The organism is Rhodovarius sp., assembly GCF_040399605.1.
Classification (GTDB): domain Bacteria; phylum Pseudomonadota; class Alphaproteobacteria; order Acetobacterales; family Acetobacteraceae; genus Rhodovarius; species Rhodovarius crocodyli_A.
The window spans coordinates 1-55393 of record NZ_JBBARU010000013.1; the positions used below are offsets into that span (position 1 = coordinate 1).

A 55393-nucleotide genomic window follows, 5' to 3' on the forward strand; every position below is an offset into this window, starting at 1 on the left:
TGATCGTTTTCCCACCCTGCCCATGCCGAGCTATCCGGAGATTCGGCTGGCGCTGCTGCCGCGCTTTCGCCTGGCCCGTCTGGCTGAGAGCTTTGGCCCGACTGCGGTGCATATCGCCACCGAAGGCCCGCTCGGCTGGGCGATGCGGGCGCTATGCCTGCGCCGGGGCTGGCCGTTCACCACCAGCTTCCACACCCGCTTTCCGGAATATCTGCACGCCCGCACCGGCATTCCCCCGCGCATGGCCTGGGCGGTGATGCGCCGCTTCCACAATGCCGGGGCCGGCACTTTTGCCGCAACCCCGAGCCTGCACTCCGAATTGGTGAGCCGGGGCTTCAAGCGCGTGCTGCCCTGGACGCGCGGCGTGGATCTGTCGCTGTTTTCGCCCGGGCCCTCGGATGATTTCGCCGATCTGCCGCGGCCGATCTTTCTCAATGCCGGCCGTGTGGCGGTGGAGAAGAATATCGAGGCCTTTCTCAGCCTCGACCTGCCGGGCACAAAAGTGGTGGTGGGTGATGGGCCGCAGCGGGCCGAATTGGCGCGGCGCTTCCCCAATGTGCATTTCGCCGGCTGGCGCATGGGCGAGGGCCTGGCGGCCGCCTATAAGGCAGCCGATGTCTTCGTCTTTCCCTCGCGCACCGATACATTTGGCCTGGTGCTGCTGGAGGCGATGGCCTGTGGCACGCCGGTGGCGGCCTATCCGGTGATGGGGCCGCTCGATGTGGTGGCCGATAGCCCCGGCGGCGTGCTGGATGAGGATTTGCGCTCCGCCTGCCTCGCAGCGCTGCAATGCCCGCGTGACCTCGCACGCGCCCATGCCGAGCGGTTTTCCTGGCCGGCCTGTGCTGCAAGCTTTCGCCGCCAACTCGCTCTGCTGCCCGAAATCCTGCATCCCCGCCGGGGCGACCGGGTGGCTTGAAGCCGCCGCCCGGTTGCGCGAGCGTTTCACGCTCGCTACCAAGTTGCGGATGCCCCATGGACTGCCATGCTCAAACGCCTGATACGCAAGCCTTTCGTACAGGCGATGGGGGCATGGCTGCTTGGGCTCTACCTTGCCTTCGTCTATGCCACCACGCGCTGGCGGATGATGGGCCATGAGCAATTGCCGGCACTTTTGGCGCAGCACCCCACGCTTATTGCCGGGTTTTGGCATGAACGCCTGCCGCTCATGCCAGCACTCTGGCGCCGGGCGCGGCGGGGCAATCCCGCCCTGGAGCGGGGGCCCTGCCATGTGCTGGTCTCGCGCCATCGCGATGGGAGGTTTATCGGCCAGGTGGTGCGCCGATTCGAGATCGAGATGGTGAATGCCTCGAGTTCACGCGGCGGTGCGATTGGTATGCGGGTGCTGCTGCGGCAATTGCGTGACGGGGCGATGGTGGTGATCACCCCCGATGGCCCGCGCGGGCCGCGGCGGCGGGCAGCACCGGGCATCGCCCAATTGGCCGCGGCTTCGGGCATGCCGGTGCTGCCCACCGCCGCGGCTTCCAGCCATCATATTCGGCTGAAAAGCTGGGACAGGATGATGCTGCCTTTGCCCTTTGGCCGCGGTATTGTGTGCATGGGCCCGCCCATTATGGTGCCGCGCGACGGGGCGGAGGGCGCGCTGCCCGCCATCGAGGCGGCGCTGAGCGAGATTGTCGAGGCCGCTGACCGCGCCATTGGGATAGCACCGCTATGAGCCTTTTGTGGCATTTCGCCACCTCCGCCGCCGCGCCCTTCATCCCCTTCTGGCTGAAGCGTCGGGCCGGCCGTGGCAAGGAGGAATTGGCCCGGCTGGAGGAGCGCTATGGCCGCAACCCCAATCGGCCGCCGGGCACGCTGATCTGGCTGCATGGCGCGAGCGTGGGGGAGGGGCTCTCCCTGCTGCCGCTGATCGAGGCGCTGGCCGAGCGGCTGCCCGAGGCGCATTTCCTGCTCACCACCGGCACGGTCACCTCGGCGCGGCTGACCATGGAGCGCCTGCCCGAGCATCTGCGCGAGAGGGTGCAGCATCGCTATGCACCGATTGACGTGCTGGCCTGGGTGGCGCGGTTTCTGGCCGGGTGGAATCCCACCATCGCGATCTTCGCCGAATCCGAACTCTGGCCGAACCGGCTATTGGCGACCAAGCATGTGCGGGTGCCCATGGCGCTGGTGAATGCGCGCATTTCGTTCAAATCGGCTGAGACCTGGCGGCGCTGGGCGCCGGGGCCGGCGCGGCGGATGCTGCGCGGCTTCAGCCTGATCCAGCCGCAAAGCACCAATGATGAGTCCAGGCTGCGCGGCTTGGGGGCGCTGGGGATGCTGCCCTCGGGCGACCTCAAGGCCTCGGCGCCGCCGTTGCCGCATGACCCGGCGGCGCTTGAGGCGTTGCGGCATGGCGGAAAGACCTTCGTCGCCGCCAGCACCCATCCTGGCGAGGAGGTGGTGATTGCCGCCGCCCATGCCTTGCTGGCGGAGCGCCATCCTGGGCTGCGCACCATCATCATCCCCCGCCATCCGGAGCGCGGGGCGGAGGTGGCGGGGTTGGTTGGCGGCACGCGGCGCTCGCTGGGCGAGGTGCCAGGGCCGCTGCATATTGCCGATACGCTCGGTGAATTGGGCCTGTTCTACCGCCTGGCCGATGTGGCCCTGGTGGGCGGCAGCCTGGTGCCGCATGGCGGCCAGAATCCGATGGAGCCGGCGAGGCTGGGCTGCCCCATCCTGCTCGGCCCGCATACCGGCAATTTCCAGGAGCGGGTGCTTGATCTGCGCGAGGCTCAGGCGGTGCGGGTGGTGGAGCCAGGTGATGCGGCGACGCTGGCGGCGGCTGTGCATGATGTGCTAACCAAGCCCCGCGAGGCCAAGCGGATGGCCGAAGCCGCGCATGATGTTGCCCAGAAGGCGACAGGCACGGCGGATCGGCTGGCCGATGAGATCGTGACATGGTTGCGCCCGGCGGAGTCCTCCCCACAAGGGGGCGAGGTGCGGGCGCCTGAAGCGGAACGGGAACACCAAACGCCTTGATGCGCGCCCCAGGTTTCTGGTCGGGCGGTGGGGGAATTTTCCCGCTGCTGCTCTCCCCCATCGCGGCGGTCTATGCCGGCGCGACGGCGCGGCGCATGGCGGCGCCGGGCTGGAAGGCGCCCATCCCCGTGGTGTGCTGCGGCAATGCCACCGCGGGCGGCGCGGGCAAGACGACCCTCGCCTTGGATATTGGCCGCCGTTTGGCCCGGCGCGGTGTGGGCGCGCAATTCCTGCTGCGCGGCTATGGCGGTGCCATGAAGGGGCCGGTGCGGGTGGTGGAAACCCTGCACAGCGTGCGCGATGTGGGCGATGAGGCGCTGTTGCTGGCGCATGAGCGCCCGACCTGGGTTTCGGCCGATCGCGCGGCGGGGGCGCAGGCGGCGGTGGCGGCCCGGGCGCAGGCCATTGTGATGGATGATGGGCTGCAAAACCCGACGCTGGAGAAAGACCTCTCGCTGCTGACCATTGATGGCGGCTATGGCTTTGGCAATGGCCGGGTGATCCCCTCGGGGCCGCTGCGCGAGCCGGTGGCGGCGGCGGCGGCGCGCTGCCATGCTGCGGTGCTGATCGGGCCTGATGAGACGGGCGCGCTGGCCGCCCTGCCCCCTGGCTTGCGCGTGTTACGGGCAAGGCTGGTGCCGGGGCCTGAGGCGGCGGCGCTGGCCGGGCGGGCGGTGATGGCATTTTGCGGGATCGCCAATCCGCAGAAATTCTTCGCGACCCTGACGGAGGCTGGCGCCATCCTCGCCGGCCGCGCCCCCTTTGCTGACCATTACCCCTTTGATGAGGGCGATATGGAGACGCTGCTGAAGGAGGCGGCGAGCCTGCGGGCCATGCCGGTGACGACGCGCAAGGATTTCGTCCGCATTCCCCAGAAATACCGCGAAGCGGTGAGCGTGGTGACGGTGGCGCTGGAATGGGATGAGAGCAGCCAGATTGAGGAACTGCTAGAACCCCTGGCGCATGGCATGCCGCTGGCGCTGTGAGGCTCGGCCGAAGGGCTCAGCCGGTGCTGAGACTCAGCTTGCTGGCGCTGGGCGGGATATCGTGTGCGGGGTTCTCGTCGAAGAAGCCCTCGGGGTGCAGAGAGAAGCCGCAGGTGATGACCGGCGTGAGCGTGGCGGTGGCGGCGTTGGAGGGGCTCGGCCTCGTGAGTGCATTGCCGCCCGACCAGGCGCGGATGCGCGCGGCGGCCCGGGGATGCGGCGGTGGCGGTGGCAGAGGCGGCACCGCTCTCGCTGCGCGCCGCCAAGGCGGCCTTCTTCGAATTGACGCGGCGCGATGGCCCGGCCCATCTGGCACGGGCCGAGAAGCGCCAGCAGCGCTTTGTGGGGCGCTAGCCAGGTGCTGATGGCGGAGCAGAGTAGCGAAAAGGCTTTGCCCTCTCACCCTCTCCCACCCGGTTCGACATACATGTCGACGATTGTCCTGGACCTTTGAGTATTTAAATCAAAAATCTAACGAAGGTGCAGGAAACTGAGTTTCCTGCTGGGGTGCTCGAGGGGCTAAGCCCCTCGTGCTTGCTTTAGAGCCTGTTCCGTTCGCCTCGGGTCACTGCACAGGCTCTAAGCTTTTGTTTGCCGAGCATCTTTATCCGCTCAAACGATTCCGTTTGAACGGATGATGCTCTAGCGCCCTATTCGTGTCCCAGCGCCGCCCCAGCAGCCCTGGTTTTTTAACCGACGCCGAGCAATTCCACCTCAAAAAGCAGCGTCGCATTGGGCGGAATAACGCCGCCAGCGCCACGCGCGCCATAGCCCAGCTCCGGTGGAATCACGAGGGTGCGGCTGCCGCCCACCTTCATGCCGGCAAAGCCCTGGTCCCAGCCGCCGATCACCTGGCCCACGCCGAGGGTGAATTCGAAGGGCTGACCGCGATCACGCGAGCTGTCGAACTTCCGGCCCTTATTCTCCGGTGCCGCGGGGTCATAGAGCCAGCCGGTGTAATGCACGCTGATCTGCTGCCCGGCAGTCGCCTCAGCGCCGGTGCCGATGGTGGTGTCTGTTGTCATGGTCGCTCTCCCTTGGGGCTGTGATGGCGGCAGTTACAGGTCAGCGGCGCCTGGCGGCAAGCCCGGCGGGTGAGGGGGGGCCTGGCGTATGGGCTTGCCGCCGCCGGCCGATGCTGTAGCAGGGCCGGCCATGGCAAACGCGCATCCGGCTTTTCCCCAGGGCTCGCCCTTGCAGGCGCTGTTCGAGGCGCCGATGCGCCCGGGCGTGGTGGCATGGATCGGCCTGCGCCCGGAGCGCCGAGCGGCCATGCAGATTGTCGATACCGCAGCACTCATCGCGGGCCAGGGCCTGGTGGGCGATCGCTACCGCTCCAGCCGCAATGGCGGGCGGCAGGTGACGCTGGTCTCGGCGGCGCATCTGCAGGCGGTGGCGGATTTTCTGGGCCTGGATGCGCTGGCGCCGGAGCGGCTGCGGCGCAATATCGTGGTGCGGGGGATCAACCTGCTGGCGCTGAAGGGAAGGCCATTTCGCCTCGGCGGAGCGCTGCTGGAATATAGCGGTGAATGCCATCCCTGCTCGCGCATGGAGGAAGAATTTGGCCCCGGCGGCTATAATGCGCTGCGCGGGCATGGCGGCATCAATGCCCGGGTGCTGGAGGGGGGTGCCTTACGGCTGGGCGATAGGCTCACGCCATTATAGTTCAGTTCCAGAGGACCCTGGCCGCCATCGCCACCGCCGTGGCCGCTAGCACCCACAAGGCCACCCGGCGGTAGCGCGCATCGGGGCTGCGGGCATAGAGCGCCGCACCCAGCGCCGAGCCCAGCCAGACCTCCGGCAGCCCCGCCAGCGCCAAGAGCGCGACCTGGCCATCGATGCGCCCGAGCAAAGCCAGCGGCACCAGCCCGGCCAGGGCGGTCAGCATGAAGAGCACGATCATGGCACCCCGCCCCGCCTCGGCGCGCATGGGCGATGCCAGATACATGGCGATCACCGGCGGGCCTGGCATGGCGGCCAGCCCATTGCACAGCCCCGACATCGCGCCAAAGACCAGCACAAGGGGCCCACGCGGCGTGCGGCTGAGGCTGAAGCCACCGCCCAGAATGGCCACTGTCAGCCCCACCAGCACGGCGATGGCCAGGCGCACGGGCGCTGCCGGCAGCATGGTCAGTGCCCAAAGGCCCAAGGGGGTGGTCAACGCCGCCCCCAGGGCGAGCCGGCCGAGCGAGGGTTTATCCGCCACTGCCCAGGCACCACGCAGCCCCTGCAGGCTGACGGCCAATTGCAAGAGCATCACCACCGGCACCACATCGGCCGGCGGATGCAGCAGGCTGAGCAGCGGCATGGCGGCAATGGCGAAGCCAAACCCCGAGAAGCCGCGCAGCAACCCGGCGAAGAACAGCATGGCAAGGCTGAGGGCGATGTCAGCCATCAATTGATGGCCACGAGGCAATGGCATCGGTCGAACAGGACAGCCCCGCGCGGCATGCGCCGGGCTTTTCCATGGATTGTTCGGCTGATGCTGGGGGATTGACCACGCCAACACGCCAGCACAGCTGGCCCTGGCAAGCTAGCCCAGCGGCCGCAAGCGCCCCATGCGCGCGGGGCCCGAGGACGCTTTTGCCAGCACCTGCTGGACCATCATTGATTTTCAATAATATCATCGGGATGAACGGGCCTATCCGCCTGTTGCGGAGGGCTGGCGGAGGATCGGGGCTGAAAGCCCGCACATGCCTCCCCTGCCTTCCTGTAGTTGAAAGGGAGCAAGCAATGAGCGGCCACCAGCACCAGATACCAATTCGCGAGGATTGGCTGGCCACCACCTCCGAGGCGATTCTCGACCCCGGCCAGCGGATCATCGACCCCCATCACCACCTCTGGGAGCGTGCCGGCTGGCGCTATCTGCTCGATGAGATGCTGGCCGATATCCGCTCGGGCCATGATGTTCGGGCCACGGTGCTGGTGCAGTCCAGCCGCTCTTTTTCGCGGGCCGCGGGGCCCGAGGCGATGCGCCCGGTGGGCGAGACGGAATTCGCCGCCGGCGTGGCGGCCATGTGCGACAGCGGGCTTTATGGCGATGTCAGGGTCTGCGCCGGTATCGTCTCCCAGGCCAATCTGATGCTGGGGGCGGCGGTCCGCCCGGTGCTGGAGGCGCATGCGGCAGCGGCGGGCGGGCGCTTTCGCGGCATCCGCCACATCGCCTGCTGGGACCCTGATCCGGGGCTGCTGAACCCGGCCTATGCGCCGCCGGAGCGCATGCTGGAGCGGGAAGATTTCCGCCAGGGCATCGCCGTGCTGGGCGAGATGGGGCTGAGCTTTGATGCCTGGCTGTATTTCCACCAGATTCCGGAACTGACCGCGCTGGCGCGGGCCTTTCCGCAATTGCCCATCGTGCTGAACCATTGCGGCGGCGTGCTGGGCATCGGCCGCTATGCGCAGATGCGCGAGGAAGTCTGGACCCGCTGGCAGGCCGCCATCGCCGAATTGGCCACCTGCCCCAATGTGATGGTCAAGCTGGGCGGGCTTGGCATGCGCCTGCCCGGCTTTGGGCTGGAGGAGGGCGCCACGGCCCCCGATTCCGTCACCCTTGCCGCCGCCTGGCGGCCCTGGATAGAGGAGATCATCACCCGCTTCGGACCCGCGCGGTGCATGTTCGAGAGCAATTTCCCGGTCGATAAGGGCGGCTTCAGCTATGCCGTGGGCTGGAACGCCTTCAAGCGCTTGGCTGCGGGGGCCTCTGCTGAGGAGAAGGACGCGCTGTTCTGGGGCAGTGCGGCACGCTTCTACCGGCTGGGCTGATCACCAGGCGGGGTCGAGCCCGAGGCCTGGCCCCGTGGGCACCGCTATATGGCCGGCCACGGGGTCGAGCGCCTTACCATAGGGCGCGGCCTGCAGATCGGCATAATAGATCTCGATCGGCTGCGCCTCCTCTGCCGCAGCCAGGAAATGCAGGCTGGCCAGCAGGCCGGGGCCGAAATAGGGGCAATGGGGCACCAGTTCCACGCCCGCCAACCGGGCGAGTTCCGCCACCTGGCGCATGGCGGTGAGGCCGCCGATCTTGGTCACGCTGGGCTGGGCCACATCCAGGGCACCAGCGGCAAAGAAGCGGCCGAACTCCTCGGGCGAGCCGATATTCTCGCCGCCCGCAATGGGGCAGCGCGCCGCATTGCGCACGGTGGCGATGCCGGTGAGATCCTCGGGCGGCCAGATCGGCTCCTCCACCCAGGCGATGTTCATTCCCTCCACCGCGCGGCAGAAATCCATCGCCTCCGCCTCGCTGCCCCAGGCGCAATTGATGTCGAGCATAAGGGGCACCTCAGGCGGGGCGGCGGCGCGGGCGGCGCGGATGCAGGCCAGATCCACCTCATGCAGCTTGATCCGGGCATAGCCGCGCGCCACCGCCTCGCGGGTGTTGCGCGCCACATCCTCGGGCACGCCATAGCGCAGCAGGCTGGCATAGGCCTCAACCCGCTCGCGCGCTGCCGAGCCCAGCAGCGCATGCAGCGGCTTGCCCGCGCGCTTGCCTGCCAAATCCCATAGCGCGATGTCGATGGCGGAGATCGCAAAGGTCACCGGGCCGCTGCGGCCGAAATTATGGAAGCGCCGCTGCAGCATCAACGACAATGCGGCGGGCCTTGTCGCGTCCTGGCCGATGGCGGCGGGGGCGATCAGGCGGTCCAGCGCGTCCTTGGTGGTGTCCACGAGGTTGAAGCCAAACCCCTCGCCCCAGCCATGCAGCCCATCCTCGGTTTCGACCCGCACCACCAGCGTGTCCATGCCGCGCAGATGCAAATTGCCGCCCACACCGCTGCTGCCAGCGCCATAGGTGAAGCTGCTGCGCTGAATGCGGCTTTCGATACGCGTGATCTTCATGGCTATCCCCACCCTTCCGACTTGACCGTCTCTGGCTAATACTGGCCCCAAGGCTTCGGGCATGAAACCCAGGCCATGGAGGAATTCTGCCATGTGGCGCATCACATCCCTGGCCTTGCTGGCCGCCCTGCCGGTTCTGCTGGGTAGCATTCCGGCGCGAGCGCAGGAGAATTTCCCAACAAGGCCGGTTCGCTTCATCGTGCCCTTTGCCCCGGGTGGGCCGTCCGACATCGTGGCCCGCATCATGGCGCCGCGCATGCAGGTGACGCTGGGCCAGCCCGTGGTGGTGGAAAACCGCGTGGGCGCCGGCGGGGTGACCGGGGTGGAGGCCGCGGTGCGCGCCCCGGCGGATGGTTATACCATCTCCATCGCCTCGGCCGGCGCGCTGGCCATTTCGCCCCGGCTGCCGCGCGGCACGCCCTATGACCCGCTGCGCGACCTCGCAGCCATCACCCTGGGCGTGCTGGTGCCCGAGCCATTGGTGGTGCATGCCGCCCTGCCCTATCGCAGCATGGCCGAGCTGATCGCCGCCGCCCGGGCGCGGCCGGGGGCGCTGAACTACGCCTCCTCCGGCCCTGGCAGCATGCCGCATCTGGCGGCCGAGCAATTGCAGGCGGCAGCGGGCATTCAGCTCACCCATGTAGCCTATCGTGGCGGCGCGCCGCTGACCATGGCGGTGGTGCAGAATGAGGCACAGCTGGGCTTTGCCGATCTGCCGATTCTGCTGCCGCATATCCGCTCGGGGGTGCTGCGTGCCCTCGCCGTGGGGGCGAGTGCGAGGCTGCCATGGATCCCTGATGTGCCCACCATGGCGGAGCTTGGCATGCCTTCTGTCGATGCCTCGAACTGGCATGGCATAGTGGCCCCTGCCCGGGTGCCGGAGCCTATCCTGGTGCTGCTCCACCGCGCCGCCGCCGGGGCGCTGCGCGACCCTGAGGTGGCGCGGCTGCTCAATGACCAAGGCGCCGTGCCCGGCGGCAATTCGCGTGCCGAGTTTGCTGCCTTTATCGCCTCGGAATTGACCAAATGGGGCGAGGTCATCCGCCGGGGCAATATTCAGGGCGAGTGAGCAGGCCGGCCTGGGCATCAGCCCAAGGCGCAGCCAGCCTGACCTCGCGGTTGGGTTTACGCCGGTTCGGCATTTCTATTGGGCGGGCGCGGGGCAACGCTGAAACCCTACGCCATCTTCCACGTTCACATCCCATAGCAACACGCATGGGACAACTGAACATGGCACTTCGCCGCCAAATCCTCGCTGCCGCCGGCCTGGCCCTGAGCGCGCCCAGCATTCTTCGGGCACAGCCCAGCGCTGCCATTCCGGATGCGATGATGGCCGATGGCCGCTTCGCCAGCTTCATGGAGTTGCTCGAGCGCAGCCCAGCCCTGAATCTGCTGCGCGGTGCGGGACGATTCACCGTCTTCGCGCCCACCGATGCGGGGGTGAACACCATTCCCGCCACGCTGCGGGCTGGATTTACCGGGGTAGCGGGTGGTCCGAGTGCTTCGGCGGGCGATGCCGGGTCGCTGGCCGCGCTCGTGAACCTGCATATCGTCGAAGGGGTGTATCCCCTGTCGAGCTTCACGGCGCCCAGCACGATCCTGCGCAGCCGCAACGGCACCGGGCTGAAGGTCGAGCGCACGCCGCAGGATAGTTTGCGCGTCACCCTGGCCGATGATGTGGGGCCTGGGGTGGGTGGCATAAACCGGCCAAGCCCGGCGACGATTCTGATGCCGGTGGTGATGGCGGCGAATGGTGTCATTCTGCCCATCGATGTGGCCCTGCTCAAATAACCGGGAGGCGGTTGGGGCCGAGGGGTGCTGAATAGAGCCGGTCTCGGCCCAATAGAAAAACCCGCCCGCCGCGGGGCGCGAAGGCCGCCAGGGCGGGGTCGCGCACATCCAGCCCGCCGGTGAAGGCGCCAAAGGCCGGCAGCACCACCCGGCGGGGGTCGGCCAGGAAGCAGGGGCGGGAGATGGCGCCGGCCCGGGTCTCAAGGCTGGCCTTGGGGTGGAAATGGCCGCTCACCTCCACCTCATTGTATCGGGCGAGCGGCGCGCCGCCGATATGGCGGAAGGTGATGGGGCCGAGCGTCAGGCTCTCCATCGCCTGGCCGGGCAGGCTTATGGGCAGCACCGGATCATGATTGCCCAGCACCCAGGTGACATCGAGCGCGCCGAGCAGGCGGAGCAGCATGGCCCTATCCTCGGCTGCCATGCGTTGCTCGGCACTCGCATCGTGGAAACTGTCGCCCAGCAGCACCACCCGGCTGGGCGCGTGCCGCCGCAGGGCCTGCGCCAGGCGGGAGAGCGTCTCGCGCGTGTCATAGGGCGGCAGCATGCGGCCGCGGGCAGCGTGGTGGCTGGCCTTTTCAAGGTGCAAATCCGCCACGGCGAGAAGCCGCTGGGCGGGCCAGAGCAGGACGCCCGAGGGGCAGAGCATCAGGCGCTCGCCGGCAATGTGCAAGGGGGCTGCGATCATCGCCGGGCCGCTTTAGGGGCCGCGCGAATAAACCTGTTCCGGCGCGGGGCCTTAGGCGTCTCTCGCCGCGGCCGAGGGGTGGGGTCCTCGCTCACCACGGCCAGCGATTCGGAAAACATCTCAGCGCCATCGGTCGCGTCATGCACCAGGGCAGCGGCTTCGGCCAGCAGCGCATCCTCGGCGCCACCGGCGACCCATTCGCGCCCCTCCTCGATGAGTGCGGGCACCGCCAGGGGCGAGACGCGGTCGAGCCGGATATGGCGGATATTCTGGCGCACCCGGGCCAGCAGCGTGGCGATGCGGCCGATATCGGTGAGCCCCGCCGCGGCCTCGGCGCGGGTGGCGCGCAGCAGCACATGGTCGGGCTCATGCCGGCGGAGAACATCGTAGATGAGGTCGGCATTGACCGTCATGGCGCGGCCGGATTTTTCCTGGCCCGGGTGATGTTTTTCCAGCAGCCCCGCGATGGTGGCGATGTTGCGAAAGGTGCGGCGGAGCATGGAGCTTTCATTGATCCATTCCTCCAACTCCTCGCCGAGGATATCCTCCTCGAAGAGCGGCTGCACATCCACTGGCTCGAAGGCGCTCCACACCGCCAGCACGTAATCGGTGCCGACATAGCCGAGCGGGCCATAGCCCAGCTTTTCCATTCGCTTGGTGATCAGCATGCCCAGGGTTTGATGCGCCAGCCGCCCCTCGAAGCAATAGGCGACGAGGAAGAATTTTTCCCCGCGCGGGAAGACCTCGACGAGGAGTTCATCGGGGGCGGGCAGCACGCTGCGCAGCGCCTGCATCGCGAGCCATTCACGCACCTCTTCGGGCAAGGCGGGCCAGCGGCTTTGGTCATGCAGGATGGCCCGCACCTCGGCGGCGAGATAGGTGGTGAGCGGCATGCGGCTGCCGGCATAGGTGGGCACGCGGGCCTCGCCATCGCCACCGCGGCCGACCAGGGCGGCATTGGCCTCCATCGCCTCGAAGCGCAGCACCTGGCCGGCGAAGAGGAAATTATCGCCGGCCCGCAGGGTGGAGATGAACCATTCCTCCACCTCGCCCAGATAGGGGCCGCCGCGCATGCGGAGCTTGACCAGCGGCGTCTCGATGATGGTGCCGAGATTCATCCGCAATTGCCGCGCCACCACCGGGCCGCGGATATGCACCAGGCCCTCAGCATCGCGGAAGAGTTTGGCGAAGCGTTCATAGGAGCGGAGCGCATAGCCGCCATCCTCGACAAAGCGCAGCGTGTCATCGAAATCGCGCCGGGTCAGGGCGGCATAGGGGGCGGCCTGGCGGATTTCGGCGAAGAGCGCATCGGGGTGGAAGGGCGCGTGGCAGGCCATGGCCAGGATGTGCTGGGCCAGGACATCGAGGCCACCCGGGCGCGGTGCTTCACCATCCTGCTTGCCGGCGGCCACGGCCTCGATGCTGGCCATGCATTCGATCACCTCGAAACGATTGGCTGGCACCAGCATGGCGCGGGAGGGCTCATCCATGCGGTGATTGGCCCGGCCCACCCTTTGCAGCAGGCGGGAGACGCCCTTGGGCGCGCCCACCTGCACCACCTGGTCCACCGCGCCCCAGTCGATACCCAGATCGAGGCTGGCGGTGGCGACCACGCCGCGCAGTTTGCCGGCGGCCATCGCGGCCTCCACCTTGCGGCGCTGCTCCACCGTGAGGCTGCCATGATGGAGGGCGATGGGCAGGCTCTCCTCATTGAGTTTCCACAGTGCGGCGAAGACCAGTTCGGCCTGGGCGCGGGTATTGACGAAGACGATGGTCACGCCGCTCGCGGCGATGGCGCGGTAGATTTCCGGTGCCGAGGCCAGGCCCATATGGCCGCCCCAGGGCAGGCGGCCTTCGGGGAGTTGAATGGTGATGTCGGGCGCAGCACCGCCGGCCACGGTGATGAGGCGCACATCCTCAGGCTTGGCATGGCGGGAGACATGCGCCCGCAGCGCCTCAGGATGGGCGACCGTGGCGGAAAGCCCGACATGGCGCGCCTGGGGGGCGAGGCTGGTCAGGCGCGAGAGGGCCAGGAAAAGCTGGTCGCCGCGCTTGGTGCCGGCCAAAGCGTGGATTTCATCCAGCACGACGCAGCGCAGCGTGGCGAACATCACATCCGCATCGGCCAGGCTGAGCAGCAGGGTAAGGGATTCGGGGGTGGTGAGCAGGATATTGGGCGGCTTCTCGCGCTGCCGGGCGCGGCGATTGGCCGGGGTGTCGCCGGTGCGGGTTTCGATGCTGATGGGCAGGCCCATCTCCTCGACCGGCGCCATCAGGTTGCGGGCGATATCCACCGCCAGCGCCTTGAGCGGCGAGATATAGATTGTGTGCAGGCCCTCGAAGGGGTTTTCCGCCAATTCGACCAGGGAGGGCAGGAAACCCGCCAAGGTCTTGCCACCGCCGGTGGGGGCAATGAGCAGGGTACAGACGCCCTCGCGCGCGGCGGCCAGCATGGCCAATTGGTGCAAGCGGGGTTGCCATCCGCGCGCGGCGAACCAATTCTGAAAGCGTTCTGGCAATGTTCTCACAACGGGGGTCCATACACCGTGCCGCCTCATCCGCAAACCTGGCTGCGCGTGACCCCGGCTGGGCTATGGTGCGAGCCGGGCGATTTTTACATCGACCCATCGCGCCCGGTGGAGCGCGCCATCATCACCCATGGCCATAGCGACCATGCCCGCCCCGGCCATAGCGCGGTGCTGGCCACGGCCGAGACGCTGGCGGTGATGCGGGTGCGGATGGGCGAAGGGCGAGCTGGCATCACCCAGCAGGCGCTGGGCTTTGGCGAGAGGCTTGAACTGAATGGTGTCATTGTCACGCTACGCCCGGCGGGGCATGTGCTGGGCAGCGCGCAGGTGGTGATGGAGTGGCAGGGCGCACGCGCGGTGGTCAGCGGCGATTATAAACGGCGCTATGACCCCACCTGCCCGGGCTTTGAGCCGGTGCCTTGCGATGTCTTCGTCACCGAGGCCACCTTCGCCCTGCCGGTCTTTACCCATCCGCCGGCTTCTGGCGAGGTGCAGAAGCTGCTCGACAGCGTGGCGTTGTTTCCGGGGCGCACGCATGTCATCGGCGCCTATTCGCTGGGCAAGGCGCAGCGGATGATCGCCATGCTGCGCGCGGCGGGCTGGGAGGCGCCGATCTATCTGCATGGCGCGCTGGCGCCGCTTTGCGCGCTGTATGAGGAATTTGGCGTCTCGCTCGGGCCGCTCTTGCCGGCGACGGTGGCGAATAAATCGGCGTTGGTGGGTGCCATCGTGCTCGGGCCGCCCAGCGCGGTTGCCGATAAATGGGCCAGGCGCCTCGCTGAACCCGTGCTCTGCATGGCCTCGGGCTGGATGCGGCTGCGCCAGCGCGCCAAGCAGGGTGGGGTGGAATTGCCCATGGTGATCTCCGACCATGCCGATTGGCCGGAGCTGCTGGCCACCGCGGAGGATGTTCAGGCGCCGGAGATCTGGATCACCCATGGGCGGGAGGATGCGCTGATCCATGCGCTTGCAGGCCAAGGCATTCTGGGCCGGGCCTTGCATCTTGTCGGCCGCGAGGAGGAGGGGGAATGAGCATTCCCGCCTTCGCCACCCTGTTGGAGCGGCTGCTCTTCTCTCCTGGGCGTAACGCCAAGCTGGCGCTGTTGCGGCAATGGTTCGAGACGCAGCCTGACCCTGATCGCGGCCTGGGTCTGGCCGCCATCGCCGGAGAATTGTCTTTTCGCACCGCCAAGCCCGGCCTGTTTCGTGAATTGATCGCGACCCGCACCGACCCGGCACTCTTCGCCATGAGTTATGATTACGTGGGCGATCTGGCCGAGACCATCGCGCTGCTCTGGCCCGATGATGCGCGGGCCAATGCGCCCCCGCCTGGCCTGGCCGAGGTGGTGGAGACGCTGGAGATGGCGGCGGGGGCTGAGGTGCCGGCCATCATCGCCCGCTGGCTGGATGGGCTGGATGCCGGGGCGCGGCTGGCGCTGATCAAGCTGGTCACCGGCGGATTGCGGGTTGGTGCCTCCGCCCGGCTGGCCAAGACGGCGCTGGCGGAATGGTCGGGCCAGCCGGTCAATGAGATTGAGGAACTGTGGCATGGGGTGCCGCCGCCATACATCGCGCTGTTTGACTGGCTGGAGGGGCGGGGGACGCGGCCTGATCCGGCGGGGGCGCCGATTTTTCGCCCGCTCATGCTCGCCCATCCGCTGGAGGAGGCGGATCTGATCTCGCTCGCCCCGGGGGATTGGACGGCGGAGTGGAAATGGGATGGCATTCGCGTGCAGCTCACCGCCGTGCCCGGGGGGCGGCGGCTCTGGTCGCGCGGGGCTGAGGATATTTCCGCGAGCTTCCCCGAGATTATCCAGGCGATGGATTTTCACGCGGTGGCGGATGGCGAATTGCTGGTGGTGCGCGACGGGGTTGTAGCGCCGTTTTCGGATTTACAGCAGCGGCTCAATCGCAAATCGCCGAGTGCGAAAATGCTGGCCGATTACCCGGTGGCGGTGCGGCTTTATGACCTGCTCTTCGAGGGCGGCGAGGATCTCCGCCCCCTGCCCTTCGACGCCCGCAGGGCGCGGCTGGAGGCATGGCATGCGCGCGCCCAGCCGGCGCGGATGGATCTCTCGGCGCTGATCGATTTCGAGGATTTCGCAGGCTTGGAGGCGCTGCGGGCCGGCGCGCGGGCAGCCAGCATGGAGGGGCTGATGCTCAAACGGCGCGACAGCGCCTATGAGCCAGGCCGCATGCGCGGCAAATGGTGGAAATGGAAGCGCGGCACCCAGAATGTCGACGCCGTGCTGATGTATGCCCAGCGCGGCCATGGCAAGCGTTCGAGCTTTTATTCCGACTATACGTTTGGCCTGTGGCGCGAGGCTGAGGGCGGCGAGATGGAGTTGGTGCCGGTGGGCAAGGCCTATTCCGGCTTTACCGATCAGGACCTGCTCTTCCTCGACAAATGGGTGCGCGAGCACACCACTAACCGCTTCGGGCCGGTGCGTGAGGTGGAGCCTGGCCTGGTGCTGGAGGTGGAGTTCGATGCGGCGCAGCGCTCGCCCCGGCACAAATCGGGTGTGGCCATGCGCTTTCCGCGCATTGCCCGCATCCGCCGCGACAAGCCAGCGGTGGAGGCGGATAGGCTGGAGACATTGCTTGCGATGATCCCTGGCGGTTGAATACCCGCCTCACGGAGGAAACAAGCATGGCCATCACCCCCAATCACACGCTGGACAAGCTGCGCGCGGGAAAAACCGCGATCGGTTTTGGCATTCATCACCTGCGCGGCCCGGTGGCGGGCGCCCTGGCCGCAGCCTCTGGCTTTGACTGGATTTTCATTGATATGGAACATGGCGCGATGAGCGTGGACCAGGCCAGCGCCATGTGTGTGGCGGCCCAGGGCCAAGGTGTGACCCCCATCGTGCGCTGCTGCCGCGACGCGCTGTTTGAGGGCACGCGCTGCCTGGATAATGGCGCCATGGGCGTGGTGGTGCCCCATATCGACACCGCCGAGGATGCGGCCGAGATGGTGCGCGCCTTTCGCTTTCCGCCGCAGGGCATGCGCAGCTGGGGTGGGCCGCCCATCCAATACGGCTATCGCGCGCCCGATACCGCCACGGCGCAGGCCGAGACCAATGCGCATATCCTGCTCTGCGGCATGATCGAAACGCCCGAGGCGGTGGCCAATGTCGAGGCCATCGCCGCGACCGAGGGGCTCGACAGCCTGATGATCGGCACTTCGGACCTGACCGCCACCATGGGCATTGCCGGGCAGATCGGCCACCCCGATGTGCAGGCGGCCTATGCCCGGGTGGCGGCGGCCTGTGCGGCGCATGGCAAGGTTTTGGGCATGGGCGGGGTTTATGACGAGGTCTGGGCGCCGAAATACGCGGCTTTGGGGGCGCGGTTCATCCTGGGCGGGTCGGACCATTCTTTCCTGATGGCCGGGGCCTCGGCACGGGCGCGGTTTTTGGCCGGGCTGTGAGGGTGGTTTGGCAGGATTGCGAATGATTCGCAAGTTAGTTGCGAATGTCTCGCAACTGCACTATGGGGGGAGCATCACTTCGGATTCTCCCATGCAGCGCCGCCATCTTCTTGCCCTTCCTGCCCTTCTCGCCGCTCCGGCCATCGCGCAGGAGCGCGTGGTCAATATCTACTCCGCCCGCCATTACGACACTGACCGTGAGCTATGGGACGCCTTCACCCGGCAAAGCGGCATTCGGGTGCGGGTGATTGAGGCGAATGTGGACCAGTTGCTCGAGCGCATCCGGGCAGAGGGGGCGAATTCACCGGCCGATATTCTGATCACCGTTGATATCGGCCGGCTGGCGCGGGCCAAGGATGGCGGTGTTTTCCAGCCCACCCGCAATGCGACGCTGGAGGCGCGGATTCCCGCCCATTTGCGCGACCCGCAGGGGCATTGGTTCGGTTTTACCAGCCGCGCTAGGGTGGTGATGTATGACAAGGCCCGCGGTCTGCCGGCGCAGCTGACCCGTTATGAGGATCTGGCACGGGCGGAGTTTGCCAATGGCCTGCTCGTGCGCAGCTCAGGCTATATCTACAATATCGGCTGGACGGCGAGCATGCTGGCGGCCGATGGGCTTGCGGCGACTGAGGCCTGGGCCCGTGGCATTGCCCAGAACCTGGCCCGCCCGCCCTCGGGCGGCGATCGTGACCAGATTCGGGCCATGATCGCCGGCCAGGGGCGCTTGGCCATCGCCAATACCTATTATCTGGGGCTGCTGCATATCTCCCCACGCGCCGAGGAGCGTGAACTGGCCGAGCGGGTGGGGGTGCTTTTCCCCAATCAGGGCGACCGCGGCACGCATATGAATGTTTCTGGTGCGGGGATTATTCGCAATGCGCCCAATCGGGCGGCGGCCGAGGCCTTCTTGGAATATATGGCCAGCCCCGCCGCCCAGGCGCTCTTCGCGGGCAGCAATATGGAATATCCGGTGGTGGCCGATGCGCAGATTCATCCCTTCCTGCGCGGCTTGGGCAGCTTTCGCCAAGACCCGATCAGCGCCAGCGACCTGGCCGCCAATATGCCCGAGGCGCTGCGCCTGATGCAGCGGGCGGGCTGGCGCTGAAGCACGGCGCGGATTGAACAAGTCGGGGCTTCGTGGTTAAGCCGCAGCGCAACACGGAGCGCTCCATGAATCTCGACGCCATCCCCATCGGCAAGAACCCACCCGACGATCTGAACGTCATCATCGAGGTGGGTATCGGCGGCGAACCCATCAAATACGAGATGAACAAGGAAGCGGGGACGCTCTTCGTTGACCGCTTTCTGCACACGCCGATGCGCTATCCCGGCAATTACGGCTTCGTGCCGCATACGCTGAGCGATGATGGCGACCCCATCGACGTGCTGGTGGCCAATACCCGCCCCATCGCGCCCGGTGCGGTAATCAATGTTCGCCCAGTGGGCGTGCTGTTGATGGAAGATGATGGCGGGCATGATGAGAAGATTATCGCCGTGCCCAGCCCCAAGCTCACCAAGCGCTATGTCGATGTGCATGAGGTGACGCATCTGCCGCAGATCACCCTCGACCAGATTCGGCATTTCTTTGAGCACTACAAGGATCTGGAGCCCGGCAAATGGGTGAAGGTGATCGGCTGGGGCAATGCTGCCCGGGCGCGCGAATTGATTCTCGAGGCGATAGAGCGGGCGAAGGCGAGCAAGGGCTGAGGCCCATTCGCCCCGGCCGCCATCACATGCCGGGGCGCTTCAGGCCGCCCGTCCCTCTACCCTGTTGATCACGCCGATCAGCCATTCAATCCGCTCGCCCAGGCTATCGCCACCGATGGGATTGGGCACGGCGCGCACCAGATAGGCGGTGGCATCAAGTGGCGGCTCGGCGAGCGTGGCCGAGCGGGCCAGTCGGGGCAGCATGGCATTGGCCAGCAGCACCAGCTTGCGGCCCTTGGGCACGATGGCCCGCTTCGTCACCGGATCAAAACCCTCCGCGCGGACCATGCGGCCGATCTCGGCGTAAATCCGCCCGGCAGCGCGGATCGAAGAGCGGCAATCGGATGGCAGGGCGGCAATCCCTGCCTCGGAACGGGCATATAGCATATCGGCATTGGCCAGCATGCGATGGGTGATCTCGCGCAGCGCCGGGGTATAGCTGGGGTTGCGCTGCCAGGCCTCAGGGTCAATTCCGGCCTCGCGCATCCAGTCCAAGGGCAAATAGATGCGGCCATTTCGGGCATCCTCACCAATATCGCGGGCGATATTGGTGAGTTGCATGGCGACGCCAAGGTCACAGGCGCGGGCGAGGCGCGGGCCGTCGCGCACGCCCATCAACAGCGCCATCATCGCCCCCACAGTGCCGGCCACGCGGGCGCAATAGGCATGCAGCGCATCGAGCGTGTCATAACGCCGCTCCTCCGCATCCCATTCAAAACCCTCGATCAGCGCGCCGGGCAATTCCTTGGGCATCTCATATTCAGCGACGACAGCGGCGAAGGCGCGGTCCGCCGGGTGGTTGATCGGCTTGTTGACATAGATGGCATCGAGCCGCTCGCGCAGGCGGCGCACACTGGCCTTGGGGTCGGCCTCAGTGTCCACGGCGTCATCCGCCACGCGGCAAAAGGCGTAGAGCGCGGTGGCCGGCGCGCGCACCCGCCGGGGGAGGATGCGCGCCGCGGTGGCAAAGCTCTTGGAGCCCACGACCAGGGCGGCGCGGCAGGCGGCCAGATCCTCGGGGCGCATCGGGTCGGCCTCAAATGGCGCCAATTGCGGCAGGGTGGACGTCATTGCTTCCCCGGATAGATTGTTTCGGGAGCAGATTGGAGCGGGCTGGCGGGGGCCGTCAATCATCTTCCCGGAGCGCTAGTCTTTGCCGCGCACGATGCAGCCCCCAGGCGACAAAACCGGCCGCGACCGGCACGGCGCCCGCCGTCACCCAGTCAGGGTCGATGCCCCAATGGGGGGCGATGCCCTTGGCGGCGTAACCGGCCAGCCCCACCACGTAATAGGTGATGGCGGCAATCGAGAGCCCCTCCACCGTTTGCTGCAGCCGCAATTGCAGCCGCACCCGGCGGTTCATCGAGAGCAGAACGGCGCCATTCTGCGCCTCACGGGTGATATCGACCCGGGTCTGCAGCAATTGGGTGACGCGCAGCACGCGCCGGGACAGTGCCTCCTGCCGGGCGGTGGTGGATTGGCAAGTGTCCATGGCCGGTGCCAGGCGGCGTTCGGTGAATTCCTGGAAGGTTTGCAACCCCTCCATGCGCTCCTCACGCAATTCGGCGATGCGGCGCTGGACCAGGGCGTAATAGGCGGCGGCGGCGGAGAAGCGGTAGCGCGTCGCTGCCTCCTGGCTCTCGATCTCACTGGCCAGGCGGGTGAGGCGCTCCAGCAGCACCGGCTCGTCTTCAGGGCTCGCCTTGGTGAGGGCTGTGGCGATTTCGGCCAGTTCCTGCTCCCAATGGGTGAGCTTGGGCGAAAGCGCGCGGGCCACCGGCAGCGCCAGCAGCGCCATCATGCGATAGGTATCGATCTCCAGCAGGCGCTGCACATTGCGCCCGGTGATGGAGGCGGACATGCTGCCCTGCACCACCAGGAAGCGGGCAAAGCCATTGCCGCTGATCCTGAAATCGGTGAAGGCGAGGCCACGGCCACCGATGACGGAGCCCACCACCTGATTGTCGCCAAAAATATCCATCGCCAGCGTCTCTTCGGCGTCATGGGCGAGTTCCAGGTCGGCGGCGACCAGCAATTCACCGGGCAGCGCGGCCACCCAGTCGCTCGGCACGAAGGTGATGGCAGGTTCGGCGAAGGGCTTCTCCGCCACACCGTCGCGGATGAACATCACGCGATGGAATTCGGTGTGCTGCTCCCAGCGTATCCGGAAAATCCCCAGATCGGCCGACCAATGGCTGGCGCCATCCCCAGGCGGCACCACGCCAAAGCGCAGCGCCAGGGTGCGCATGGCAGCCAGTGCCGCGCCGCGCGGGGCATCGCCGCTCAACAGCGCCAGATAGGACACCCGCAAGGGCCCCATCAGCGTATCGGGCGGCCTTGCATGCACCTCATAATTCAGTTCGGCGCGCAAATGATGTTCAGGCGGCAGGGTCACGCGGGCACCATGATATTGGCCAGCAGCGAAGCCAGCAGGGCGGGGGCTTCTTCGTGTGCGAGATGGCCCAAGCCCGGCCAATCAACAAGGGTGGCGGCCGGAAGAATGGCCTGCACCCGCCGCGCTGTGTTGGGGCTGATGGTGCGGTCACCCAGGGCCGAGACCAAGGTGAGTGGCGTTGTGAGTTTCGGCAGGTCCCGCGCGAAACCCGGCAGGTCCCAAGCCGCCATCATCGCCAGCGTGCCGGCGACATGGCCGGGGCGGCGAAACAGCCGCGCGTAGAGTTCTAGGCCCCGGGCATCGAGGCGTGAGCCGGTCTCGCGCAGCAATTTCTCAACCGTCGCACGGTCCGCCGCCCGCCAGGCAACGAGCCAGGGCACAAAGGGCAGGCCCACCAGGGCACGCGCCAAGGGCGAAAAAATCTGCCCCGCAACGCCTCCCAATGGCAGCAGCGCGCCATTGAGGCTGATGATGTGGCGCGGCGCTATCCGGCCCTCGAGCGCCATGCGAATGGCGATGGCGGCACCGGCGGAATGGCCGATGATGATGTCAGGCCTGACCGCCTCGGCCTGCAGCAGGGCACCAAGATGGGCGGCCATGCCGGCCAGGCCCATTTGCGCCGGTGGCGGGGTGCTGGAAAAGCCATGCCCGGGCAGGTCCATTGCCAGCACCGAGGCGTGTTCGGCCAGCAGCGGCAGAACCCCCCGCCAGGAATGGGTGGCGGCACCGGTGCCATGCAGCAGCACCACCGATGGACCTTGCAGCCCCTTACGCTGGACATGCCATTCAATCCCGCCGGCCTGGACGAAGTGGCTGGCGCCGGCATTGGGCCAGTCGCGGCCATCGAGGCGCCAATCCGGCCTGTCGCTCATGAGGTGAGGCGCTGTGCGGCGGCCCCCGCGGCGCGCGCCATGCGGGCGGCATCGGCCATGGGCATCGGCAGATAGATGGCGGCCCCGGCCTCGGCCAAAGCGCGGGCAGTGGGTTGCGGCCGGGGGGCGGTATCGAGCAGGATGCAGGATACACCGGCGGCGCGCATCGCCCGGGCGGCGTCCAGCGCATCGAGATTGGCGCGGGTATGGCCGGGCGCGCCATCACGGGCGATATTGGCGCGGCCATCGGTCATCAGCACAATCAGGGCCGAGCGCCCTGCCCGGCGCTCGGCCGCTGCCAATTCCACCGCGGCATCAATGCCCGAAGCGAGCGGCGTGGGCCCGCCGCCGGGCATGCCGGCCAGGCTGCGCTTGGCACGGGCCAGCGCCTGGGTTGGGGGCAAGAGCACCTCCGCTCGGCTGCCGCGAAAGGCGATGAGCGCCACGCGGTCACGCCGCACATAGCAATCCGCCAGCAACAATTCCACCGCACCCTTCGCCTCGGCCAGACGATTGAGCGCGGAAGAGCCCGAGGCATCGACGGCGAAGATCGCGGTCACCTCATTCTTCTGCTTGTAGCGGCGAATGCGGAAATCCTCGCGCCGGATGGCAATGCGCGCATGCGCCGGTTTGGCGCGGATGGATTGCCAGGGGGCGGCGGCGCGCAGCGTATCAAGCACCGCCATGCGGGCATCGCCACGCGGCTCGCCGGCGCGTGAGCCTATGGGGCGGCCGCGCTTGGCCTGGGCGCGCGCCTCCCCGGCCCGGCCGCCGCCAGTGCGGCTGGTCAGCGCGGCCAGCTTGGCCTTGTCCAGCAGGTCAGTCGGCAGGTTTGCGGCGGCAGCGGCCAGCAGCAGTTCCTCCAACTCCTTGGGGTCGGGCAGCGGCGCCTGTTCGACGGGCGGCGGCGGCTCGTCCTGGTTTTGCTCTGGCGGTGGCGGGGGCGGTTCTTGCTCTTCCTCCTCGCCATCCGGTGGCGGCGGGGCCATGGTAGCGCGGGGGGCGAGCACTAGGCGGGCAGCAAGTTCAGCATCCGCCTTCTCCACCACCTCGCGGCCATCCAGCGCGGCGGCGGCGCGGGCGGCGTTGAGCGCGAGCAGCACGGCGCGCGGCGAGGCGATACCCAGCGCCATGGCGGCGGCGGTCAGGGCCGCGATGAATTCATCGGCCATGGTGACGGCGGGCAAAAGCGCGCGCGCCTCGCTCAGATCGATATCGGGCGGCGCCTCGCCGGGCAGGACGTGAAAGGCCAGCCGCTCCAGCAGCGCGGGCGGTGCCTTTTCATCAGCCTCGATCCCCTCATCCAGCATCAAGGTACAAAAGCGGCTTTCGGCGTTGAAGGCCACGCTCTCACGCTCGATCACCACGGCGTGGGCATCCATCACCGAGGCGATGCGCGCGGCGGTGCCGCTGGGCATACGCTCGGCCATGGCGATGACCAGGGTGCCGCCATTCACCGCTGCGAGCACACCTGCCTCGGCCACTGGCCGGCCCAGCGCCAGGGTGGCGGTGAGGTCCAGCCCGCCCAATAGGCGGTTATCGGGCAGATCGGGCGGAATACGCCGCCAGGGGGTCTGCCCCATCAGGGCGCGGAAGCCAGCGAGCCATGCGTCACGCTGCGGACCGGCGGCGCAGCGCAGCGCCACACCACCAAGACCCGCCGGGTCCACCGCGCAGAGCAGCGCGGCCTCGGCACTCATGACCGGTCCGGTTCATCGCCCCAACTCTCGACCACGGCGCGCTCGACACGGCTGGTCGAGGAACTGTCATCGAGGGGGTTGCGGCGCAGCCTGTGGCGCAGCGCCGGCAGCGCCACGCGGCGGAGATGGCTGATTGTGACTTCGGCCGAAGCCTCCAGCGCCGCAAGCGCGCGGGCGGCGCGCAGCAGGGTCAATTCACCGCGCAGGCCATCGGTGCCGAGTGCCATGCACAGCTTCGATGCCTCTTCCAATATCGCGTCTGGCACGCTGACATGGGGCAGCAGCGCGCGGCCGGCGAGGATGCGGGCGCGCTGCGCGGCCTCGGCCTCGGCATAGCGCTCGCAAAACGCTGTGGCATCACGCTCGAAGGCATCGCGACGTTTGACGACCTCAACGCGGGTGGGAAGGTCCTGCGGGGTGCGAAGTTCGACCGCGAGGCCAAAACGGTCGAGCAATTGGGGGCGAAGCTCGCCCTCTTCGGGATTGCCGGAGCCGATCAGCACGAAACGGGCGGGATGGCGCAGCGAGATACCCTCGCGCTCCACCACATTCTCGCCCGAGGCGGCGACATCGAGTAGGAGGTCCACCAAATGGTCCTCGAGCAGGTTCACCTCGTCGATATAGAGAAAGCCGCGATGGGCGCGGGCGAGGAGGCCGGGCTCGAAGGCTTTTTCGCCGCGGGTGAGGGCGCGTTCGAGGTCGAGCGCGCCCACCAGACGGTCCTCCGAGGCGCCGAGCGGCAGGTCCACCACCGGCACCGGGACCATGCTATCGCCCTGTGAGGCGCAATCATCCGGCATGGCGCAACCGCGGGCGGGGTCGCAATTGTAGCGGCAGCCCGGAACCACGGCCATGTCGGGCAATAATTGCGCCAAGGCGCGCACGGCGGTGGATTTGCCGGTGCCGCGATCACCCAGCGCCAGAACGCCGCCGAGCATGGGCTCGACCGCGGCCAGCAGCAGGGCAAGGATCATTTCCTCCTGCGCCACGATGGCGGTGAAGGGGAATACCGGCTTGCGCCGCAGCGGTTGGGCCACGGCTTGTACCCTACCAACACCGCCCCCGGATGGGGCGTTACCATCCATCATGCGGCGCGCTGCAGACTCAGGCTCGACCAGACTTCGCTGAGGGCGGAGATCAGGTGATCGATATCCGCATCACTGTGCAGCGGGCTGGGGGTGAAGCGCAGACGCTCGGTGCCGCGCGGCACGGTGGGGTAGTTGATCGGCTGGACGTAGATGCCGTGCTGCTCGAGCAGCGTATCGCTGATGCGCTTGCAGGCCACGGGGCAGCCCACCATCACCGGCACGATATGGCTGGGATTGGGCAGATGCGGAATGCCGGTGGCATCGAGGCGGGCGCGCAGCACGGCGACCCGGTCATGCATCGCCGCGCGCTCGGCATCGCTCTCCTTCAGGTGGCGGATGGAGGCCGCGGCGCCTGCGGCCACGGCGGGCGGCAGGGCGGTGGAGAAGATGAAGCCCGAGGCGAAGCTGCGGACAAAATCCACCATGCTGGCGGAGCCCGCGATATAGCCGCCGATCACGCCAAAGGCCTTTGCCAGCGTGCCCTCGATGACGGTGAGGCGATGGGCCACGCCATCACGCTCCGACACGCCACCGCCGCGCGCGCCATACATGCCAACGGCATGGACCTCATCGAGATAGGTCATGGCATTGTATTTGTCGGCGAGGTCGCAGATGGCGCCGATGGGGGCGACATCGCCATCCATGGAATAGACGCTCTCAAAGGCGATCAGCTTTGGGGTTTCGGCCGGAATGGCGGCGAGTTTGGCTTCCAGATCCTCCAGGTCATTATGCTTCCACACCACGCATTTGGCGCGGCTGTGGCGAATGCCCTCGATCATCGAAGCGTGGTTCAGCGCGTCCGACAGCACGACGCAATCGGGCATTTGCGATGCCAGGGTGGAGAGTGTGGCGAGGTTGGACATGTAGCCTGAATTGAACAGCAGCGCCGCCTCGGTGCCGTGCAGATCGGCCAATTCGGCCTCGAGGCGGATATGATCGGTGTTGGTGCCACCGATATTGCGGGTGCCGCCCGCCCCTGCCCCGCTGCGGTCCAGCGCCTCATGCATTGCAACCAGCACCTTGGGGTGCTGGCCCATGCCGAGATAGTCATTCGAGCACCACACCGTCACCGGCGCGCGGTTGCCTGAGCCGTGATTGGTGGCCATGGGGAATTTGCCGCGATGGCGCTCCAGCTCGGCGAAGACGCGGTAGCGGCCCTCTTCGTGAAGGCCGGCAATCTTGGTCTGGAAGAATGCTTCGTAGTTCATGGTGCCTCCATCGGCCCGGTCATTGTTGTTTTACGGCTCCAGGTCCACAGCGCCTCGGAGCGAATTGGCAGCACCAGGAAGAGGTGCTCGATCACCGCCAGCACCGCGAGGGTGGCCAGCATGGATTTCTCCGCAACCTCAAAGGCGCTGGCGCCTGGCGCACGCGCCGCATCGATCAGCCACCAGCTCAGAGCAATGCAAAGTGCCAAGGAGAAGGGGAAGAAGGCGTTCATCCGGCGCTGGCGGAAAAAACTGCGCAGGTGGGAGAGATGCGCGGGCATCATCGCCTCACCCAGATTCAGCACGCCGAAATAAAGATTCAACTTGGTGGAGAGCCGGGCGAAATACAGCACCGCCCAGGTCCATAGGCCGGACTGGTTCGGCTGGTTCCAGCACACGGCCAACACACCAGCGCCGAGCACCAAGAGCGCGATTTCATGATGCAGGATGGCTGCCACCGCAGCACGAAGCCGCGGCCAACCCACCGTGCCCTGAGGCAGCGGTTGGACCGAAAGCCCCATCACCCGCCCGGTGAGGAAGCCCATCTCGGCCCAGGCCCAGATCAGCACGGCGCAGAGAAAGCCATGGTAAGGCCCGCCGGGGCCGATATCGCGCACGGTGAGCAGCAGCCCCAGAAAGGCGCCCCCCAGCACGGCCGAAGCGCCCATCATGCTCCAGCCGAAAGTCTCCGGCCGGAGCTGATTGAGCAAATACACCACGCCAGTGCCGAACCACCACACAAAGACGGTGAACAGGATGGGCAGCATCGCGGCGGGCAGAAAGTCGAGCATGCTTACCAGGCCGGCGCCATGCGGACATCGGCCGGCAATGCGGCCTTGTTGCCGCGCAGCAGATAGAGCCGCACGAAGCCCAGCCCCGCCTGCGCCTGCAGGCCAAGGCGCTTCAGCCGCCCACCCAGACCTGGTGCCGCACGGGCGGCATCAAGCTGGGTAGAGATGGCCAGCAGGCGCTTGAGCCCGGCAAGGAAGGCCGGGTTATCGATCGGCAAGGTGACCGGGAAGACCTGCTTGCAGATATCGGTGGTGATGCGGAAGACCTGCATGTCGTAATCATCGGGTGTCATGCCCAGGGCCTTGTGGAATTCAGGCCTTGCATGATCGCGCACATACATGGTGGCGAAGACGGCGAGTTGGAAGAACTTCACCCAGAGCACATTCGGCCCCGAGAGGAGTTTGGGGTTCGCGCGCATCAGCAGGGCAAAGGCCTCGCCATGGCGGAATTCGTCATTGCACCACTTCTCGAACCACTGAAAGATCGGGTGGAAGCGCAGCTCGGGGTGTTTCTCGAATTGGCGGAAGATGGTGATGTAACGCGCGTAACCAATCTTCTCGCTCAAATAGGTGGCGTAGAAAATGAATTTCGGCGTGAAGTAATGGTACTTCTTGGCCTTGGTTAGGAAGCCCAGATCCACGCCAATGCCCAAATCCTTCAGCGCATCATTGATGAAGCCGGCATGGCGCGCCTCATCACGGCTCATGAAGCCGAAAAGGTCCTTCATGTCCTGATTTTTTACGCGCTTGCGGATCTCGGCATAAAGGACGCAGCCGGAGAATTCAGCGGTGACGGAGCTGACCAGAAAATCCACCACCTCTTTTTGCAAGGCCGGCGGCAGGTCATCGAGCCTGAATTTATCGAAATCGCTGTTGCGGACGAAATGGCCCTTATTCGGGTCACGGCGGAACTCATCCATCAGCGCGTCCCATTGGGCGCGGATGGGGTTCACATCCATCGCGTCCATCGCCGCGAAATCGGTGGTGTAGAAGCGCGGCGAGAGGACGGTGTCCGTCGTCGCCATTTGCGTGGTTTCGTTCTGCCCACGGATGGGGGGGTGCTGTATCGCGTTCATGCTGCCTGCTGAGCCTCCAGGTGGCCCTTGGGCTCAAAGCCGCAATGGTAGAGTTCGGTGAGTTCGGCGATGGCCGAGAGCTCGGTCCATAAACGGGTGAGCGGGCCAGCGCGCAGCACGGTGGCTCGGGTTTGATAGCTGCGCACTTCACCATAGGCCACATGATCAGGGGCGTTATGGACAATCACCCTATCGCCGGGGCGCAGCACAATGCCCTCAGGGATGGCATGGGCGTGAAGACTGTCAAAACTCTGTTCGATTTCAACGGTGCATGGCACCTCGATGCTACGAGGTGCAAACCAGCCCCGACGAACCTCCCGGCTCTCCATCATCCTCTTACTTCCTTCTCACTCAACCAACGAATGAAGACCTCGGCGTTTGTTGGGCCGAATGCCCTCAGATCCACCCTGCGCTCCGTTGCGGAATCTGTCAGGGTGACGCGGTTATCCTGCCACGCCTCGATACGGAATGGCATCGAAATCGTCGCATCGGTACGAAGAATATCACGGCGGATGACCCGGATCATCGTGCGCAGGAAGCCATTCTCACCGGCGGCGAGATGGTCATACTCCCGCCCGGTTGCCATATCGACGACCGACAGCCCGCCATCGGGCTGCTCGATGAAGCGCAGCACGAGCGAAATGCGCGGCACCTCGGTGCTGGGTGCGGGTGCATCGCGCCACCAACCGGCGCTGCCCACGGCCGCCAATGTCAGGAGGACCATGCTGGCAACCACCAGGATGAACATCCGCGAGATATAGTCAGGATTTCGCTGGGTCTGGGCTTGCAGCATGGGTGTATCCTCTGGCGGGTTCAGGCCGTCACGGCGGCTTGGCCGGGACGGGCATTGGTATTGGGCGCAGCCATGGGCTGAACGGCGACGCCAGCGCTGGCGGCGAGGCTGCGGGCCAGGATTTGCGCCGCCCCCGCAGCCTGAGGCAGTGCCCGCAACATCGGCTCAGGATGCAGGATCGAGGCTATACGCACATGCGGCCATAGCGCGATCCAGGAGATGCGGGCGGGTTTCAAAATACGCAGCACCACATCCTCGGTGCCATCGGCATGGGTGACCCGTGCCACACTCTCAATGACGCTGAAGGGAATATTAAGGATCATCGGCAGCGCGATGCCAACCCGCATCACCACCCGCTTATTGGTGATGGTGTAGATTGCGCCGCGCGCTGCGGCCCGGCCGATGGACCATAGCAGGCCCAGGCCCACCAGGCCGATCACGCCCGAGATCACCAGCCCACCGCCAAGCTGCACCAGCCCCGCCCCGTGATAGGCGCCAAGCCCGGCCTGCAGCGCCAGCAAGGCGCCGAAATACCAGGTGATGGCCCGCAATCCCAGGGCGCGGGCTGTGAGGCCCCTGCCCTGAGGCTGCCCTTGCCAGAGCAAGCTCTCGCCGGGTGGAAGCCGTTCCGGAAGACCCGGAATCGGCTCAGCCTCATGCTCGGGAATATCCGGCGAGAGGTGGTGATGCTTGGGTTCGTTCACAGACAGGGCTCACTGCGCTCGGGCTTCGCATAAAGCTGGCCAGAGGCGAAATAGGCCTGGATCTGATCTTCCTCGCGCAGGGTGATCTGCTCGGCGCTCTTGGTCACCGGGGCGGCCTCGAAATGCCGCGCCAGCAGGGTGTTCACCTTGACCTGACCGGCCGTCTCATTAACCCGCACCAGAGGTGCTGGGGCCAGAACGCGGCGGCCCTTGGGCGTTTGTACTTCGAGGAAACGGGCCAGATACTCGGCGCGGTCCACCCATACATCCACCACCGTGCCGGCCACTTCGCCATCGGCATCGAGCACGACCATGCCGCGGGGATCGGGATCCTCTTCGGCCAGGTAGAAATCGGACGCGGCCCGCAGCGGGACGATCGAGGGCTGGTGGTCATCGTAGCACAGATGCGGATGATCAGCCCGCTGGGCATAGGCGGCCGGGCCGAGGCCCAGTTGCATCGGGTCACCCATCGGCTCGATCGGGTCGCCGCCGCCCTTGGTCGGGTGGATCGGCAAGACTTCGGGCGTCTCAGGCCGAGGCGCCATCACCGTGCCACCGCCATGGGGCAGGATGAAGGTCTTCGGCGAAGGCATGCCGGTCCAGCCTTCATCGACCGCGCGGCCGGTGACGTCAGAGACCAGCGGATAGCCTTCCCGCTTGCTCTCACGATTGAGGTAGATCACTAAGCCAAGAAAGAACGCCCAAAACAAATAGAGGGCGATCAGGGTGATGTCGAAATTCAGGAAGAAGTTGCCGCTGAACATGACGTCGCTCCAGGGGTTCAGGGTTGCAGGGAAGGCACGGCACGCGCCAATGCCGCGGGGCGCACAAGCGGCCCGACGGCAATAAGCGTCGCAAAGAGAAGCGCGATCTCAAGGGTGTAGACCACGCCATAGCCGGTTGCGGCATGCATAAGGCCCGGCCCCATTCCGCCATCCAAGGCGAAGGCCGAGACGATGTCGCGCAGCGCACCACCCACACCCACCGCGACACCGGCCGAGGTGGCCTGCACCGCGCCCCAGATGCCAAGCGCGAGCCCGGCCTGGCCCGCGGGGGCGGCCTGCATGCAGGCGGTGAGGGTGGCATGGGTGAAAAGCCCCGCGCCGAAGCCGATCAGCACCGTGCCCAGGCAGAGCAGGAACTGCGAGTTCATCGGCGCCGAGAAGATGATGAAGGCAAAGGCAAAGGTACCGATCAGCGCGCCAAAGCCCGCCACCCGATGGGGGTCGGCGCCATTGACCAGGCGGCGCGCCGCCACCACGAAGCCAATAATGCCACCCGCCGCCAACAGCGCTGTGAGCAAGGTGGTGGCTGCCACTGAAAGGCCGAGCATTTGTGCGCCATAAGGCTCAAGCAGAATATCCTGCATGGAGAAGGCGGCAGTACCCAGGCCCACACCCACCAGGCGGCGCACCCAAGGGCCCTGCCGGCGCATGCTGTTCCAGGCTTCCGAAAAGCTTTCGGCCACCGGCTCGATCTTATGCGATCCGCCGCGAATTTCCTGCCGCCACAAGGCGGCTGTGGTGAGCAGCAGGCAGACCACGGCGCAGCCCTGGATCATCTGGATCAGCTTGATCTGGGTGAAATCGGCCAAGATCGCACCGAAGATCAGCGACCCGCCCAGCATCCCCAGCAGCAGCAGCACCGAGAGGAAGGCCACAACCTGCGGCTGCTTCTCAGGCGGCGTTAGATCAGTTGCCAAAGCAAGCCCTGCGGTTTGCACCGTGTGGATGCCGATACCCACCACCAGAAAGGCAACGGCGGCACTGGCCGGCCCGGCCCAGTCCGGGCCCTGGCTATCCCCCGAAAGAATGATCAGCGCAAAGGGCATGATGGACAGGCCGGAGAACATGACCACCGCGCCCTTCCAGATATAGGGAAAGCGGCGCCAGCCCAAGGCGGATTGGTGCTTGTCGGAATTGAAGCCGATCAGCGCCCTGAAGGGGGCGAAGAGCACCGGGATGGCGAGCATCAATGCCACCAGCCCCGCCGGCACATGCAGCTCCACAATCATCACGCGGTTGAGCGTGCCGATGAGCAGCACCGAGCACAGACCCACCGAAACCTGGAACAGCGACAACCGCAGCAGCCGCGACATCGGCAGCGTCTCACTGCCCGCATCAGCGAAGGGCAGGTATTGCGGCGTCAGGCGCATCCAGGTGCGCGAGGGGTGCGGGATGCGAAACCTCATCAGGCACTGATCTCCAGTGCCTGCGAGATATAGAAGGCGCGGCTGACGCGATGGGTGCGGCCCAGCTTCAGCCCTTTCTCCCCCACCAGCAAATGCGACAAATGCCGGGGCGAGACCGGCACGATGGCGGGCGAGCGGTCACTGCGCGGAAACAGCTTGCCCACCGCCCAGACGGTCGCCAGCAGCGCCGTGCGGGGCGCGAAGGTGAAGCACACCGAATGGTCAGCCCGCGCCGCCAGACCGGCCAGCGCCACTGAGACATCCCTGGCCGAATAATGGATCAGGCTGTCCATCGCCACGATGTGGTCAAACCTGCCCAGCGCTGGGTCGAGCATGTCGCCCACGCGGAAATCCAGCCGGGGATGGCCCTTGCTGCGCTCGGCGGCGAGGCCAACCAGGGTGGGTGAAATATCGATGGCGACCACATCGGCGCCGCGCCGCGCCGCCTCCAGCGCCAACGCGCCGGTGCCACAGCCGGCATCAAGAATACGACGACCATGCAGGTCCTCGGGTAGCCAGGAGAGCAGCGTGTCGCGCATCGCATTGCGCCCGGCACGCACCTTGGCACGCACCCCGCTCACCGGCGCCTCGGAGGTCAGCCGCGCCCAGGTATCGGCCGCGGTGCGGTCGAAATAATGCTCAAGCTCTCCGCGGCGTTTGGCGTAGCTGCTCATTAGTCGAAGCCCAGCAGGTCGAATATGTCACGGTCGCGCATTGGCACGGTGGGCAGCGCCTCGGTGCCCGCCCAGAGGCTTTCGGCCAGGCGCATATAGCTCTCCTGCACCGCCAGCAGCGCCGGGCTCTCCTCCATTTCGAACAGCGTGCTCTTTTTCAGCCGCGAGCGGCGAATGACGTCGAGATCGGGGAAATGCGCAAGGCTCTTGAGGCCGGTCGCGGCATTGAATTTGTCGATCTGATCGGTGCCCGCGCTGCGGTTGACGATGACCCCACCGAGGCGGACATCGTAATTCTTCGACTTCGCCGCGATCGCCTGCACGATCCGGTTCATGGCGAAAATACTGTCGAAATCATTGGCGGCGACGATCACCGCGCGCTCGGCATGCTGCAGGGGGGCTGCGAAACCACCGCAGACCACATCGCCCAGCACGTCGAAGATCACCACATCGGTCTCTTCCAGCAGATGATGCTCCTTGAGCAGCTTCACCGTCTGGCCGACCACATAGCCACCGCAACCTGTGCCGGCCGGCGGGCCGCCGGCTTCGACGCACATCACGCCATTATAACCCTCGAAGATGAAATCCTCGGGCCGGAGTTCTTCCGAATGGAAATTCACCGTCTCCAGAATGTCGATCACCGTGGGGATCAGCTTCTTGGTCAGTGTGAAGGTGCTGTCATGCTTGGGGTCGCAGCCGATTTGCAGCACGCGCTTGCCCAAATGGGAAAAGGCGGCCGAGAGGTTCGAGCTCGTGGTGCTCTTGCCAATGCCGCCCTTGCCGTAGACGGCAAAGACCTTGGCGCCCTCAATCTGCAATGCCGGGTCGAGGGCGACCTGCACCGAGCCCTCGCCGTCAGGCCGACGAGGAATGGCGCCGCGCATCGTCTCGTGGCGGGTAATCACGGTCATGCTGCTACCATCTCCGGGGTGATGCCTTCCAGGCGGTCTTCTAATTCCTGGCCAGCGGCGCGCAGCGCATCGAGCGTTGCTTCATCCGGTTGCCAGTAGTTGCGCTCATTGGCCTCCAGCAGCCGATTGGCGATCTTCGCCGAGGCTGTGGGGTTGAGTTCGGCGAGGCGCGCGCGCATCGCCGGGTCGAGCATGTAGGTCTGTGCCAATTGGGTATAGACCCAGCCACTCACCTGGCCGGTGGTGGCCGACCAGCCCAGCGTGTTGCTGACCTGCTCTTCGATCTGCCGCACGCCTTCATAGCCATGGCTGAGCAGCGCCTCGTACCATTTCGGGTTCAGGCCGCGGGTGCGGGTCTCCAGGCTCACCTGCTCATTGAGCGTGCGCACCTGGCCTGCGCCCTTGGTCTGGTCGGAGATATAGACCGGTGCGGATTTGCCGCGGGCCTTGGCGACGGCACGGGAAATGCCGCCCAAACTATCGAAATACTGGCTGATGGTGGTCACACCAGTCTCGACGCTATCGAGGTTCTGATAGGCCATATCGACCGAGCCCAGGGTGTGGTTCAGCACCTTGTCATGCCGCCGCGCCTTGCCATCCACACCGTAAGCAAAACCCTTGCGGCTGGTATAGGTGGCGCCAAGTTCGTCCTCATCCTGCCAGCCGGCATTATCGACCAGCAGGTTCACATTGGCGCCATAAGCCCCTTCGGAATTGCCGAAGACGCGCAGCGCGGCTTCCTCGATCGTGCCGCCATTCTTCGCCAGATAATCCAGCGCATGGGCGCGGATATAATTCAGATGCGCCGGCTCATCGGCCTGCGCGGCCAGCAGCGCCGCCTCGGCCAGCAGCTTGGTTTGCAGCGGCAAAAGGTCGCGGAAGATACCCGAGAGGCTGATCATCACATCCACCCGTGGCCGGCCCAGCTCCTCCAGCGGCACGAGTTGCGCGCCGGTCAGACGGCCGTAGCTGTCATGGCGCGGCTTCGCGCCCATCATCCACATGACCTGGGCGATCGGGCCGCCCTCGGCCTTGAGGTTATCAGTACCCCAGAGCACGACAGCCACAGTCTCCGGCAGCTTGCCCTCTTCCTCCTTGTGGCGGGCGAGCACGCGCTCGGCCTGCATCGCGCCATCCTTGCAGGCATAGGCGGAGGGAATTTTGAAGGGATCAAAGCCATGCAGGTTGCGCCCGGTTGGCAACACTTCAGTGCTGCGCAGCAGGTCACCACCCGGCACGGGCTTGATATAGCCGGCGTCGAGCGCGTGGATGATTGCCGGCAGTTCGGCATCCACAGCCAGCAGGGCGTCGATCCGGGCGCGCTCGACTGGCTCCAGGATATCGGCGGCGTCGAGCGTGTCGTGGCGCTCAGAAGGGGAGAGACCCTTGCCGATGACGTGCAGACCATTGGGGATGAGGGTGTATTCCAGTTCGAGCAACGCGGCGCCCAGCTTTTGCACCCGCGCATCCCACTCCTCGGCGCCCCAGAAGGGCTCGGCCTGGGCCAGTTCCAGCTCCGATGCCTGGAGCTGAATGAGTTCGGCCAGGCTCTCACGCGGGCTGCCCGGCTCGAAGGCGCGCCAGCGATCGATCGAGGCCTTGAGTTCCAGCAGGCCCTTATACAGCCCGGCCGAAGCCACTGGCGGCGTGAGGTAGCTGATCAGCGTCGCGCCGGCGCGGCGCTTGGCCAGCATACCCTCGGAGGGGTTGTTGGAAGCGTAGAGGTAGTAATTCGGCAGGTCCGCAATCAACCGGTCCGGCCAGCAATTGGCCGAGAGGCCGGTTTGCTTGCCGGGCATGAATTCCAGCGCGCCATGGGTGCCGAAATGCAGCACGGCATCGGCTTTGAAATCCTCACGCAGCCATGTGTAGAAGGCGGCAAAGGCATGGGTGGGGGCGAAGCCTGCTTCGAAGAGCAGCCGCATCGGGTCGCCCTCATACCCAAAACCCGGCTGCACACCGATAAAGGCATTGCCGAACATGGCGCCCAGCACATGGATGCTGGCACCATCGGCCTGCTGGCGGCCCGGCGCCGGGCCCCAGGCCTTCTCAATCTCTGGCAGCCAGCGCTGGCGGCGCACATGGGTGTCGGTGGGGATGCGATGGGCCACATTGGCCAGCGCGCCATATTGCTCGGCATTGCCCTTGAGGATGCTTTCGCGCAGCGCATCCACGCTCTCCGGCACATCGACGGTGTAGCCGGCGGCCTTCAATGCACCAAGGGTGTTGTGCAGCGATTCGAACACCGCGAGATAGGCGGCGGTGCCGGTATTGCCGGCATTGGGCGGGAAATTGAAGATGACGAGGGCGATCTTGCGCGCCGCACGCTCGCGCCGGCGCAGATCCACCAGCTTGCCCACGCGCGCGGCCAGCATGGCCGAGCGCTCCATCTCGACCAGCATCCTGCCGCCACAGCTCACACCATCGCAGCCCGGGCATGGCGTGGCACCGCCCGAAACCCCGCAACGGCCGCCATAGGTGATGGGCGCAATGGCGCCATCCAACTCAGGAATGGCCACCATCATCGTGGCCTCGACCGGTGTCAGGCCCGCATTGCTGGCCCGCCAGGTGGCGATGGTTTGGAACTCCAGCGGATGGGCCAGCAGATAGGGCACATCGAGCTTGGTCAGAATGTCTTCGGCCGCCTTGCTGTCATTATAGGCAGGGCCGCCAACCAGGCTGAAACCGGTGAGCGAGACGACGGCGTCCACCGTCGGCACGCCATCCTTCATGAAATAATTTTCGATGGCGGCGCGGCTATCGAGGCCAGCCACGAAGGCCGGCACGACATTCATGCCCCGCGCCTCCATGGCGGCGATCGCGCCATCATAATGGCCGGCATTGCCCGCCAGCACATAGCTGCGCAGGAGCAACACGCCAACGCGGCCGCCGGACTGCAATGCCGGCAGATCCGACAGCCTCTCGGTGACCCGCCCCGGCAGGTCGGGGTGATAAAGGCCCACCTCCGGGTATTCGACCGGCGCCGCCACCTTGATCTTGCCCGCCAGCTTCGCGCGGCTGCCCGCGGCGTAGCGGTTGACCATCATCCGAACCAGATTGGCGATATTGTCCGAACTGCCGGAAAGCCAGTATTGCATGCCCAGAAAATAGGCTCGAAGGTCCTGCGCGGTGCCGGGGATGAAGCGCAGCAGCTTGGGCAATTCGCGCAGCACGCGCATCTGGCCCGCGCCGGTGGAAGCCCCCCCTTTGCCCTTATTGCCGCGCAGCTTCTTCAGCAGCGCCATCGGGCCCTTAGCCTCCTTGCCCATATCGAACTTGCCGATCCGGGTGAGCTTCATCACCTCGGGGCAGCTCATCAGGTTGAGCATGGCATCACAATGCGGACGGCGGGCGGCAAGCTGCGGCAGAACCAGCTTCGCGTGGTCCTCCAGGAACAGCATGGTGGTGATCACGATATCGGCATTGGCGATGGCATTGTGGCAATGCGCGAGCGCCACCTCACAACCCGCCCATTCATCGGCGGCGTGAACGGCAAATTCGAGGCCGGGTACGTCCCGCCGCAGCATATCTGTGGCCTCGCGCGCAGCCACCCCAAGGTGGCTGTCCATCGTGACCAGCACGACTTTCACGGGCGTGGCTGGCTCAGCGCGCATAATGGGCCTTTGCGTCGTACAGCGTTTCGACCGTGATGGTGCCTATGCCCTTCATGGCTGCGTATTTTTCTGTGTTTCGACGGGCTTTTCCGCGGACAAAGAAGGGAATTTTCTTCAACTCTGCCTCAGCCTCGGCATTCCAGCCGCGGACCTCGACCAGACTTTCGCTATCAGCCAGAACGGCTGCTGCCGGTTGCTCGGGCAATTTGCCGGAGCCCAGATGCGAGGGCTTGGCCTCGTCATTGAATTCGCGGTCCTCGCGGAACATCGCCAGCAGATGCTCCTCCAGGCCCATCATCAGCGGGTGGACCCAGGTGTCGAAGATGACATTGGCCCCCTCGAAACCCATTTGCGGCGAGTAGCGGGCGGGGAAATCCTGCACATGGACCGGGGCTGAGATCACCGCGCAGGGCAGGCCCAGGCGCTTGGCGATATTGCGCTCCATCTGGGTGCCGAGGACGAGTTCGCAGGCGGCCGCTTCAATCGCCGCCTCAACCTCAAGATAATCATCAGTGATGAGCGCTTCGAGGCCATATTGCGCCGCCGCCTCGCGCACATCGCGCGCCTGCTCACGCGAATAGGTGCCCAGGCCCACCACGGTGAAACCAAGCTCCCGGCTAGCCACCCGTGCCGCCGCCACGGCATGCGTCGCATCGCCGAAAATGAACACCCGCTTGCCGGTGAGATAGGTGCTATCGACCGAACGGGAATACCAGGGCAAGCGACTGGCTTCGGCCACCGTCGATGCATCCAGCCCCGCCAGCGCCGCCACCTCGGCGATGAATTCGCGCGTGGCGCCCACGCCAATCGGCACGGTCTTAGTCGCTTCCTGGCGGAATTGACGCTTGAGGAAGGCCGCGGCCACGCCGGCGGTCTCGGGGTAGAGCACCACGTTGAAATGCGCATCACCCAGCCGCATCAGATCCGATGGCGCGGCCGATGCGGGGGCGACCACATTCACCCGAATGCCCATCCCTTCCAGCAGGCCCACGATCTCGCGCACATCATCGCGGTGGCGGAAGCCCAGCGCGGTGGGGCCGAGGATATTGCAGGAGGCACGCTCGGGCGGGGATTGCGGGGCGCGGGCAAAGGCACGGACGAGCTGATAGAAAGTCTCAGCCGCGCCCCAATTCTCTTTCTTCTGATAGGCGGGCAACTCAACGCCCACGACCGGGATGGGCAGGTTGATGGCGCGCGCGAGGCCGCCTGGGTCATCCTGCAGCAGCTCCGCCGTGCAACTCGCCCCCACCAGCAAAGCCTCGGGGCGGAAGCGCTCATAGGCGTCGCGCGCCGCTTCCTTGAACAGATCCGCGGTATCGGCGCCGAGATCGCGCGCCTGGAAGGTGGTATAGGTCACCGGTGGGCGGGCGGTGTTGCGCTCGATCATGGTGAAAAGCAGGTCGGCGTAAGTGTCACCCTGCGGCGCGTGCAGCACATAATGCAGCCCCCGCATGCCGGTGGCGACACGCATGGCCCCCACATGGGGCGGGCCTTCATAGGTCCAGAAGGAGAGCTGCATCGCCTATGCCCCCGCCGCGACTGGGGGGCGGCCAAAATCCAACTTGTCCTTGCGGCGCAGCGGGCGGGCAAAAAGCTCCGCCAGATCGGCTGCTTGATCATAGCCCTGGATGGGGGTGAAGACGAGTTCAATGGCCCATTTCGTGGTCATGCCCTCGGATTCGAGGGGGTTGGCCAGGCCCAGGCCACAGACGGTGATATCGGGACGCGCGGCGCGCACACGGTCAAGCTGACGGTCGACATGCTGGCCCTCGCTGAGGAAGGTGCCGCTGGGCAGCGCCTCCAGCTCCGGCGTCATATGGGCGCGGTGCAGGAAGGGGGTGCCAACCTCAAGCAGCGTCATGCCCAACTCATTGTGCAGAAACCGCGCGAGTGGGATTTCCAACTGGCTATCGGGCATGAAGAACACGCTTCTGCCGGCGAGTTCGCTCTGGCAGCGCTGCAGCGCCAGCCTGGCGCGGGTTTGTGGCATGTCCAGCGCATCGCGAATGCGCTCGGGCGCCACACCCATGGCGGCCGCCCCGGCCGTCAGCCAGGCGGTGGTGCCTTCAACGCCCAAGGGGAAGAGTGCGGGGATATGCCGCGCACCGCGCGACTCCAGTGCCCTAGCGGTATCGGCCAGGAATGGCTGTGCCAGCAGCATTTTGGTGGCAGGCCCCACGCTGGGCATCTCGCTGGCGCGGCGCGGCGGCAGAAAGGCCACATTGGTCAGGCCCATCGCGGCGAAGATGCGGCTGAACTGGTCCTCAACCACCTCGGCCAGGGCGCCCACCACCAGCAGCTGCGGCGCGTCATTGCGCGGCATTTGCGGCACGAGGGCAGCAAGGCAGGCATCTTCGCCCTGGGTGAAGGTGGTTTCGATGCCGCTGCCGGAATAGCTCAGCACCCGCACGCCAGCGGCTTTGTACACACCATCGAGTCGCTGCGCGGCACGGCCGAGATCGAGCTTGATCACCTCCGAAGGGCATGAGCCCACCAGGAACAACATCCGGATATCGGGGCGCCGCTTGAGCAGCTTGGCCACGACCTGGTCGAGCTCGTCATGCGCATCGGCGAGGCCGGCAAGGTCACGCTCTTCCATCAGGGCGGTGGCGAAGCGCGGCTCGGCGAAGATCATCACGCCGGCGGCGGATTGCAGCAAATGGGCACAGGTGCGGCTGCCCACCACCAGGAAGAAGGCGTCCTGGATCTTGCGATGCAGCCAGACAATGCCGGTCAGGCCACAGAAAACCTCTCGCTGGCCGCGCTCACGCAGAATCGGCGCATCGGAGCAGCCCCGGGCGAGTGCCGCACTCATGCGCTACGGGTATCCAGGCGGGCGGCACGCAGCTTGAGAATGAATTGCGTGGCATTGACGACATAGGCGGCATAGGCGGCCAGCGCCAACCACATCCGGAATTCAGGGGTGCCTGAATCCGCAAGGAACGCCCAGAGATAGGCCGTGTGCAGCGCAATCACCAGCATGCTGAACACGTCTTCCCAATAAAAAGCAGGCGCGAAGAGGTATTTGCCGAATACAACCTTCTCCCAGATCGCCCCGGTGACCATGATCGCATATAGGACCAATGTCTTGAGCACGATCGAGACCTCGGTAGCCAACTGGTACTCACCAGTGCCGAGATAGATGATCACCAAGCTCAGGCTGACCAAAAAAACCAGAAACTGGAAGGGCGCGAGCAGCCCCTGCACCAGGGTCCATTTCGTGGCATCGCGGCGGCCGCGTTCTTCCTGGGTATACAGAGGCTTACGGGCCGGAGCTTGTACGGCGTGATGGCGCGTGCAGCGGCCCGAGGCGCAGCCATGGGGGCTGGCATCGACGGTTGCGATCACACGATCAAGCAGCGTGGTTGAACTCATCGCTTGACAACTCCTCCTCCCAGGGGGTCCGCTGGCTTTCGGTTCGGAAAAGAAACCATTGGTGGCACAATTTCTTGCGTCATTTGGTTTCTTGGGCGAACCGATACGGACCTGCTTTCTGGTGTGAATCGGAAGGTAGGGGGAGTGAGCCGAGAGTGTCAAGTTCAATTGACGTAAAGCTCGATTGACATCGTTACCAATCCGGGACGATAACGTGGGAAGGGACGAGGACAAATGCTCAAGCAGCAAAACACCCCGATTGCGCCTGAGGCCGAGCTGAACCAGCCATCGCTGGAGCAGATGGTCCGCAGCCGCGTCATTCCGCAGTTGCTGCAATTGCATGACAGTGGGGACGTGCTGCCGGAGACGGATGGCCTGATCGATGTGCTCCTCGTGGGTGGCAGTGGCATGGAACAAGCCTCGGCCGCCATGCAGCGCGGTATCGGCTACGAGACCATCATGCTCAGCCTGCTCGCACCTGCCGCGCGCGCCCTGAATACATTGTGGGAGCAGGATCGCTGCTCCTTTGCCACCGTCACCCTGGCCATGTGGCGCCTGCGCAGCCTGATGCGGCGCTTGGGTGAGGACCATCCTGACCCACTCACCTCCGCCCATCCCGAACGTATCGTGCTGATCTCCACCCTGCCCGGTGAGCAACATGATTTCGGCGCGGCCATGGTGTCCGAATTCTTCCGCCGCGATGGCTGGCTGTCACAGCATATCAGGCCCACGACCATTGATGATCTGGTGCGCGAGGTTGACGCGGCGAGGCCGGCGCTGCTCGGCCTGTCCATCGGCCAGACCGAGGGGCTTGGGCTGCTGCGCAAGAGCATCGCCGCCGTCAGGCGCGCCATGCGGCGCCACGCGCCAGCCATCATGGTGGGTGGTGCGGCACTGAGCATCGACCCTGAACTTTCCGCCCGTTCGGGCGCCGATGGCTGCTCGCTGGACGCCCGCACGGCGTTGAGCCTGGCCGCGCGCCTAGTGGATGAGCGGGCGAATCGTTTCCCCAGCAGCCGAATCGGCCAAACCTCACGAAAGGACAAATTTGTCGGGCTTCCAAACTCCCCCGGGGGCGTTTTTGAGCCTGGACCCGCAGACCACCGCGCATTTGGTCGCGGCCGCGGCTGACATCACCTTCGTGCTGGGTGCCACCGGCATGATCGAAGATGTGGCATTCGGCTCCAGCGAGCTTGCCCCTGCCTTTGCAGGGATGCGCAATTGGGTCGGCCGGGACTGGGCCGAGACAACAACCCCCGACAGCCAGGGCAAGGCCCGCGAAATTCTGGCTGAGGCCGGCACCGGTGCTGCGCGCGCGCGCCACGTCAACCAGCAGGCGCCGAATGGGCCGGCGGTGGCTTTGATGTGCACCGCGGCGCGCACCGCGCGCGGCCATACGGTGATATTTGGCCGCGATCTGCGGCCACTGAGCAGTTTGCAGCAGCAATTGATGGAGGCGCTGCAGGCGGTTGAGCGTGATTACGGCCGGCTGCGGCAGATGGAGACGCGCTACCGCGTGTTGTTCCAGATGTCGGCCGAGCCTGTGCTGCTGGCCGATACCGCCACGCTGCGGATCACCGAGAGCAATCTTGCGGCCGATCGCGCCATCGCCCTATTGCCCGGCAGTGCCGCCAATCGCAGCCTGACCGATCTCTTCGATCCCTCCGCGGGCCCCAGGCTGCAGGCGCTGTTGAGCCAGGCCCGCGCCGCCGGCCGGGCGGAGGATGTGCCGCTGCGCATGGCGGGGGGTGTGCGCGATGTGCTCGTCTCCGCCTCCATGCTGCGTTACGACGACAACAGCTTTTTCATGCTCCGCCTGGCCACCGGGCAGGCGCCTGAGATGCGCCTGCCGGGGGGGGAGGCGCGGCTATCCTCCTTTCTCTCGGTGGCACCTGATGGCGTGGTGGTGACCAGCGGCGATGGCAGCATGCTGGCGGCCAACCCTGCCTTCCTGGCCATGGCGGAATTATCGAGTTTCGGCGAGGCGAATGGTGAAAATCTTGGCCGCTTCCTGGGCCGGCAGGAGGTCGAGCTTGATGTGCTGATCGCCAATCTGCGGATGCGCGGGCCGGTGCGCCTGCTGCAAACCGCGCTGCGGGGCGCCTTGGGAAGCACGTCGCAGGTTGAGGTTTCGGCGGCCGAAATGGCGGGCCAGGGCCAGCCGGCCTATGGTTTTGCGATTCGCGATGTGGGTCCACGCATTGGTGGCAGCAACACCGCGCGCGGCGACGGCATGCCCGCACCGGCGGCCAATCTGGCCGAATTGGTAGGCCGTGTGCCGCTGCGCGAACTCGTGCGCGACGCGACCGATGTGATCGAGAAAATGGCCATCGAGGCCGCCCTCGAGCTGTCATCCGACAACCGCGCCTTGGCGGCAGAAATGCTCGGCCTGTCGCGGCAATCGCTCTATGTCAAATTGCGCCGCTTCAATATCGGCGGCGCCGAGCACAGCGAGGAAGAGGCCTGATGTCGGACCATGCCATGCAAAGGCTGGCCCCCTCGGCCGTGCTGGAACTGCTCAAGCCCGTCACCTGGTTCCCGCCATGCTGGGCCTTTCTCTGCGGCGTGGTCTCGGCCGGCGTGCCGCTGCATACCCATCCCGGTGAGATCGCGCTCGGCGTGCTGCTCTGCGGGCCTATGGTCTGCGCCACATCGCAGGCGATCAATGATTGGCATGACCGTCATGTCGATGCGATCAATGAGCCCAATCGGCCGATCCCCTCGGGCCGCATCCCCGGCCAATGGGGGCTTTATATCGCCTGGATCTGGGCTGGGCTTTCCATGCTGGTGGCAGCGGCGCTGGGCCCGGTGGTGATGGCGGCAACCGTATTGGGCCTGATCTTTGCCTGGGCCTATAGCGCGCCGCCGCTGCGGCTGAAGCTCAATGGCTGGTTGGGCAATGCGGCCTGTGGGCTGTGCTATGAGGGGCTGGCATGGGTCACCGGGGCTGCGGTGATGCTCAATGGCGCGCTGCCCTCGGCCGAGGTGTTCTGGCTGGCCGGCCTTTATAGCGTCGGCACCATCGGCATCATGGTGCTGAATGATTTCAAGTCGATCGAGGGTGATCGGGTGATGGGCGTGGCCTCGTTACCGGTCCAACTCGGGCCCGAGCGCGCGGCGCGGGTGGCCTGCTGGTTCATGCTGGTGCCACAGGCAGTGGTGGTGGGGCTGCTCATCAACTGGGGGCTGCCATGGGCGGCGCCGCTGATCATTGTGCTGATGGTGGCGCAACTCGCTTGCATCCCGCGCCTGCTGCGTGACCCGCGCGCCCAGGCGCCCTGGTACAATGCCACTGGTGTGGGGCTTTCGGTGCTGGGCATGATGGTCTGTGCGGTGGCGCTGCGATGGCTGTGACAATGGCTCCACGCCTGGCCTGCGGCGCGCCCGGCCTGTCCTGGTTCGGCATTTTCCGGCTCGGTCTGGTGCAGACGGCGCTGGGCGGGGTGGTGGTGCTCTGCACCTCGACCATCAACCGGGCGATGGTGGTGGAGCTGGCCCTGCCGGCCACGCTGCCCGGCCTATTGGTCGCGCTGCATTACGCCATGCAGATGCTGCGGCCACGGATGGGCCATGGCTCGGATGCCGGTGGGCGGCGCACGCCATGGATCATTGGTGGGATGGCGGTGCTGGCGCTGGGCGGGGCGGGTGCCGGCTTCGCCACCGCCCTGATGGAGGAGCATTTCGCGCTTGGTCTCATCATGGCCGTATCCGCTTTCGTGATGATCGGCGCGGGTGTGGGTGCGGCTGGTACGTCCCTGCTCACGCTGCTGGCGGGCGAGGTGGCGCCGGCCCGACGCGCCGCGGCGGGCACCATCGTATGGCTGATGATGATCATGGGCTTTGCCATCACCGCCGGGATTGCCGGGCGGCTGCTGGACCCCTTCTCGCCCGAGCGGCTTTTTGCCGTGGTGGGCGGGCTTTCCGCCGCTGCCTTCGTGCTGGCGAGCCTTTCCGTGCTGGGCATTGAGCGGCATGTGCCGCGCCCGGCTGAGCGGCGGGAGGTGGATTTCCGTGCCGCCCTGGCCAGTGTATGGGCCGAGCCCGCGGCGCGGCAATTCACCATCTTCGTGTTCATTTCGATGCTGGCCTATAGCGCGGCAGACCTGATCCTGGAGCCCTTCGCCGGCGAGGTGTTTGGCCTCTCCATCGGCCAATCCACAGCCCTTGCCGGGCAGCAGAATGCCGGTACGGCGCTGGGGATGGCGTTGGTGGGGCTGATGGGCAGCCTGTTTGCCGGGCGGGCATTGGGCTCATTGCGCGGCTGGCGGGTGGTGGGGTGCATCGCCTCGGCGCTGATGCTGGTGCTGCTGGCGGGCGCGCGCCCCGGTTTCCCGCTGGGGGCGGGTTTCTTTCTGCTCGGCGTTGGCAATGGCGCCTTCGCCGCTGCGGCCATTGCCTCGATGATGCAACTCGCCGGCCGTGAGGGCGAGGAGCGTGCGGGCATGCGCATGGGCCTGTGGGGGGCGGCGCAGGCCATCGCCTTTGGCCTGGGCGGGCTGGCCGGCACCGTGCTCTGCGACATTGGCCGCGCCGTGACCGGCGAGGCCTCCACCGCCTATTCCATGGTCTTCATTGTGGAGGCCCTGCTCTTCATCGCCTCGGCCGTTCTGGCCTGGCGCATCGGCGCGACGGCGCGCCCAATCATCGGTAAGGAAGCACAAGCATGACCGAAATTTTCGACGTTGTTGTCGTCGGTGGTGGGCCATCGGGCGCCACGGCGGCGGATGATCTGGCCCGTGCCGGCCGGCATGTCCTGTTGCTCGACCGCGCAGGGCGCATCAAGCCCTGCGGCGGTGCCATTCCGCCTCGGGCGATTCGTGACTTCCAGATCCCCGACGAGCAGATCGTGGCGCGCATCAATTGCGCCCGGATCGTCGCGCCGTCGAAGAAATGGGTCGATATGCCGGTGGAAAATGGCTATGTCGGCATGGTCGATCGCGAGCATTTTGACGAATGGCTGCGCGCGCGCGCAGCCGAACATGGTGCCGACTGGCGGCGCGGCAATTTCGAATCGATCAGCCGTGATGCCGATGGCCTTTCGGTGATCGAATATACCCCCAAGGGTTCGGAAGAGGTGGTGCGGGTGCGCGCACGCTGCGTGATCGGCGCCGATGGCGCACGCAGCAAGGTGGCCAAACAGGCCCTGCCCGACCAGCCAGTGCCCAAATGCGTCTACGCCTATCATGAGATCGTGGCCGCACCGCAGGATAGCGACTGGGACGGCAAACGCTGCGACGTGATCTATGAGGGCAAATACTCGCCCGATTTCTACTCCTGGGTCTTTCCCCATGGCAGCACCGCCTCGATCGGCACGGGCAGTGCCAATAAGGGTTTTTCCCTGCGTGGTTCGATTGGCACCCTGCGCGCGAGCATGGGAATGGATGGCTGGCACACCATCCGCCGCGAGGGTGCGCCAATTCCGCTCAAGCCGCTGAAGCGATGGGACAATGGCCGCGATGTGGTGCTGGCGGGCGATGCAGCGGGCGTGGTTGCCCCAGCATCGGGTGAGGGCATTTACTACGCCATGCTGGGTGGCCGCCTGGCCGCGCTGGCGGCAGAAAAGCTGCTGGAGACCGGTGATGTCCGGGCGCTGAAAATGGCGCGAAAATTGTTCATGAAGGACCATGGCCAGGTGTTCCTGGTGCTTGGCATCATGCAATTGTTTTGGTACCGTAATGACTGGACACGGGAGCGTTTCGTGAAAATGTGCAAAGACCCTGATGTCCAGCGCCTGACCTGGGAGGGATACATGAATAAGAAACTTGTCCGCAGAGACCCGCTGGCGCATGCAAAGATATTCTTCAAGGACACGGCACAACTCCTGGGGCTGACACGGGCATGAGCGAGACATCAGAACGGACGCGACTCGACACCGCAGCCCAACACGACACGGGCTCCATGGTGCGCCCGCATCATCGCAACCTGCCGATGATGGTGGGCACCCGCGCCTCGCCACTCGCACTATACCAGACCCGGCATTTCCTCAGCCTGATCACGCGCTTCTGCCCCTTGATGCGTGGCCAGGATGCGTTTCAGGAACACCAGATCATCACCTCGGGCGATGCGATCCAGTCGCGCCGCCTGGCCGAGATCGGCGGCAAGGGCCTCTTCGCCAAGGAAATCCATGAGGCGCTGCTGGATGGGCGTTGCGATTTCGCCGTCCATTCGCTGAAGGATCTTGAGACCGAACTGCCCCCCGGCATCGTGCTGGCCTGCGTGCTGGAGCGGGAAGACCCGCGCGATGCCATCATCCTGGGTGCTGGCATGGAGGATGCGATTGATCCTTCCAACCCGCTCGCCGCCCTGCCGCAGGGCGCGCTGATCGGCACCTCCTCGGTGCGGCGTCAGGCGCAGTTGCTGGCAGCTAGGCCGGATCTGCGGATCGGCATGCTGCGCGGCAATGTGCAAACCAGGCTCAGCCGCGTTCATGGCGGCCATGTCAGCGCCACGCTTCTCGCCATCGCCGGCCTCAAGCGGCTCGAGATGGAGCGCGAGGCGGATCTGGTGCTCGAGCCGGAAATCATGGTCCCCGCCGCCTGCCAGGGCATTATCGGTGTGACCGTGCGCGAGGATGATGACGAGCTGCGCGAGATGCTCAGCGCCATCGAGCACAAGCCCTCGCGCATCGTGGCGGATGCCGAGCGGGCGCTGCTGGGGGCGCTTGATGGCTCCTGCCGCACGCCGATCGGCGCCTATGCCCGTCTGCTGCCGGACAACCAATTGCGGCTGACCGGGCTGATCGCCCGCGCGGATGGAAGCTTCATCCTCAAGCGCGAAGTGGTGGGCCAGGCCCGCGATGCGGCGCTGCTGGGCCGGGAGTTGGGCCTGGAATTGGGCGCGGATAGCCCGGCGGATGTGTTTGGCTGAACGGGCGGCAGGGGGCGCGCCGAGTTGCCCCCTGCCCCGCCCGCGTCAACGCCGCCAGGCGAGATTGGCCATGACACTACAGGCCAAAATAACCACCGCCATGGGCAGGCCCGAGGCATCATGCCACGCTCCCCAGCACCGCCCCGGCCAGGCCACCCAGGCCGAATTGCAAAGTGCCCAGCAGCGCCGATGCCGTGCCCGCCAATGCGGCGAAATGCGCCATGCCCAGCACCGTGCCCAATGGCAGCACCACCCCCAGCATGGCGATATAGGCAAAGAGGCACAGGAAGATCACCGCAAAGCCCTGGCCTAGCCAGGTGGCTATTACGAGGCCCAGCGCGGCCACAGCCATGGCCCGCAGCATGCGGGTGAAGACCACCTCCCGCCCCCAGCGCTCAGCCAGCCAGCCCGAGGCCTGGCTGCCAGCGATGATCCCGGCCGCATTGATGCCGAACCAAATGCCATATTGGCCTGGGGCGATGCCGTGCACCTCCATGAAGACAGCGGGCGATCCGGCGATATAGGCGAACATGCCGGCAATGGCGCAACCTGACGCCAAGCCCGGGCGCAGCAGAAAACGCCCATCGGCCAGCAGCGCGGCATAGGCGGCCAGAATCGCCCGTGGCCGCTGCCGCAGCCGCCTCTCGGGGGCATGGGTCTCCGGTAGCAGCAGCGCCACCAGCAGCAGCGCTGCAGCGGCGAAAAGCGCCAAAAAGATGAAGATCGCCCGCCAACCCAGCCAGGCGCTGAGCAACCCGCCCATAAAGGGCGCCAAGATCGGCGCCACGCCCATGATCAGCATGAGCCGGCCCATCAGCCGCACCGGGTCACGCAAATGCGCCACATCGCGCACCACGGCGCGCGCCACCACCATGCCGGCACAGCCACCCAGCGCCTGAACGAACCGCAGCGCCACCATCTGCGGCAGGGTCTGTGCCAGGGCACAGGCCAGCGAGGCCAGCAGAAACAGCCCGACGCCGACAAAAAGCGGCGGGCGGCGGCCAAAGCGGTCGGTCAAGGGGCCATAGATCAACTGGCCCAGCCCCATCCCCACGAAATAGCTGGCGATGGTGAGCTGCGCGCCGCTCGAATCGCTGCCCAGCGCCATGGCCATCTCCGGCAGGGCGGGCAGGTACATGTCGATGGCCAGCGGTGCGAAGGCGGCAAGCAGACCCAGGATGAGCGGAAGCAGGCTCATCGCCCCGCCATCAGCGCCAGCCCCTCCGCCACCGAGGTGAATTCCCCACCGCCGGCCAGCCGCCCCGCGCCAAAACGCGCCTCGAAGATGCGCCGCACCGCGGGCACATAGGCGCTACCGCCGGTGAGGAAGACATGGTCAATCCCGCCATCCCCCAGCCCGGCCTCGCCCAGGGCTGCATCCACCGTGGCGGCGATGCGGGCGAGGTCACGCGCAATCCAGCCCTCGAATTCCTTCCGGGTGATGCGGCGTTGGATGGAAAAGCCGCCATGGCGGAAATCCAGCACCGCCGCCTCATCGGCCGAGAGCGCCGCCTTCACCGCCGCGACGGAACGGTAGAGCGAGAGCCCCTGCTCATCCTCGATCAGCCGGATCAAGGCGGCCAATTGCTCGGGCACGTCCGACAGCCGGGCGACCTCGGCGATGTCACGCAACTGCCGGGGGCTGCGCATCTGCGCCAGGCGATGCCATCGGGCAAAGCCGGCAAAGAAGGCTACAGGCACCGGCAGCGCCTGTTCGATCACCCGGTAATGCCCGCCCTGCCCCAACAGCGGCGCCACCGCATGGCGCAGGATGGCGGCGTCAAAATCATCGCCAGCGATGCCAATGCCGGCATGGCCGAGGGCTTGGGTCGGCGCGCCTGGGGCAAAGCGCAGCACCGAGAAATCGCTGGTGCCGCCGCCAAAATCCCCCACCAGCACATGGGCGGGCGCATTGAGGCCACGGGCGAAACGATGCCCCGCCGCCTCAGGCTCGGCCACCAGGCGCAGATCGGTGATGCCCGCAGCCCGGAAGGCCGCTCTCAGCCGCTGCTCGGCGAGCGCGTCATCCGCGCCCTCTCCCACAAAGCGCACCGGCCGTCCGGCCACCACGGCAGAACCCGGCGGCACGCCCGCCTCACGCAGCAAATGCCCCAGGAACAGGCCGACCAGCTCCTCCAGCTCCAGCACCCGGCCGAAGACCAGCGTGTCGCGCAGGCTGCGCTGGCCGAGATGGCTCTTCAGCGACATCATCAGCCGGCAGGCACCAGGGTCATCAAGATAGGCCTCCATGGCGGCGGGGCCGGCCATATGGGCGCGCCATGAGCCCTGGAAACAGAGGATGGAGCGGAATACCTCGCCAGTGGCGTGGCGGGCCACGCTTACGCCATCGGCGCCCAGGCGGGCGACCACGCTATTGGTGGTGCCGAAATCAATTCCAAAGGCCGGTTCATGCTGCATTGCAACGGGCTTGAGCATGCCCGGGGGCGGCTGTCGATGGCCCGAGGGGTTGTCGGCTGCCATGCTGCCATGCTGTCTCTGCTGTCATGCGAATCTATCTGGCCGGGCCGGACGTCTTCTACCCCGATGCTCTGGCCCGCGCCGGCGCCATGAAGGCCGCCTGCGCCCGATTTGGAATGCTGGGCGTGTTTCCGCTCGACCCGGCCCCAGCCGAGGCCCTCCTTGCCGCCGAAGCGCCAGAATGGCTGCGCATCCATGCCGCCAATGAGGCGCATATTCGCAGCTGCGACGCGATGGTGGCCAATATCACCCCCTTTCGCGGCGCCTCGGCCGACCCAGGCACCGCCTGGGAGATGGGTTTTATGCGCGCGTTGGGGCGGCCCGTGGTGGCCTGGACCGAGGTGCTGCAGGATTACAGCGCCCGTATCGCCCCCGATGGGCTGGCGGTGGAGGATTTTGGCCTGGCGGATAATCTGATGCTGGAGGGAGGCATTGCGCTTTCGGGCGGCGTGGTGATGCGCGGGCATGCGGCCTTTGAGCGCTGCCTGGCCTGGTTGGGGCGGCGATAGCAGGGCTGCGCGGGCCTCAGCGCCGCCGCCACGCCAGGGCCAGCCATGCCAGATGCGCCGGCAGCGCCAGGCTGAGCCACAGCGCCACCCACCACCAGGCCTGGCCGGTCAGCGCAGCGCGCAGCGCCAATGCCAGGAAAGCCCCCGAGCCGAGAAAGGCGAGCAGCGGCCAGGGCGGCACCCCCTGCCCGCGCCGCCACCATAGGCCGAGCAACACCACGGCCTCGATCGCGAGCACCAGGAGCAGCAGCGTCGCCACATGGCCGCTGGCAAACAAATCATTCATCAAACGCTCCTTTCAGCCGGTTGATGGCCAGATCAAGCCAGCGCGATCGATGCCGCGATGCGCGCCGGCTAAGACCGAAAGCGACACCACCACCACCGCCAGCATCGTCCAATATGGCCGCTGAAGCGAGACGAGGGGCTGGCCCAAACGCATGTACAGCCCGCCATTCAACAAACAAGGCGCCGGCAAAAGGCGAGGCTATGCCACTGCTTCAGCGCCGCGCCATCACGGCATGTCGCATCATCGGTGAGGGGTAGGAGGCCCTTCAGGCCGGGTTGATCGGGCCGAATATGCCCCACGCGCAGGTGACAAATATGACCTTCGGGGCAGCCAGGCAGACATCACGCGGCCGGCCTTTCTTAATCTTGCACCCGCAGAGGCTTGACGGAGCCCTTGTCAGTATAAATACATCTTCAAGAGTGTCGTCCATCGGAGGAATTTATTATGCGCTTTCCCGCTATCGCTCTTTTCGCTGCGGCTATGTCCGTGGCCCCTCTCATGCCCGCCGCCGCACAGGATGGTGATGCCGAGGCCGGCCGCCGGGTCTTCGCCCAGTGCCGCGCCTGCCACATCGTCGACAATACGCCGCGCAACACTGTCGGCCCGAATCTGGGTGGCCTATGGGGTCGTCAGGCTGGCGCGCGTGAGGGTTTCCGTTATTCGGCCAATATGACCGCCCTCGGCGCCGCCGGGTATGTCTGGAACGAGGCCAATCTGCGGGCCTATCTGACCAACCCCAAGGCGGTCGCGCCGCAGGGCAGCATGGCCTTTGCCGGCATTAGCAACCCTGAGCAATTGACCAACCTGGTCGCCTATCTGCGCGCCAATACCCAGCCGCAATAAGCCCATCGGCGCCAGTCCCGGCCCGGGGCTGGCGCTACCATTGCCCAGGCGAAGTTGAAGGGAGTTGGGGGGTATCGGGGCGCCCGGATTCGAACCGAGGACCTTCTGCTCCCAAAGCAGACGCGCTACCAGACTGTGCTACGCCCCGCACGCGGCCGCACCCTATGAGCGCTGTCGCCACCGCGCAAGCCGTCTGATCAATCCTGATAGAGACGGGTGACCTCGGCCGAGTAGCCGGCGAGCGGGCGAGGGCGCGCGACACGACGGGCTGCCATGCCAATCAAGGCGGCGGCGAGGCGCACGGCCGCGGCCGTGCCATCCACCAGCGGCACCGCCACATGCGGCTGCAAACGGGCAGCGACACCGGCCAAGGGCCCGCCGGCCAGGATCACCGCTTCAGCGCCATCCAGTTCCACCGATTGGCGGACCAGGTCCAGCAATAGCGCCTGGCGCTCTTCGGCCACGCTGCCAGGGTCGCCGGAGAAACCCGGCCCCATGCGGAAACCGGCACAACGTGCGCGCAGGCCGTGATGGTCCAGGCAATCCTCGAACATGGGCTGCAGCGCGGCGGTGAAGCTGACCACGCCGAATCGCCGGCCCAACATGCTGGCGGCGTGGAAGGCGGCCTCGCTGATGCCCAGCACCGGCACGCCCAGCAATTCCTTCGCCGCATCGAGCCCCGGATCACCGAAACAGGCGATGACGGCGGCATCATACTCGCCCTGATGTGCCGCGAGCGCCGCCAAGGTGGCAGGCCCGGCCACCAGCCAATCGGCGCGGGTGACGATCAGCGGCAGGCCAAAGGGCGCGCTGACGGTATGGACCGACACGCCTTCGGGGCAGGCGGCCTCCGCGGCTAGGGCGATGCGGGCGGTGACCGCCTCGGTGGTGTTGCTGTTCACGACGAGAATCTTGGGCATTGACAAGTTTCGCACCAAAGCGGGTTGTTGCCCAAGCCCACCCGCCTGTACAAACGTTTGATGGCTCCAGAAGCTCCCTCTCAGCCGAGCCCGGCCTCTGTGCCGGACGAAGCCGCCGCCAAACTTGGCCGTGGGGCATCGCTGCTCGGCCGCATCGGCGTGCGCGCCTTCATCATTGTGCTTCTGATGCTGGCAGCATTGGGGGCGCTGGCGGGAAATGGCCTGCAGATTCTCGCGCAGCAGAACACCATCATCGAACAACTGGGTGTGCGTGACCGTGTGTCCATCGACGCCGAGAACGCCTTCTCCACGCCGGTTGCCGATTTTTCTTCGGCATTCTCGGCGGTGATGGCCGGCGCCCTGCCACCAACGGTGACCGCACCTCGTATGCTGCGCAATGCGCAGGAGATTATCCGCGGCTTCGAGGCGCTCGATACGCTGCTGGGCGGCAGGCTAGACCCGGTGCTGATCGGCGGCGCGCGCGATATGGCCAGCAATATGGCCGCCCTGGGTGAGAAGGTGCGTGACGCATTCGCCCGGCGCGACCGCAGCGCCTATAATGGGTTGCAGGAAGAGTGGCTGGATATCCAAGTCGCCTTTAACCGTGTCATCAGCGCGGTGCGGAATTTGGTGCGCGCCGACCAGCAGGCCAGCCTGCAGCGTGCCAGGGAGCAGGCCGAGGCCGGGCAGCGGACCACGCTGATCGCCGGCGGTGCCGGGCTGCTGGGCGTGCTGCTCACCTGGCTCGTGCTGGTGCAATTGACCGCAAGGCCGCTCACCCGGGTGGCGCGCGCCATGCAGGGCCTCTCCCGCGGGGACGCAGCAACCGACGTGCCCGAGACCGGCCGCGCCGACCAGGTGGGCGAGATGGCGCGTGCGGTGGGGGTGTTCAAATCCAATTTGCAGGCCACCCACGCCATGGCCGCTCAGGCGCTGGATGGTGCGAGGCGCACGGCGCGCGCCACCTCTGAGGCCTCGCAGGCTATCGGCCAGGTGAGCGAGGGCGCCCTCGCCCAGCTTTCCGAACTGCGTGAGGTGGGTGCGGCGCTCAGCCAGACCACAGCGGCGATCGGCGAAGTCAGCCGCACCACCGCCACCGCACAGGTGCAGGCCGAGGAGGCCAGGCTTCTGGTGGTGGGCAGCGTGGAGAAGGTGCGCGCCCTGACCGAGACCGTCGATGCCGTGGGTGAGGACACCGAACGCGTCACCCGCATTGCCGGCACCATCGCCAAAATCGCGACGCAGACCAATATCCTGGCGATCAATGCCGCCATCGAGGCGGCACGGGCCGGTGAGCATGGCCGCGGCCTTTCCGTGGTGGCGGAGGAAGTCCGCGCCCTGGCGGCCAATACCGAGACGCTCGCACAGGAGATCGCCGATGTGGTCCTCATGGCCGGCCGGCGCACGCGCGAGGGTGCGGGCGTGGCCGCGGCGGTGGGCGAGTCGATGGATCTGCTGGAGGCGCTGGTGAGCGAGTCTGCCCGCCTCGCAGGGGCTATTGCCGTGGCCATGGAAGAACAACAGGCAACCGTGGGCGGTCTCGATGAGCGGATGGTGACCCTCACCCGCATCGGCCAGGCCAGCGCCACGGCGGCAGAGGAGCTTACTATCACCATGATCGATCTGAGCCGGATGGCATCCGAGACGCGGGTTGCCGCCGAAAATCTGGCGCGCGGCAATGGTTGAGGCCGCAATCCTCGTCATTGACGATAGCGGCTTCAACCGGTTGCTACTGAAGCGGCGGCTGAGCGAGCTGGGCTACGCGGAACCCGATATGGCCGAAGATGGCCAGCAGGGCCTGGAGGCGATTGCGGCGAAGAAATTCGACTGCGTGCTGCTGGACCTGGAAATGCCGGTGCTGGGCGGCATCGGCGTGCTGGAGGCCCTGCGGGAGATGGCCGATGCACCGCCGGTGATCGTGATCTCGGCGCATACCGAGATGAGCGGGGTGATCCGCTGCATCGAACTCGGCGCCGAGGATTACCTGCCCAAGAGCTTCGACCCGCCGCTGCTGCGCGCCAGGCTCTCCGCCGTACTGGAGAAGAAGCGGCTGCGGGACCTCGCAGCCCAGCGGCTGGCGGCGCTGGAGGCGGAGTTGGAGAGTGCCCGCAACGCCCAGCTCAGCTTGGTGCCGCGCAACCCTGCTCGCCTGGGCCAGGGCCGCATCACCCTCTCCGCGCATATGGAACCCGCCCGCCAGGTGGGCGGTGATCTCTATGACATTATCGCCGTCGATAGCCGGACGCTGCTTTTTGCCGTGGCTGATGTGGCGGGCAAGGGAGCGCCGGCCGGGCTGACCATGGCGCGCACCGTGGGGCTGCTGCGCAGCGCTGCGCGCATCGCCATGGAAGCCGGCACCCGGCCCGATCCGGCCGAGCTGCTGCGAATCGCCAATGATGATCTGGCGTCCGAAAACCCCGATATGACCTTCGTGACCGCGGCTCTGGGCGTGATCGACAGCGAAACCGGCGAGGGCAGCATGGCGCTGGCGGGCCATGATGCGCCCTATATTCTCTCGGGCGCTGCTGTGCGCGTGGCCGAGGGCCTGGCGGTTAATCCGGCGCTGGGGGTGATGGATGGGCTGGCCTATTCCGCCACCCGCTTCACCCTCGCCCCCGGCGAGAGCCTGATCCTCTACACCGATGGCATCCCGGAGGCGGAAGATGCCGGCCAAGAGTTCTATGGCCGCAGCCGCTTCGAGGCGGCGCTGATGGCCCATCGCGGCGATGCGCCGGCTGCGGTGCAGGCTGGGGTGCTGGAAAGCCTGGCAGGCTTCACCCGGGGCGCGCCTCCGGCCGATGACGTCACCATAATGGTGCTGCGTTTCGGCTGAGCCGCAGCATCGATTTGCAAGAGTTGCCAGCCTGGGCATGCAACCCTGCCCAGGGCTGCGGCTGATACGCGCAAACGGCCCGCAAAATGCCAAGGATGGGGTAAACATGGCTTCCGTGACCATCATCGGGCGGGCTAGGATCGCGCTATGCAATTGACAATGCCCGAGGAGATCATGCTCCTCCTTCTCGATGACCGCACCGGCCGCCCGGTGGGGTTGCCCCCACCCGCCGCGGATTTCGCCATTGCCGGCGCGGTGCTTATGGAATTGTCGCTCCATGGACGGATCGACACCGACCTCGCGCAGTTGATCGT

General features: G+C 66.3%; 55 protein-coding genes and 1 tRNA gene (1 of these 56 cut by a window edge). 25 read left to right on the forward strand and 31 right to left on the reverse strand.

The genetic code is table 11. The annotated features are described in order from the left end of the window. The 4 genes from ABWP84_RS06050 to lpxK form a co-directional block, all read left to right on the forward strand. Nucleotides 1–919: glycosyltransferase family 1 protein (locus ABWP84_RS06050; RefSeq protein WP_353211108.1), on the forward strand; the 919-nt coding region annotated here is incomplete at its 5' end. A gap of 66 nt (nt 920–985) precedes the next feature. Then, nucleotides 986–1678, forward strand: coding sequence for a lysophospholipid acyltransferase family protein (locus tag ABWP84_RS06055; RefSeq protein ID WP_353211109.1), 693 nt, complete (start codon nt 986–988; stop codon nt 1676–1678). Continuing rightward, nucleotides 1675–2985, forward strand: coding sequence for a 3-deoxy-D-manno-octulosonic acid transferase (locus tag ABWP84_RS06060; protein ID WP_353211110.1), 1311 nt, complete (start codon nt 1675–1677; stop codon nt 2983–2985). Before ABWP84_RS06055 ends, ABWP84_RS06060 begins: the two co-directional genes overlap by 4 nt. Continuing rightward, entirely contained in the window at nt 2985–3971 is a 987-nt protein-coding gene (gene lpxK / locus ABWP84_RS06065) for a tetraacyldisaccharide 4'-kinase (protein WP_353211162.1), read from the forward strand. Before ABWP84_RS06060 ends, lpxK begins: the two co-directional genes overlap by 1 nt. A gap of 16 nt (nt 3972–3987) precedes the next feature. Here the strand turns inward: lpxK and ABWP84_RS06070 are convergent, their stop codons facing one another. After that, entirely contained in the window at nt 3988–4215 is a 228-nt protein-coding gene (locus ABWP84_RS06070) for a hypothetical protein (protein ID WP_353211111.1), read from the reverse strand. Between ABWP84_RS06070 and ABWP84_RS06075 the strand changes: the two genes are divergently transcribed. Then, nucleotides 4194–4325, forward strand: a complete 132-nt coding sequence (locus tag ABWP84_RS06075; RefSeq protein ID WP_353211112.1) for a hypothetical protein — start codon at nt 4194–4196, stop codon at nt 4323–4325. The genes ABWP84_RS06070 and ABWP84_RS06075 overlap by 22 nt on opposite strands. 335 nt (nt 4326–4660) lie before the next feature. Here ABWP84_RS06075 and ABWP84_RS06080 read toward each other — a convergent pair whose 3' ends face one another. Continuing rightward, entirely contained in the window at nt 4661–4996 is a 336-nt protein-coding gene (locus ABWP84_RS06080; RefSeq protein ID WP_353211113.1) for an FKBP-type peptidyl-prolyl cis-trans isomerase, read from the reverse strand. Nucleotides 4997–5126: 130 nt separating this feature from the next. Between ABWP84_RS06080 and ABWP84_RS06085 the strand changes: the two genes are divergently transcribed. Continuing rightward, nucleotides 5127–5636 carry an MOSC domain-containing protein gene (locus ABWP84_RS06085; RefSeq protein ID WP_353211114.1) on the forward strand — a complete coding sequence of 170 codons (510 nt, stop codon included), beginning with the start codon at nt 5127–5129 and terminating at the stop codon, nt 5634–5636. Between the two features lies 1 nt (nt 5637). On the opposite strand, the gene ABWP84_RS06090 is transcribed toward ABWP84_RS06085, so the two are convergent. Beyond that, nucleotides 5638–6366: a sulfite exporter TauE/SafE family protein gene (locus tag ABWP84_RS06090; RefSeq protein WP_353211115.1), complete on the reverse strand. Its 729-nt coding sequence runs from the start codon at nt 6364–6366 to the stop codon at nt 5638–5640. 338 nt (nt 6367–6704) lie between these two features. On the opposite strand from ABWP84_RS06090, the gene ABWP84_RS06095 reads away from it, so the two are divergent. After that, nucleotides 6705–7733 (forward strand): amidohydrolase family protein, encoded by a 1029-nt coding sequence (locus ABWP84_RS06095; RefSeq protein WP_353211116.1) that lies wholly within the window; start codon nt 6705–6707, stop codon nt 7731–7733. On the opposite strand, the gene ABWP84_RS06100 is transcribed toward ABWP84_RS06095, so the two are convergent. Then, a complete protein-coding gene (locus ABWP84_RS06100) occupies nt 7734–8807 on the reverse strand; it encodes a mandelate racemase/muconate lactonizing enzyme family protein (protein ID WP_353211117.1) in 1074 nt (357 codons plus the stop codon). It lies immediately after the preceding gene. Between the two features lie 91 nt (nt 8808–8898). Between ABWP84_RS06100 and ABWP84_RS06105 the strand changes: the two genes are divergently transcribed. Then, complete coding sequence (locus tag ABWP84_RS06105) at nt 8899–9876, forward strand: tripartite tricarboxylate transporter substrate binding protein (RefSeq protein ID WP_353211118.1); 978 nt, start codon at nt 8899–8901, stop codon at nt 9874–9876. A gap of 161 nt (nt 9877–10037) precedes the next feature. Next, nucleotides 10038–10598 (forward strand): fasciclin domain-containing protein, encoded by a 561-nt coding sequence (locus ABWP84_RS06110; protein ID WP_353211119.1) that lies wholly within the window; start codon nt 10038–10040, stop codon nt 10596–10598. Here the strand turns inward: ABWP84_RS06110 and pdeM are convergent. Next, nucleotides 10591–11286 carry a ligase-associated DNA damage response endonuclease PdeM gene (pdeM, locus tag ABWP84_RS06115; RefSeq protein WP_353211120.1) on the reverse strand — a complete coding sequence of 232 codons (696 nt, stop codon included), beginning with the start codon at nt 11284–11286 and terminating at the stop codon, nt 10591–10593. The two genes, ABWP84_RS06110 and pdeM, sit on opposite strands and share 8 nt — an antisense overlap. Further along, entirely contained in the window at nt 11283–13844 is a 2562-nt protein-coding gene (locus tag ABWP84_RS06120; RefSeq protein ID WP_353211121.1) for a ligase-associated DNA damage response DEXH box helicase, read from the reverse strand. The genes pdeM and ABWP84_RS06120 overlap by 4 nt, the downstream gene beginning before the upstream one ends. On the opposite strand from ABWP84_RS06120, the gene ABWP84_RS06125 reads away from it, so the two are divergent. The 5 genes from ABWP84_RS06125 to ppa all read left to right on the forward strand — a co-directional run bounded on the left by ABWP84_RS06125 (nt 13833) and on the right by ppa (nt 18951). Then, entirely contained in the window at nt 13833–14846 is a 1014-nt protein-coding gene (locus tag ABWP84_RS06125; RefSeq protein WP_353211122.1) for a ligase-associated DNA damage response exonuclease, read from the forward strand. The genes ABWP84_RS06120 and ABWP84_RS06125 overlap by 12 nt on opposite strands. Continuing rightward, the gene (locus ABWP84_RS06130) at nt 14843–16438 is read left to right on the forward strand and encodes a cisplatin damage response ATP-dependent DNA ligase (protein WP_353211123.1); all 1596 of its coding nucleotides are present in this window, start codon (nt 14843–14845) and stop codon (nt 16436–16438) included. The genes ABWP84_RS06125 and ABWP84_RS06130 overlap by 4 nt, the downstream gene beginning before the upstream one ends. Before the next feature lie 26 nt (nt 16439–16464). Next, nucleotides 16465–17244 carry an aldolase/citrate lyase family protein gene (locus ABWP84_RS06135; protein WP_353211124.1) on the forward strand — a complete coding sequence of 260 codons (780 nt, stop codon included), beginning with the start codon at nt 16465–16467 and terminating at the stop codon, nt 17242–17244. A gap of 91 nt (nt 17245–17335) precedes the next feature. Beyond that, the gene (locus ABWP84_RS06140; RefSeq protein ID WP_353211125.1) at nt 17336–18349 is read left to right on the forward strand and encodes a Fe(3+) ABC transporter substrate-binding protein; all 1014 of its coding nucleotides are present in this window, start codon (nt 17336–17338) and stop codon (nt 18347–18349) included. Nucleotides 18350–18414: 65 nt separating this feature from the next. Beyond that, nucleotides 18415–18951: an inorganic diphosphatase gene (gene ppa / locus ABWP84_RS06145; protein ID WP_353211126.1), complete on the forward strand. Its 537-nt coding sequence runs from the start codon at nt 18415–18417 to the stop codon at nt 18949–18951. A gap of 39 nt (nt 18952–18990) precedes the next feature. Here the strand turns inward: ppa and ABWP84_RS06150 are convergent, their stop codons facing one another. From ABWP84_RS06150 to bchF, 19 genes are read right to left on the reverse strand one after another with little or no spacing between them, the layout of a single operon-like run. Continuing rightward, the gene (locus ABWP84_RS06150) at nt 18991–20022 is read right to left on the reverse strand and encodes a phytoene/squalene synthase family protein (protein ID WP_353211127.1); all 1032 of its coding nucleotides are present in this window, start codon (nt 20020–20022) and stop codon (nt 18991–18993) included. 55 nt (nt 20023–20077) lie between these two features. Then, nucleotides 20078–21346 (reverse strand): DUF3422 domain-containing protein, encoded by a 1269-nt coding sequence (locus ABWP84_RS06155; RefSeq protein ID WP_353211128.1) that lies wholly within the window; start codon nt 21344–21346, stop codon nt 20078–20080. Beyond that, a complete protein-coding gene (gene bchO / locus ABWP84_RS06160) occupies nt 21343–22218 on the reverse strand; it encodes an alpha/beta fold hydrolase BchO (RefSeq protein WP_353211129.1) in 876 nt (291 codons plus the stop codon). The genes ABWP84_RS06155 and bchO overlap by 4 nt, the downstream gene beginning before the upstream one ends. Then, the gene (locus ABWP84_RS06165) at nt 22215–23918 is read right to left on the reverse strand and encodes a magnesium chelatase subunit D (protein WP_353211130.1); all 1704 of its coding nucleotides are present in this window, start codon (nt 23916–23918) and stop codon (nt 22215–22217) included. The genes bchO and ABWP84_RS06165 overlap by 4 nt, the downstream gene beginning before the upstream one ends. Continuing rightward, nucleotides 23915–24955, reverse strand: coding sequence for a magnesium chelatase ATPase subunit I (gene bchI / locus ABWP84_RS06170; RefSeq protein WP_353211131.1), 1041 nt, complete (start codon nt 24953–24955; stop codon nt 23915–23917). The genes ABWP84_RS06165 and bchI overlap by 4 nt, the downstream gene beginning before the upstream one ends. A gap of 47 nt (nt 24956–25002) precedes the next feature. Further along, entirely contained in the window at nt 25003–26214 is a 1212-nt protein-coding gene (gene hemA / locus ABWP84_RS06175) for a 5-aminolevulinate synthase (protein ID WP_353211132.1), read from the reverse strand. Continuing rightward, nucleotides 26211–27005 carry a putative photosynthetic complex assembly protein PuhE gene (gene puhE / locus ABWP84_RS06180; protein ID WP_353211133.1) on the reverse strand — a complete coding sequence of 265 codons (795 nt, stop codon included), beginning with the start codon at nt 27003–27005 and terminating at the stop codon, nt 26211–26213. Before puhE ends, hemA begins: the two co-directional genes overlap by 4 nt. A 2-nt stretch (nt 27006–27007) precedes the next feature. Next, nucleotides 27008–28081 carry a magnesium-protoporphyrin IX monomethyl ester (oxidative) cyclase gene (gene acsF, locus ABWP84_RS06185; protein WP_353211134.1) on the reverse strand — a complete coding sequence of 358 codons (1074 nt, stop codon included), beginning with the start codon at nt 28079–28081 and terminating at the stop codon, nt 27008–27010. Continuing rightward, a complete protein-coding gene (locus tag ABWP84_RS06190; RefSeq protein ID WP_353211135.1) occupies nt 28078–28413 on the reverse strand; it encodes a hypothetical protein in 336 nt (111 codons plus the stop codon). Before ABWP84_RS06190 ends, acsF begins: the two co-directional genes overlap by 4 nt. Then, nucleotides 28410–28874, reverse strand: a complete 465-nt coding sequence (puhC, locus tag ABWP84_RS06195; RefSeq protein ID WP_353211136.1) for a photosynthetic complex assembly protein PuhC — start codon at nt 28872–28874, stop codon at nt 28410–28412. Before puhC ends, ABWP84_RS06190 begins: the two co-directional genes overlap by 4 nt. Nucleotides 28875–28894: 20 nt before the next feature. Further along, nucleotides 28895–29578, reverse strand: a complete 684-nt coding sequence (gene puhB / locus ABWP84_RS06200; RefSeq protein WP_353211137.1) for a photosynthetic complex putative assembly protein PuhB — start codon at nt 29576–29578, stop codon at nt 28895–28897. Further along, nucleotides 29575–30342 carry a photosynthetic reaction center subunit H gene (gene puhA, locus ABWP84_RS06205; RefSeq protein ID WP_353211138.1) on the reverse strand — a complete coding sequence of 256 codons (768 nt, stop codon included), beginning with the start codon at nt 30340–30342 and terminating at the stop codon, nt 29575–29577. The genes puhB and puhA overlap by 4 nt, the downstream gene beginning before the upstream one ends. Nucleotides 30343–30359: 17 nt before the next feature. After that, nucleotides 30360–31769: a BCD family MFS transporter gene (locus tag ABWP84_RS06210; protein WP_353211139.1), complete on the reverse strand. Its 1410-nt coding sequence runs from the start codon at nt 31767–31769 to the stop codon at nt 30360–30362. Further along, nucleotides 31769–32443, reverse strand: a complete 675-nt coding sequence (gene bchM / locus ABWP84_RS06215) for a magnesium protoporphyrin IX methyltransferase (RefSeq protein WP_353211140.1) — start codon at nt 32441–32443, stop codon at nt 31769–31771. The genes ABWP84_RS06210 and bchM overlap by 1 nt, the downstream gene beginning before the upstream one ends. Beyond that, nucleotides 32443–33354: a ferredoxin:protochlorophyllide reductase (ATP-dependent) iron-sulfur ATP-binding protein gene (gene bchL / locus ABWP84_RS06220; RefSeq protein WP_353211141.1), complete on the reverse strand. Its 912-nt coding sequence runs from the start codon at nt 33352–33354 to the stop codon at nt 32443–32445. The genes bchM and bchL overlap by 1 nt, the downstream gene beginning before the upstream one ends. Further along, nucleotides 33351–36968 (reverse strand): magnesium chelatase subunit H, encoded by a 3618-nt coding sequence (locus ABWP84_RS06225; RefSeq protein ID WP_353211142.1) that lies wholly within the window; start codon nt 36966–36968, stop codon nt 33351–33353. The genes bchL and ABWP84_RS06225 overlap by 4 nt, the downstream gene beginning before the upstream one ends. Beyond that, nucleotides 36958–38487: a ferredoxin:protochlorophyllide reductase (ATP-dependent) subunit B gene (bchB, locus tag ABWP84_RS06230; RefSeq protein WP_353211143.1), complete on the reverse strand. Its 1530-nt coding sequence runs from the start codon at nt 38485–38487 to the stop codon at nt 36958–36960. Before bchB ends, ABWP84_RS06225 begins: the two co-directional genes overlap by 11 nt. Nucleotides 38488–38490: 3 nt before the next feature. Then, the gene (locus tag ABWP84_RS06235; protein WP_353211144.1) at nt 38491–39783 is read right to left on the reverse strand and encodes a ferredoxin:protochlorophyllide reductase (ATP-dependent) subunit N; all 1293 of its coding nucleotides are present in this window, start codon (nt 39781–39783) and stop codon (nt 38491–38493) included. After that, the gene (gene bchF / locus ABWP84_RS06240; RefSeq protein WP_353211145.1) at nt 39780–40343 is read right to left on the reverse strand and encodes a 2-vinyl bacteriochlorophyllide hydratase; all 564 of its coding nucleotides are present in this window, start codon (nt 40341–40343) and stop codon (nt 39780–39782) included. Before bchF ends, ABWP84_RS06235 begins: the two co-directional genes overlap by 4 nt. Before the next feature lie 234 nt (nt 40344–40577). Here bchF and ABWP84_RS06245 point away from each other — a divergent pair, with 234 nt between their 5' ends. The 6 genes from ABWP84_RS06245 to hemC are packed head-to-tail and all read left to right on the forward strand — an operon-like array spanning nt 40578 to nt 47210. Continuing rightward, on the forward strand, nt 40578–41474 hold the full coding sequence (locus tag ABWP84_RS06245; RefSeq protein WP_353211146.1) for a cobalamin B12-binding domain-containing protein: 897 nt from the start codon (nt 40578–40580) through the stop codon (nt 41472–41474). Next, a complete protein-coding gene (ppsR, locus tag ABWP84_RS06250; RefSeq protein WP_353211147.1) occupies nt 41425–42810 on the forward strand; it encodes a transcriptional regulator PpsR in 1386 nt (461 codons plus the stop codon). Before ABWP84_RS06245 ends, ppsR begins: the two co-directional genes overlap by 50 nt. After that, complete coding sequence (chlG, locus tag ABWP84_RS06255) at nt 42810–43697, forward strand: chlorophyll synthase ChlG (protein WP_353211148.1); 888 nt, start codon at nt 42810–42812, stop codon at nt 43695–43697. The genes ppsR and chlG overlap by 1 nt, the downstream gene beginning before the upstream one ends. A gap of 2 nt (nt 43698–43699) precedes the next feature. Then, on the forward strand, nt 43700–45010 hold the full coding sequence (locus tag ABWP84_RS06260; protein ID WP_353211149.1) for a BCD family MFS transporter: 1311 nt from the start codon (nt 43700–43702) through the stop codon (nt 45008–45010). Beyond that, nucleotides 45007–46185: a geranylgeranyl diphosphate reductase gene (locus ABWP84_RS06265; RefSeq protein ID WP_353211150.1), complete on the forward strand. Its 1179-nt coding sequence runs from the start codon at nt 45007–45009 to the stop codon at nt 46183–46185. The genes ABWP84_RS06260 and ABWP84_RS06265 overlap by 4 nt, the downstream gene beginning before the upstream one ends. A 56-nt stretch (nt 46186–46241) precedes the next feature. Beyond that, complete coding sequence (hemC, locus tag ABWP84_RS06270; RefSeq protein WP_353211163.1) at nt 46242–47210, forward strand: hydroxymethylbilane synthase; 969 nt, start codon at nt 46242–46244, stop codon at nt 47208–47210. Between the two features lie 118 nt (nt 47211–47328). Here the strand turns inward: hemC and ABWP84_RS06275 are convergent, their stop codons facing one another. Next, complete coding sequence (locus tag ABWP84_RS06275; protein ID WP_353211151.1) at nt 47329–48408, reverse strand: Bcr/CflA family efflux MFS transporter; 1080 nt, start codon at nt 48406–48408, stop codon at nt 47329–47331. Further along, entirely contained in the window at nt 48405–49628 is a 1224-nt protein-coding gene (locus ABWP84_RS06280; RefSeq protein ID WP_353211152.1) for an Hsp70 family protein, read from the reverse strand. The genes ABWP84_RS06275 and ABWP84_RS06280 overlap by 4 nt, the downstream gene beginning before the upstream one ends. Nucleotides 49629–49714: 86 nt before the next feature. On the opposite strand from ABWP84_RS06280, the gene ABWP84_RS06285 reads away from it, so the two are divergent. Beyond that, nucleotides 49715–50197, forward strand: coding sequence for a nucleoside 2-deoxyribosyltransferase (locus ABWP84_RS06285; RefSeq protein ID WP_353211153.1), 483 nt, complete (start codon nt 49715–49717; stop codon nt 50195–50197). 16 nt (nt 50198–50213) lie between these two features. On the opposite strand, the gene ABWP84_RS06290 is transcribed toward ABWP84_RS06285, so the two are convergent. After that, complete coding sequence (locus ABWP84_RS06290; RefSeq protein WP_353211154.1) at nt 50214–50483, reverse strand: hypothetical protein; 270 nt, start codon at nt 50481–50483, stop codon at nt 50214–50216. Between the two features lie 12 nt (nt 50484–50495). Next, entirely contained in the window at nt 50496–50636 is a 141-nt protein-coding gene (locus tag ABWP84_RS06295) for a hypothetical protein (protein WP_353211155.1), read from the reverse strand. Nucleotides 50637–50981: 345 nt separating this feature from the next. Here ABWP84_RS06295 and ABWP84_RS06300 point away from each other — a divergent pair, with 345 nt between their 5' ends. Continuing rightward, nucleotides 50982–51326 (forward strand): c-type cytochrome, encoded by a 345-nt coding sequence (locus ABWP84_RS06300; RefSeq protein WP_353211156.1) that lies wholly within the window; start codon nt 50982–50984, stop codon nt 51324–51326. A 74-nt stretch (nt 51327–51400) separates the two neighbouring features. Here the strand turns inward: ABWP84_RS06300 and ABWP84_RS06305 are convergent. Both ABWP84_RS06305 and ABWP84_RS06310 read right to left on the reverse strand, forming a co-directional pair. Continuing rightward, nucleotides 51401–51474 (reverse strand) — tRNA-Pro (locus tag ABWP84_RS06305). Between the two features lie 49 nt (nt 51475–51523). Continuing rightward, nucleotides 51524–52246 (reverse strand): aspartate/glutamate racemase family protein, encoded by a 723-nt coding sequence (locus tag ABWP84_RS06310; protein ID WP_353211157.1) that lies wholly within the window; start codon nt 52244–52246, stop codon nt 51524–51526. A gap of 99 nt (nt 52247–52345) precedes the next feature. On the opposite strand from ABWP84_RS06310, the gene ABWP84_RS06315 reads away from it, so the two are divergent. From ABWP84_RS06315 to ABWP84_RS06325, 3 genes are all read left to right on the forward strand, one after another. After that, nucleotides 52346–53932, forward strand: a complete 1587-nt coding sequence (locus tag ABWP84_RS06315) for a methyl-accepting chemotaxis protein (protein WP_353211158.1) — start codon at nt 52346–52348, stop codon at nt 53930–53932. After that, nucleotides 53925–55079, forward strand: a complete 1155-nt coding sequence (locus ABWP84_RS06320; RefSeq protein ID WP_353211159.1) for a SpoIIE family protein phosphatase — start codon at nt 53925–53927, stop codon at nt 55077–55079. Before ABWP84_RS06315 ends, ABWP84_RS06320 begins: the two co-directional genes overlap by 8 nt. A gap of 147 nt (nt 55080–55226) precedes the next feature. After that, nucleotides 55227–55393, forward strand: partial view of a GPP34 family phosphoprotein gene (locus tag ABWP84_RS06325; RefSeq protein ID WP_353211160.1) — the start only. 487 nt of this gene lie beyond the right edge of the window; 167 of the gene's 654 nt are visible here — the first part of the coding sequence; the start codon lies at nt 55227–55229; its stop codon lies beyond the right edge, outside the window.

Excerpts from the sequence above, each read along its gene's own strand:
- ABWP84_RS06055 (WP_353211109.1), top strand. The coding sequence starts at position 986 with ATGCTCAAACGCCTGATACGCAAGCCTTTCGTACAGGCGATGGGGGCA.
- ABWP84_RS06060 (WP_353211110.1), top strand. The coding sequence starts at position 1,675 with ATGAGCCTTTTGTGGCATTTCGCCACCTCCGCCGCCGCGCCCTTCATC.
- lpxK (WP_353211162.1), top strand. The coding sequence starts at position 2,985 with ATGCGCGCCCCAGGTTTCTGGTCGGGCGGTGGGGGAATTTTCCCGCTG.
- ABWP84_RS06080 (WP_353211113.1), bottom strand. The coding sequence starts at position 4,996 with ATGACAACAGACACCACCATCGGCACCGGCGCTGAGGCGACTGCCGGG.
- ABWP84_RS06085 (WP_353211114.1), top strand. The coding sequence starts at position 5,127 with ATGGCAAACGCGCATCCGGCTTTTCCCCAGGGCTCGCCCTTGCAGGCG.
- ABWP84_RS06090 (WP_353211115.1), bottom strand. The coding sequence starts at position 6,366 with ATGGCTGACATCGCCCTCAGCCTTGCCATGCTGTTCTTCGCCGGGTTG.
- ABWP84_RS06095 (WP_353211116.1), top strand. The coding sequence starts at position 6,705 with ATGAGCGGCCACCAGCACCAGATACCAATTCGCGAGGATTGGCTGGCC.
- ABWP84_RS06100 (WP_353211117.1), bottom strand. The coding sequence starts at position 8,807 with ATGAAGATCACGCGTATCGAAAGCCGCATTCAGCGCAGCAGCTTCACC.
- ABWP84_RS06105 (WP_353211118.1), top strand. The coding sequence starts at position 8,899 with ATGTGGCGCATCACATCCCTGGCCTTGCTGGCCGCCCTGCCGGTTCTG.
- ABWP84_RS06110 (WP_353211119.1), top strand. The coding sequence starts at position 10,038 with ATGGCACTTCGCCGCCAAATCCTCGCTGCCGCCGGCCTGGCCCTGAGC.
- pdeM (WP_353211120.1), bottom strand. The coding sequence starts at position 11,286 with ATGATCGCAGCCCCCTTGCACATTGCCGGCGAGCGCCTGATGCTCTGC.
- ABWP84_RS06120 (WP_353211121.1), bottom strand. The coding sequence starts at position 13,844 with ATGAGGCGGCACGGTGTATGGACCCCCGTTGTGAGAACATTGCCAGAA.
- ABWP84_RS06130 (WP_353211123.1), top strand. The coding sequence starts at position 14,843 with ATGAGCATTCCCGCCTTCGCCACCCTGTTGGAGCGGCTGCTCTTCTCT.
- ABWP84_RS06135 (WP_353211124.1), top strand. The coding sequence starts at position 16,465 with ATGGCCATCACCCCCAATCACACGCTGGACAAGCTGCGCGCGGGAAAA.
- ABWP84_RS06140 (WP_353211125.1), top strand. The coding sequence starts at position 17,336 with ATGCAGCGCCGCCATCTTCTTGCCCTTCCTGCCCTTCTCGCCGCTCCG.
- ppa (WP_353211126.1), top strand. The coding sequence starts at position 18,415 with ATGAATCTCGACGCCATCCCCATCGGCAAGAACCCACCCGACGATCTG.
- ABWP84_RS06150 (WP_353211127.1), bottom strand. The coding sequence starts at position 20,022 with ATGACGTCCACCCTGCCGCAATTGGCGCCATTTGAGGCCGACCCGATG.
- bchO (WP_353211129.1), bottom strand. The coding sequence starts at position 22,218 with ATGAGCGACAGGCCGGATTGGCGCCTCGATGGCCGCGACTGGCCCAAT.
- ABWP84_RS06165 (WP_353211130.1), bottom strand. The coding sequence starts at position 23,918 with ATGAGTGCCGAGGCCGCGCTGCTCTGCGCGGTGGACCCGGCGGGTCTT.
- hemA (WP_353211132.1), bottom strand. The coding sequence starts at position 26,214 with ATGAACTACGAAGCATTCTTCCAGACCAAGATTGCCGGCCTTCACGAA.
- puhE (WP_353211133.1), bottom strand. The coding sequence starts at position 27,005 with ATGCTCGACTTTCTGCCCGCCGCGATGCTGCCCATCCTGTTCACCGTC.
- acsF (WP_353211134.1), bottom strand. The coding sequence starts at position 28,081 with ATGAACGCGATACAGCACCCCCCCATCCGTGGGCAGAACGAAACCACG.
- ABWP84_RS06190 (WP_353211135.1), bottom strand. The coding sequence starts at position 28,413 with ATGATGGAGAGCCGGGAGGTTCGTCGGGGCTGGTTTGCACCTCGTAGC.
- puhC (WP_353211136.1), bottom strand. The coding sequence starts at position 28,874 with ATGCTGCAAGCCCAGACCCAGCGAAATCCTGACTATATCTCGCGGATG.
- puhA (WP_353211138.1), bottom strand. The coding sequence starts at position 30,342 with ATGTTCAGCGGCAACTTCTTCCTGAATTTCGACATCACCCTGATCGCC.
- ABWP84_RS06210 (WP_353211139.1), bottom strand. The coding sequence starts at position 31,769 with ATGAGGTTTCGCATCCCGCACCCCTCGCGCACCTGGATGCGCCTGACG.
- bchM (WP_353211140.1), bottom strand. The coding sequence starts at position 32,443 with ATGAGCAGCTACGCCAAACGCCGCGGAGAGCTTGAGCATTATTTCGAC.
- bchL (WP_353211141.1), bottom strand. The coding sequence starts at position 33,354 with ATGACCGTGATTACCCGCCACGAGACGATGCGCGGCGCCATTCCTCGT.
- ABWP84_RS06225 (WP_353211142.1), bottom strand. The coding sequence starts at position 36,968 with ATGCGCGCTGAGCCAGCCACGCCCGTGAAAGTCGTGCTGGTCACGATG.
- bchB (WP_353211143.1), bottom strand. The coding sequence starts at position 38,487 with ATGCAGCTCTCCTTCTGGACCTATGAAGGCCCGCCCCATGTGGGGGCC.
- ABWP84_RS06235 (WP_353211144.1), bottom strand. The coding sequence starts at position 39,783 with ATGAGTGCGGCACTCGCCCGGGGCTGCTCCGATGCGCCGATTCTGCGT.
- bchF (WP_353211145.1), bottom strand. The coding sequence starts at position 40,343 with ATGAGTTCAACCACGCTGCTTGATCGTGTGATCGCAACCGTCGATGCC.
- ABWP84_RS06245 (WP_353211146.1), top strand. The coding sequence starts at position 40,578 with ATGCTCAAGCAGCAAAACACCCCGATTGCGCCTGAGGCCGAGCTGAAC.
- chlG (WP_353211148.1), top strand. The coding sequence starts at position 42,810 with ATGTCGGACCATGCCATGCAAAGGCTGGCCCCCTCGGCCGTGCTGGAA.
- ABWP84_RS06260 (WP_353211149.1), top strand. The coding sequence starts at position 43,700 with ATGGCTCCACGCCTGGCCTGCGGCGCGCCCGGCCTGTCCTGGTTCGGC.
- ABWP84_RS06265 (WP_353211150.1), top strand. The coding sequence starts at position 45,007 with ATGACCGAAATTTTCGACGTTGTTGTCGTCGGTGGTGGGCCATCGGGC.
- hemC (WP_353211163.1), top strand. The coding sequence starts at position 46,242 with ATGGTGCGCCCGCATCATCGCAACCTGCCGATGATGGTGGGCACCCGC.
- ABWP84_RS06275 (WP_353211151.1), bottom strand. The coding sequence starts at position 48,408 with ATGAGCCTGCTTCCGCTCATCCTGGGTCTGCTTGCCGCCTTCGCACCG.
- ABWP84_RS06280 (WP_353211152.1), bottom strand. The coding sequence starts at position 49,628 with ATGCAGCATGAACCGGCCTTTGGAATTGATTTCGGCACCACCAATAGC.
- ABWP84_RS06285 (WP_353211153.1), top strand. The coding sequence starts at position 49,715 with ATGCGAATCTATCTGGCCGGGCCGGACGTCTTCTACCCCGATGCTCTG.
- ABWP84_RS06290 (WP_353211154.1), bottom strand. The coding sequence starts at position 50,483 with ATGAATGATTTGTTTGCCAGCGGCCATGTGGCGACGCTGCTGCTCCTG.
- ABWP84_RS06295 (WP_353211155.1), bottom strand. The coding sequence starts at position 50,636 with ATGCGTTTGGGCCAGCCCCTCGTCTCGCTTCAGCGGCCATATTGGACG.
- ABWP84_RS06300 (WP_353211156.1), top strand. The coding sequence starts at position 50,982 with ATGCCCGCCGCCGCACAGGATGGTGATGCCGAGGCCGGCCGCCGGGTC.
- ABWP84_RS06310 (WP_353211157.1), bottom strand. The coding sequence starts at position 52,246 with ATGCCCAAGATTCTCGTCGTGAACAGCAACACCACCGAGGCGGTCACC.
- ABWP84_RS06320 (WP_353211159.1), top strand. The coding sequence starts at position 53,925 with ATGGTTGAGGCCGCAATCCTCGTCATTGACGATAGCGGCTTCAACCGG.